41 protein-coding genes and 8 pseudogenes are annotated in these 57,671 nt (G+C 73.3%); 31 read left to right on the plus strand and 18 right to left on the minus strand.

The genetic code is table 11. The features are described 5' to 3' along the window. Positions 1-476 (plus strand): TetR-like C-terminal domain-containing protein (locus tag ACZ60X_RS33870; RefSeq protein WP_469606823.1); only part of this gene is annotated, 476 nt, incomplete at its 5' end. Positions 477-833: 357 nt separating this feature from the next. On the opposite strand, the gene ACZ60X_RS33875 is transcribed toward ACZ60X_RS33870, so the two are convergent. Then, positions 834-4,907, minus strand: a complete 4,074-nt coding sequence (locus ACZ60X_RS33875) for a beta-galactosidase (protein WP_469607137.1) — start codon at positions 4,905-4,907, stop codon at positions 834-836. Positions 4,908-5,370: 463 nt separating this feature from the next. On the opposite strand from ACZ60X_RS33875, the gene ACZ60X_RS33880 reads away from it, so the two are divergent. From ACZ60X_RS33880 to ACZ60X_RS33890, 3 genes and pseudogenes are all read left to right on the plus strand, one after another. After that, positions 5,371-5,739 carry a squalene/phytoene synthase family protein gene (locus ACZ60X_RS33880; protein WP_469606826.1) on the plus strand — a complete coding sequence of 123 codons (369 nt, stop codon included), beginning with the start codon at positions 5,371-5,373 and terminating at the stop codon, positions 5,737-5,739. Positions 5,740-5,835: 96 nt separating this feature from the next. Further along, a pseudogene (locus ACZ60X_RS33885) lies at positions 5,836-6,081 on the plus strand (polyprenyl synthetase family protein); the annotation flags it as partial. 250 nt (positions 6,082-6,331) lie between these two features. Continuing rightward, positions 6,332-6,475, plus strand: coding sequence for a hypothetical protein (locus tag ACZ60X_RS33890; protein WP_469607156.1), 144 nt, complete (start codon positions 6,332-6,334; stop codon positions 6,473-6,475). Between the two features lie 107 nt (positions 6,476-6,582). On the opposite strand, the gene glpK is transcribed toward ACZ60X_RS33890, so the two are convergent. Both glpK and ACZ60X_RS33900 read right to left on the minus strand, forming a co-directional pair. Beyond that, complete coding sequence (gene glpK / locus ACZ60X_RS33895) at positions 6,583-8,112, minus strand: glycerol kinase GlpK (RefSeq protein WP_469606829.1); 1,530 nt, start codon at positions 8,110-8,112, stop codon at positions 6,583-6,585. Between the two features lie 45 nt (positions 8,113-8,157). Then, positions 8,158-8,925: an IclR family transcriptional regulator gene (locus ACZ60X_RS33900; RefSeq protein WP_469606831.1), complete on the minus strand. Its 768-nt coding sequence runs from the start codon at positions 8,923-8,925 to the stop codon at positions 8,158-8,160. A 193-nt stretch (positions 8,926-9,118) separates the two neighbouring features. On the opposite strand from ACZ60X_RS33900, the gene ACZ60X_RS33905 reads away from it, so the two are divergent. Beyond that, the gene (locus ACZ60X_RS33905) at positions 9,119-9,544 is read left to right on the plus strand and encodes an ATP-binding protein (protein ID WP_469606835.1); all 426 of its coding nucleotides are present in this window, start codon (positions 9,119-9,121) and stop codon (positions 9,542-9,544) included. Between the two features lie 402 nt (positions 9,545-9,946). On the opposite strand, the pseudogene ACZ60X_RS33910 reads toward ACZ60X_RS33905, so the two are convergent. Both ACZ60X_RS33910 and ACZ60X_RS33915 read right to left on the minus strand, forming a co-directional pair. Beyond that, positions 9,947-11,094, minus strand: a pseudogene (locus tag ACZ60X_RS33910) (PP2C family protein-serine/threonine phosphatase); the annotation flags it as partial. A gap of 98 nt (positions 11,095-11,192) precedes the next feature. After that, complete coding sequence (locus tag ACZ60X_RS33915; protein ID WP_469606838.1) at positions 11,193-11,951, minus strand: IclR family transcriptional regulator; 759 nt, start codon at positions 11,949-11,951, stop codon at positions 11,193-11,195. Between the two features lie 205 nt (positions 11,952-12,156). Between ACZ60X_RS33915 and ACZ60X_RS33920 the strand changes: the two genes are divergently transcribed. Continuing rightward, a complete protein-coding gene (locus ACZ60X_RS33920) occupies positions 12,157-12,291 on the plus strand; it encodes a hypothetical protein (RefSeq protein WP_469606841.1) in 135 nt (44 codons plus the stop codon). Positions 12,292-12,408: 117 nt separating this feature from the next. Here ACZ60X_RS33920 and ACZ60X_RS33925 read toward each other — a convergent pair whose 3' ends face one another. Continuing rightward, positions 12,409-12,735 (minus strand): hypothetical protein, encoded by a 327-nt coding sequence (locus ACZ60X_RS33925; protein WP_469606843.1) that lies wholly within the window; start codon positions 12,733-12,735, stop codon positions 12,409-12,411. A gap of 823 nt (positions 12,736-13,558) precedes the next feature. Here ACZ60X_RS33925 and ACZ60X_RS33930 point away from each other — a divergent pair. Beyond that, on the plus strand, positions 13,559-15,724 hold the full coding sequence (locus tag ACZ60X_RS33930) for an ATP-binding cassette domain-containing protein (RefSeq protein WP_469606846.1): 2,166 nt from the start codon (positions 13,559-13,561) through the stop codon (positions 15,722-15,724). A gap of 262 nt (positions 15,725-15,986) precedes the next feature. After that, a complete protein-coding gene (locus tag ACZ60X_RS33935) occupies positions 15,987-18,605 on the plus strand; it encodes a LamG-like jellyroll fold domain-containing protein (RefSeq protein WP_469606849.1) in 2,619 nt (872 codons plus the stop codon). A gap of 146 nt (positions 18,606-18,751) precedes the next feature. Here the strand turns inward: ACZ60X_RS33935 and ACZ60X_RS33940 are convergent, their stop codons facing one another. From ACZ60X_RS33940 to ACZ60X_RS33955, 4 genes and pseudogenes are all read right to left on the minus strand, one after another. Continuing rightward, positions 18,752-19,228, minus strand: a complete 477-nt coding sequence (locus tag ACZ60X_RS33940; protein WP_469606852.1) for an RbsD/FucU domain-containing protein — start codon at positions 19,226-19,228, stop codon at positions 18,752-18,754. A gap of 457 nt (positions 19,229-19,685) precedes the next feature. Then, positions 19,686-20,768 (minus strand): annotated as a pseudogene (locus ACZ60X_RS33945) (arabinofuranosidase catalytic domain-containing protein); the annotation flags it as partial. 324 nt (positions 20,769-21,092) lie between these two features. Next, positions 21,093-22,367: a glycoside hydrolase family 6 protein gene (locus ACZ60X_RS33950; RefSeq protein ID WP_469606854.1), complete on the minus strand. Its 1,275-nt coding sequence runs from the start codon at positions 22,365-22,367 to the stop codon at positions 21,093-21,095. 73 nt (positions 22,368-22,440) lie between these two features. After that, positions 22,441-23,406, minus strand: a complete 966-nt coding sequence (locus tag ACZ60X_RS33955) for a glycoside hydrolase family 6 protein (RefSeq protein ID WP_469606856.1) — start codon at positions 23,404-23,406, stop codon at positions 22,441-22,443. A 234-nt stretch (positions 23,407-23,640) separates the two neighbouring features. On the opposite strand from ACZ60X_RS33955, the gene ACZ60X_RS33960 reads away from it, so the two are divergent. Further along, positions 23,641-24,654 (plus strand): LacI family DNA-binding transcriptional regulator, encoded by a 1,014-nt coding sequence (locus ACZ60X_RS33960; RefSeq protein ID WP_469606858.1) that lies wholly within the window; start codon positions 23,641-23,643, stop codon positions 24,652-24,654. Between the two features lie 168 nt (positions 24,655-24,822). Here ACZ60X_RS33960 and ACZ60X_RS33965 read toward each other — a convergent pair whose 3' ends face one another. Further along, positions 24,823-25,938: an alpha/beta fold hydrolase gene (locus tag ACZ60X_RS33965; RefSeq protein ID WP_469606860.1), complete on the minus strand. Its 1,116-nt coding sequence runs from the start codon at positions 25,936-25,938 to the stop codon at positions 24,823-24,825. Between the two features lie 59 nt (positions 25,939-25,997). After that, positions 25,998-27,473 (minus strand): hypothetical protein, encoded by a 1,476-nt coding sequence (locus ACZ60X_RS33970; protein ID WP_469606864.1) that lies wholly within the window; start codon positions 27,471-27,473, stop codon positions 25,998-26,000. Between the two features lie 273 nt (positions 27,474-27,746). Here ACZ60X_RS33970 and ACZ60X_RS33975 point away from each other — a divergent pair, with 273 nt between their 5' ends. The 10 genes and pseudogenes from ACZ60X_RS33975 (at position 27,747) to ACZ60X_RS34020 (ending at position 37,289) form a co-directional block, all read left to right on the plus strand. Then, a complete protein-coding gene (locus tag ACZ60X_RS33975) occupies positions 27,747-28,703 on the plus strand; it encodes a hypothetical protein (RefSeq protein WP_469606867.1) in 957 nt (318 codons plus the stop codon). A gap of 124 nt (positions 28,704-28,827) precedes the next feature. Next, positions 28,828-29,769, plus strand: coding sequence for a heavy metal-binding domain-containing protein (locus ACZ60X_RS33980; protein WP_469606869.1), 942 nt, complete (start codon positions 28,828-28,830; stop codon positions 29,767-29,769). A gap of 14 nt (positions 29,770-29,783) precedes the next feature. Then, a complete protein-coding gene (locus ACZ60X_RS33985) occupies positions 29,784-30,644 on the plus strand; it encodes a heavy metal-binding domain-containing protein (protein WP_469606872.1) in 861 nt (286 codons plus the stop codon). A gap of 52 nt (positions 30,645-30,696) precedes the next feature. Next, a complete protein-coding gene (locus ACZ60X_RS33990) occupies positions 30,697-31,146 on the plus strand; it encodes a hypothetical protein (RefSeq protein ID WP_469606874.1) in 450 nt (149 codons plus the stop codon). Between the two features lie 443 nt (positions 31,147-31,589). Beyond that, positions 31,590-33,650, plus strand: a complete 2,061-nt coding sequence (gene fusA / locus ACZ60X_RS33995; protein ID WP_469606876.1) for an elongation factor G — start codon at positions 31,590-31,592, stop codon at positions 33,648-33,650. A 161-nt stretch (positions 33,651-33,811) separates the two neighbouring features. After that, positions 33,812-34,298, plus strand: a pseudogene (locus ACZ60X_RS34000) (GNAT family N-acetyltransferase). Between the two features lie 42 nt (positions 34,299-34,340). Next, positions 34,341-35,126, plus strand: a pseudogene (locus ACZ60X_RS34005) (ABC transporter substrate-binding protein); the annotation flags it as partial. After that, positions 35,123-35,859: pseudogene (locus ACZ60X_RS34010) on the plus strand (ABC transporter permease family protein); the annotation flags it as partial. The pseudogenes ACZ60X_RS34005 and ACZ60X_RS34010, both read left to right, overlap by 4 nt. Before the next feature lie 35 nt (positions 35,860-35,894). Further along, entirely contained in the window at positions 35,895-36,560 is a 666-nt protein-coding gene (locus ACZ60X_RS34015; RefSeq protein ID WP_469606879.1) for a hypothetical protein, read from the plus strand. Positions 36,561-36,593: 33 nt separating this feature from the next. Then, positions 36,594-37,289, plus strand: a complete 696-nt coding sequence (locus tag ACZ60X_RS34020; protein WP_469606882.1) for a YcnI family protein — start codon at positions 36,594-36,596, stop codon at positions 37,287-37,289. A gap of 1,045 nt (positions 37,290-38,334) precedes the next feature. On the opposite strand, the gene ACZ60X_RS34025 is transcribed toward ACZ60X_RS34020, so the two are convergent. After that, positions 38,335-39,102, minus strand: coding sequence for a CDP-alcohol phosphatidyltransferase family protein (locus tag ACZ60X_RS34025; protein ID WP_469606885.1), 768 nt, complete (start codon positions 39,100-39,102; stop codon positions 38,335-38,337). A 107-nt stretch (positions 39,103-39,209) separates the two neighbouring features. Here ACZ60X_RS34025 and ACZ60X_RS34030 point away from each other — a divergent pair, with 107 nt between their 5' ends. The 5 genes and pseudogenes from ACZ60X_RS34030 to ACZ60X_RS34050 form a co-directional block, all read left to right on the plus strand. Further along, on the plus strand, positions 39,210-40,199 hold the full coding sequence (locus tag ACZ60X_RS34030; protein ID WP_469606887.1) for a zinc-dependent alcohol dehydrogenase: 990 nt from the start codon (positions 39,210-39,212) through the stop codon (positions 40,197-40,199). 145 nt (positions 40,200-40,344) lie between these two features. Further along, positions 40,345-40,743: a 6-pyruvoyl trahydropterin synthase family protein gene (locus ACZ60X_RS34035; RefSeq protein WP_469606890.1), complete on the plus strand. Its 399-nt coding sequence runs from the start codon at positions 40,345-40,347 to the stop codon at positions 40,741-40,743. 41 nt (positions 40,744-40,784) lie between these two features. Further along, positions 40,785-41,960, plus strand: coding sequence for a glycosyltransferase family 4 protein (locus tag ACZ60X_RS34040; RefSeq protein WP_469607139.1), 1,176 nt, complete (start codon positions 40,785-40,787; stop codon positions 41,958-41,960). A gap of 245 nt (positions 41,961-42,205) precedes the next feature. Then, the gene (locus tag ACZ60X_RS34045; protein WP_469607141.1) at positions 42,206-43,150 is read left to right on the plus strand and encodes a class I SAM-dependent methyltransferase; all 945 of its coding nucleotides are present in this window, start codon (positions 42,206-42,208) and stop codon (positions 43,148-43,150) included. Beyond that, positions 43,147-44,319 (plus strand): annotated as a pseudogene (locus tag ACZ60X_RS34050) (lysylphosphatidylglycerol synthase transmembrane domain-containing protein); the annotation flags it as partial. The gene ACZ60X_RS34045 and the pseudogene ACZ60X_RS34050, both read left to right, overlap by 4 nt. Positions 44,320-44,420: 101 nt before the next feature. Here ACZ60X_RS34050 and ACZ60X_RS34055 read toward each other — a convergent pair. Beyond that, entirely contained in the window at positions 44,421-45,197 is a 777-nt protein-coding gene (locus ACZ60X_RS34055) for a creatininase family protein (RefSeq protein WP_469606892.1), read from the minus strand. 40 nt (positions 45,198-45,237) lie between these two features. On the opposite strand from ACZ60X_RS34055, the gene ribA reads away from it, so the two are divergent. Continuing rightward, a complete protein-coding gene (gene ribA / locus ACZ60X_RS34060) occupies positions 45,238-45,909 on the plus strand; it encodes a GTP cyclohydrolase II (RefSeq protein ID WP_469606895.1) in 672 nt (223 codons plus the stop codon). A gap of 615 nt (positions 45,910-46,524) precedes the next feature. Here ribA and ACZ60X_RS34065 read toward each other — a convergent pair. Then, positions 46,525-47,078: pseudogene (locus ACZ60X_RS34065) on the minus strand (TetR/AcrR family transcriptional regulator); the annotation flags it as partial. A gap of 89 nt (positions 47,079-47,167) precedes the next feature. On the opposite strand from ACZ60X_RS34065, the gene ACZ60X_RS34070 reads away from it, so the two are divergent. Continuing rightward, positions 47,168-47,608, plus strand: a complete 441-nt coding sequence (locus ACZ60X_RS34070) for a PPOX class F420-dependent oxidoreductase (protein ID WP_469606898.1) — start codon at positions 47,168-47,170, stop codon at positions 47,606-47,608. A 19-nt stretch (positions 47,609-47,627) separates the two neighbouring features. On the opposite strand, the gene ACZ60X_RS34075 is transcribed toward ACZ60X_RS34070, so the two are convergent. Beyond that, positions 47,628-48,551, minus strand: coding sequence for an NAD(P)-dependent oxidoreductase (locus ACZ60X_RS34075; RefSeq protein WP_469606901.1), 924 nt, complete (start codon positions 48,549-48,551; stop codon positions 47,628-47,630). A gap of 102 nt (positions 48,552-48,653) precedes the next feature. On the opposite strand from ACZ60X_RS34075, the gene ACZ60X_RS34080 reads away from it, so the two are divergent. Continuing rightward, positions 48,654-49,256, plus strand: coding sequence for an LmrA/YxaF family transcription factor (locus ACZ60X_RS34080; RefSeq protein ID WP_469606905.1), 603 nt, complete (start codon positions 48,654-48,656; stop codon positions 49,254-49,256). Between the two features lie 81 nt (positions 49,257-49,337). Further along, positions 49,338-49,679: a VOC family protein gene (locus ACZ60X_RS34085; RefSeq protein WP_469606908.1), complete on the plus strand. Its 342-nt coding sequence runs from the start codon at positions 49,338-49,340 to the stop codon at positions 49,677-49,679. Between the two features lie 494 nt (positions 49,680-50,173). On the opposite strand, the gene ACZ60X_RS34090 is transcribed toward ACZ60X_RS34085, so the two are convergent. Together ACZ60X_RS34090 and ACZ60X_RS34095 are read right to left on the minus strand one after the other, a co-directional pair. Continuing rightward, positions 50,174-51,532, minus strand: coding sequence for an MFS transporter (locus ACZ60X_RS34090; protein ID WP_469606910.1), 1,359 nt, complete (start codon positions 51,530-51,532; stop codon positions 50,174-50,176). Positions 51,533-51,730: 198 nt separating this feature from the next. Further along, the gene (locus ACZ60X_RS34095; RefSeq protein ID WP_469606912.1) at positions 51,731-52,396 is read right to left on the minus strand and encodes a TetR/AcrR family transcriptional regulator; all 666 of its coding nucleotides are present in this window, start codon (positions 52,394-52,396) and stop codon (positions 51,731-51,733) included. Positions 52,397-52,585: 189 nt separating this feature from the next. Here ACZ60X_RS34095 and ACZ60X_RS34100 point away from each other — a divergent pair, with 189 nt between their 5' ends. From ACZ60X_RS34100 to ACZ60X_RS34110, 3 genes are all read left to right on the plus strand, one after another. Beyond that, positions 52,586-53,482, plus strand: coding sequence for a shikimate dehydrogenase (locus ACZ60X_RS34100; RefSeq protein WP_469606914.1), 897 nt, complete (start codon positions 52,586-52,588; stop codon positions 53,480-53,482). Positions 53,483-53,585: 103 nt separating this feature from the next. Then, complete coding sequence (locus tag ACZ60X_RS34105) at positions 53,586-55,376, plus strand: TIM barrel protein (protein ID WP_469606917.1); 1,791 nt, start codon at positions 53,586-53,588, stop codon at positions 55,374-55,376. A gap of 172 nt (positions 55,377-55,548) precedes the next feature. After that, positions 55,549-57,471, plus strand: coding sequence for a glycosyltransferase family 39 protein (locus tag ACZ60X_RS34110; RefSeq protein ID WP_469606920.1), 1,923 nt, complete (start codon positions 55,549-55,551; stop codon positions 57,469-57,471). Positions 57,472-57,671: the final 200 nt, after the last annotated feature.

The following is a 57,671-nucleotide window of genomic DNA, read 5'->3' on the forward strand; positions in this document are numbered from 1 at the left end:
CCACCCGCCGGCTCGCCGAGCGCATCGAATACAGCCAGCCCGTCCTCTACAGCCACTTCCGCGGCAAACGCGAGATCATCGGCGCCGTCGCCCTCCAGGGCGCCACCGAGATGGCCACGACCGTGCGCGCCGCGACCGCGGCCGCGCACGGCCCCCGCGCCCGGGTCTCCGCCCTCGCGCGCGCCTACCTCGACTTCGCGGAACGCAACCCGGCCGTCTACGACGCCGTCTTCCAGCTCGACGGCGGACTGGCGTACGCGCAGGAGGACACCCCGGAGCCGCTGAAGGACGCCTTCGCCGCGCTGTTGGAGACCCTCGACGAGGCCGCCGGGGACGGCGTCGAACCGGGGCTGTTCACCGAGGTGTTCTGGGCGTCCCTGCACGGGATCGCGACCCTGACCCGGGCGGGACGGCTGCTGCCGCAGGACGCCGAGCGGAGGACGCAGCTGCTCGTGGACCGGCTCGCCGTGGTCTGACACACCGTCCCGGCGGTCAGGCAGCCGACGCCCTCGGGCCCCGCCACCTGCCTGCGGCGTTGCTTCCCGGCATCGCGGGCGACGCCGGGGCGGCCGGTACGGGCACATGACCCTGGGAGGTGCTCGGCCATGCCTGCCTCGCGGTCATGGCGGCCGGTTCGGCGGCACAAGGGGGTGCCGCCGAACCGGTCACACTGGCGCCGCGGACGCCGAGTCGTCGCCCGCCGCTGCCACCGCGGACGACGACTTCACCTGCCGGAGGGGCTGCCCGGCACGACGGCCGCTGAGGGGCCATCAGCCAACCGCACTCCGGACGATGCCTCTGAGCAGGTCAGACAGCGAAGCGCGGCTGGGTTGTCAGCCGCACGTCAGCGTCGGCACCACCCAGTCGCCGTGGTCGTTGCCGTTGCCGTCGCCGGCGTCACCGACCTTGAGGTCGACCACCTGGGCGCCGCTGAGGTCGACGTCGATCGGTACCGCGGCCTCTTTGCCGTGGATCGTCGGCGTGGTCACCAAGGTCTTGCCGTCGGCGATCACGGAGAACGTCACCGTTCCCGCACCGCCTGTCTCGTCGTCGACGCCCACGTCCGCCGTCAACCGGGAGCACTTTCCCGCGAGGTAGAGCTCGACGTCGCTGACCGCGTTGGTGCCCAGGCCCTTGGCGTATCGGACACCGGCGACACTGATCGGACGGCCGTCCCCGGCCGCCTGTTCGCCGACGCTGGTGTCACGTTCCACCGGACCCCACCCGTTGGTGGACGACAAGAACGGCAGGTCGCTCACAGCGCTCTTCCCGGCCGGCGGAGCCGGCGGGATCCCGCCGACGATGCGCTCGTCACCGCCGGCAGCCCGCCGTCCGTTCTGCAGGTAGTGCACCGTGGCGGTGAGTGCCGAGGCAGAGGGGAGCTTTCCGGCCGGCGGCTGGACCTTCCAGGTGAAGCCGGCCGATCCGCCGGGCCGCAGGCGCTTGACCGACGTGGGGCCCGTGGCGGTCACGGTCCAGCCGTCGGGCGCGAAGAGCGAGGCCGTCAGCCGGGAGGCGGTCGGTCCGTCCTTCGGCACCCGCACCGTCTCCTCGGCCGTGAAGGCCTGTCCTGACTGAGCGGTGTCCGGCACGTCCAGGGTGACGTCCGCTCCGGGACGCTTCGGCATCGCGTACTTCTCGGGGTCGTAGCGGGGGCTGTCGTTCTGCGCGACGTGCAGGGAGGAGGTGTAGCTGCCGTAGTCGGTGAGCGAGACCCTGCCGAGTCCGCCGGTGCTGCCGTCCAGGTTCCACACGGCGACGGCGACGCTGTTACGGCCGTTCGGGTTCAGGATCCCGTTGGGGACCGGGAAGGTGTGCTGCGGGCCGAGGTAGTTGACGTAGTTGCCGACCTGCCAGCCGTTCACGAAGATCGTTGCCCGGTACTTGCGTGCCGGGTCGTCGGTGAACGTCAGCCCGAGCGAGGTGTCCTGGCCGTGCGGCAGGTCGAGGCTGACGTCGGTGCGGTACCACGAGACCCCGGGACGGGTGTCGGTCGTCGGCAGGGACACCCGGTTCCAGTTGCCGTCCGGGTAGCCCGGCAGGGACCAGCCGGCCCGCTCGCCGTACAGACCGCCCGTCGACAGCGGGCCGCGCACCGGATCCTGCAGGTCCTCGCCGCCCCGTACGCCCTGCAGCCGCCAGGTGAGAGAGGTCAGCGGCGCCCCGACGAGAAAGGCGCTGGTCAGTCCGCGCGCGGTCTTGTTGCCGTTGGTCGAGTTGTAGTCCTCCTCGTGCCCCATGTTCACGGTGAGCACGGATATGACGTTGTCACCCGTGGACTTCACCGAACCGGCCGGGAAGGTGAAGTCGGCGCTGCCCGTGGTGGAGCTGCCCAGGAAGGTGCCGTTGAGCCAGGCGGAGAACGCCTGCGCACCGCCGCCGGAGTCCGAGACCAGGTGGATGCCGGTCTCCTTGCCGGTGGCGCGGAAACGGCCGCGGTACCACGTGTTGCCGGTGTGGAAGCCGTAGTCGTCCGCGTAGAGCACCGGCAGCGAGTTGACGCCGGAGACGCTGTCGGTGGTCGTCCTGTCCGCCACCTGCCAGCCGGAGTCGTCGAAACCGGGGGCCGCTTCGGGGGACTCCTCGGCGTGCTTCCAGTTCGTCAGGGCCGGCAGGTGGACCGGGGCGGCCACCGGGATCTTCCCGGTGAGGCTTCCTGTGTCGGTGGGCCGGGTGGCCAGGCTCCTGCCGTTCCAGGTGACGTGGTCGGCGGAGGTGAACACCTCGATGTTCGCGTCATCGGCGTTGTCGCCGGTGAGCGCCACCGTGCGGCCGCCGTCCCGGCCGGCCGCCGTCCGCAGCAGGTGGGTACCGCGCACGAGCACCGGGCCCGTCGCCGTGTCCTGACGCCAGAAGGTCTCCGCCGTGGCCTTGTCGCCGACGAGCAGCAGCAGCGGGCGCTTTGCGCCGCCACTGATGCTGACGCGGATCAGGCCCTTGTGCGTGTAGTTCAGCCGCAGGTCACCGGTGGCCGCGTCCCAGGTGGTCGTGACTGTGCCGCCGCTGGTGGTCACGGTGGGCCTGGAGGAGTAGCGCAGCACGGTCTCGCCGTCGCTGCCCGGGTCGCCGTAGAGCACAGCGACGTCCCGGTTCCCGATGGCCGCGCTGGTCATGATCTCCGAGGTCGAGTACTGCAACTGCGCGTCACCGAGGCGGTAGTCGGCCACGATGACGTGGGAGTCGCGTCCGTCGAGCGTGATCGCGGTACCCGGCTGCTGGGGCACGACCGGGTAGGTCGGCTGCGCGGCGGCGGTACCCGTCGGCACGTCGATGGCGTCGATGGACACGTAGTTGTCCGTGGAGGCCGAGCTGTGGTTCCCGTCGACGACGATCTTCAGGGTGTGTGACCCGGCGGGCAGGCCGGTCTTCTGGAAGACCACCGCCTGGTTCTCGCCCCCGGAGTCGTCGACCGTCGCCACCTTCGTGCCGTCGAGGTAGACGTCGGCGTAGCCGTGGTTGTCGGTCTTCGAGCCGATCCAGCGGATCGCGGTGCCGTCGAAGGGGACGGTGACCGAGTCGCCGGCCTTGTTCGAGAACGACTCGGTGTGCTTGTAGTCGCCGCCGGTGTAGCTCTGGTCGGCCACGTGCGACCACGAACCGGCGTACTGCAGCGCGGAGTCGGGGTCGTCCCAGGTGTAGGTGGTGTCCGCGGTCGGCTGGGCGTTGAAGTCCAGCGAGATGTGCGTCTTGTCGACAGCCGTGGACGTGGCGTTCCCGTGCCGGAGGACGTGGAACTGCGTCTTGGTGTCAGGGTTCATCCGTGCCGTGTCGACGACCGCCGAGTCGTCCGGTGGGGTGGCCCTGATCGCCTCGGTCTTGGTCAGCGGAGCGACCGACTGCGTGAAGTACCCGATGAGCTTGTCCTCGTAGTACTTCGGATCGAGCTGGCGGTTCTCGCGGATCGCGGCCCCGTAGTCGTACGACGTGTAGTTCTCCGGCATGCCCAGCCAGCCCCAGTTGGTGCCGCCGTAGGTCATGTAGAAGCTCTGCGCGGTGGCGCCGACGGCTATGTTCTGCTTGTAGAACACGTTGGCGAACTGGTCGTTGATCAATTGGGCGCACTTGTCGTAGCCCGGTCCGCCCCAGGGGTCGAAGGCGCCGCCCTGGAACTCCGGCGAGTACAGCGGCTTGCCGGCCGGGTGGTCGTAGCTGATGTCGGGTACGCCGTTCCACTTCGCGGGATTCGAGCAGTTGAAGCCCTGCGGGTAGGAGTCCGGGCCGTCGACGTCGAGGGCGCCGGTACCGGAGTTGAAGGTGCCGTTGTTGTTGCCGGTCAGCGGTACCGTGATGCCGTCGGCGCGGGCCTTGTCCTCCAGGTGCTTCATGTAGGCGCGGCCGGCGGCCGATCCGTTGTAGTACTCGTTCTCGACCTGGTAGGCGATGACCGACCCGGTGCCGTTGGTCAGCTGGTGGCGGGCGAGGATCCGGTCGATCTGCGTCAGCCACTCGTCCGCGTACTTCAGGAACTGCGGGTCGTCGCTGCGGTTGTGGCCGGCCTTGGTGGTCAGCCAGCCGGGCAGGCCGCCGCCGTCGACCTCCGCGTTGATGTACGGCGCCGGGCGCGCGATCACGTAGAGCCCGGCCTCCTGGGCCATGTCGAGCAGCTTGTCGACGTCACGCACCCCGCTGAAGTCGTACACACCCGGCTTCGGCGAGTGGTATCCCCAGTCGAAGTACAACGAGGTGGCGTTGAACCCGGCGGCCTTCATCTTCTGGAAGATGTCGCGCCACAGATCCGGACTCGGGAGCCGGAAGTAGTGGAACTCGCCGGACCACAGATAGGTGCGCTTGCCGTCGACGAGGAACGAGTAGCCGTCGAAACTCACCGTGTGCGCCCGCGGGCCGGCGGCAGGCGTGGCGGCGGGTACCTGCCCGCCGGCGTCCTGCGCCACGGCGGGCGCGGTCATGCCCGCGGCCAGGGCGATGGTCGCGGCGGTCGCGAGGACCGCCCGCCACCACCGACCGCCGCCGGGTATCGCAACCTCTGAACCGATCCCCTTACTCAGCACTGCGGCCTCCATACCGCCTGAGCAATCAACATCAAACAGACTCAGGCAAAGTCGAACAGTAGGGCCGCACAAGGCGCAACACAATGGGGCGGGAGGACACGGCCGAGGCGGCGGGGGCGGCTTGTTTACGGCACGGGCTTCACTCGTGCGGGCTAATCAACGTTCCGGCCCCGGCTTCGACCGTACGTAATGCCTAGCCCGGCCGTGACGGTGAGTGGTCGTCAGCTGGTGAGTGGTCAGCAGTTGGTGCGTGGCACGGTGGACGGGCCTGGGGGTGCGGTGGAAGTCAGGGACGTGCGTCACGCGTACGGTCGTCGTGAGGTTCTGCGGGGCTTGGAACTGTGAGCTGCTGTTACGCGAGTTGTCCGTCGTCGCGCAGCTGACGGATGTGCTGCGCGACCTGTCGGAAGACCTCGATGACGGGCGCCTCCACCTGCCGCTGGAGGACCTCGACCGGTTCACCGTGCGCGCCGAGGACATCAAGGCGAAACGCTGGACACCGGCTATGGCCGACCTCGTAGCGTTCGAGGCGGAGCGTGTCACCGGGCACCTGCACAAGGCCGCTGAAGTGGACCACGGCCCCGTGAGTAGCCTGCGTGAGTACATGGCCCTGATCACCGCCGCAGTGCTGGCCGCGGGCCGGGACGTCCTCCACCGACCGGTACAGCCGCCCCTGGGCACGCTGCTCGACGTGTGGCGGCCCCGCATGCGCGCCGTGATCCCCTGCTGACCTGTGAAAGGACGCGCCATGTCCATTGCTGTGACCGCCGCCGGCGACACGTACATTCCGCTTCTGGAGGCCGAGCTGCTGCGCCCCGTCCTCTGCATGGAGTCGGCCGAAGCCGTCGGCGGCACCGCCGACCAGGTGCTGGCTTTCGCGGCCGGCATCGAATGCCTGCACGTCGCCAGCCTCGTCCACGACGACATCATCGACCAGGACCCGGTACGCCGCGGGCGGGCCTCAACCGCCGAGCAGTACGGCCTCGCCGAAGCCCTGGTGGCAGGCGACGGACTGTCGATGGCGGGCATCGCGGCCCTGCTCGGCTCCGGCCCCGCCGATCGGGTGCTCCACGCGGCACGGGTCACCGTCGAGGCCTTACGCCACATGTGCCAGGGCATCATGCGCGAAACCGAGATCCGCGGCGACCTGACCTGCGGAGTGCCGACCGTCCTGGACGTCATTCAGCGACGTCGCCAACCTCCAACCCACCCTGCCCGTCCTGCTCGCCTACGAAGCCGCCGGCGAAGCCGACCGCGACCGCCTGACCGCCCTGTTCCGCGGCGGCACCGACCCCGTCACCGCACACCGGGACACCCTCGCCGTGCTGACACGCACCGGCGCTCTCGACCAGGCGGCCCGGATGGCATCCTCCCGCGCCGAACAGGCACGCGCCGAACTCACCGGGCTGCCGGACTCCACCCGGCTCGCCGAACTGGCCGCATCAGCGGCCGACCGTCGGCACTGAGCAGGGTCGGGGACCGGAGCGTCGGCCGATGCCCCGTTCTCGGTCCCCGACCCCACTGACAGGGACGAGGACGGCGAGCAGAAGCTGTCCTGCGCTTGCGGACGGCGTCAGGGGGAGCCGGGGTCGGGGGAGCGGGGAGGCCGGGCCCAGCCCAGGGAGCATTCGACGGCGCGCTGCCAGTTGGCGTATTCCGCCGCCCGCAGCCCGGTGTCCATGTCGGGCAGCCACTGCGCGGCCCGGTGCCAGTTGCGGCGCAGCACCTCCAGGTCCGGCCAGTAGCCGGCGGCGAGCCCCGCCGCGTACGCGGCGCCCAGGGAGACCGTCTCGGCGACCATGGGCCGCACCACGGGCACGTCGAGGACGTCCGCCACGAACTGCATGAGCAGGTTGTCCGCCGTCATGCCCCCGTCCACCTTGAGCTGCTGGAGGGGAACCGAGGAGTCGGCGTTCATGGCGTCGACGACTTCGCGCGTCTGCCAGCCGGTGGCCTCCAGGACCGCACGTGCCAGGTGCCCCTTGGTGATGTACGAGGTGAGGCCGACGATGACACCGCGGGCGTCGCTGCGCCAGCGAGGGGCGAACAGGCCCGAGAACGCGGGGACGATGTAGCAGCCGCCGTTGTCCTCGACCGTCCGGGCCAGCGTCTCGATCTCCGGGGCGCTGCTGATCAGGCCCAGACGGTCCCGGAACCACTGGACGAGCGCTCCGGTGACGGCGATGGACCCCTCCAGGGCGTAGGCCGGCTTCTGGTCCCCGATCTTGTAGGCGACGGTGGTGAGGAGCCCGTGCCGGGAGCGCACGATGTCGGCGCCGGTGTTGAGCAGCAGGAAGCTGCCCGTTCCGTAGGTGCACTTCGCCTCGCCGGGGGAGAAGCAGGTCTGGCCGAAGAGCGCGGCCTGCTGGTCGCCGAGCGCGGCCGTGATGGCCACGCCCGGCAGCAGGGAGCGCGCGTCCCCGTACGTCTCGGCGGAAGAGCGGATCTCGGGCAGCATCGCGCGGGGCACCCCGAAGAAGGCCAGCAGCTCGTCGTCCCAGGTGAGCGTGCGGATGTTCATCAGCATCGTGCGGCTGGCGTTGGTGGGGTCGGTGATGTGCGCACCGCCGTCCGCGCCGCCGGTGAGGTTCCAGATCAGCCAGCTCTCCATGTTCCCGAACAGCACCTCGCCGTCGTCGGCGCGTTGCCGGAGCCCCTTGACGTGGTCGAACAGCCAGCGGATCCGCAGCGCCGAGAAGTAGGTCGAGGGCGGCAGGCCGCACCGCCGCTGGAAGAACTCCTCTCCGGGATCCCGGGTGAGTTCCTCGACGAGCGGAGCCGTACGGGTGTCCTGCCAGACGAGCGCCCGGCCGACGGGGGCGCCGGTGCGCCGGTCCCAGAGGACGGTGGTCTCGCGCTGGTTGGCCAGACCGATCGCGGCGACCTGTCCCGCGCCGACACCGGCGACGGACAGGGCCTCGGGTACGACGCGCCGGAGGTTCTGCCAGATCTCGACGGCGTCGTGCTCGACCCGGCCGGGCTCGGGAAAGTGCTGCTGATGCTCCCGCTGGGCCACCGAGACCAGGCGCCCGCGGTGATCGAACAGGATGCATCGGGTCGAGTTGGTGCCCTGATCGATGGACATTACGAACCGTTCAGCCATGATCGGGTCTGCCTTCCGACGGGTCGAGAGGGCGGCCGGCGCGGCCTACCAGCGGGCGGCTCCCAGGTCTCTGGAGATCGCCCGCGCGGCCTCGCGGATCAGGGTGATCAGGGCCGGGCGGGGGTGGCCCTGGCTGTCGCAGATCTGCTCGACCGGCCCGGACAGCCCGATGGCGCCGACGACGAGGCCGCCGTGCCCTCGGATCGGCGCGGCGAGCCCGGCCTCTCCCATGCTCATCTCCTGGACCTCGGCGGCCCAGCCGAGTTCCCGGACCTCGGCGAGCGCCCGGGCGAGCTGCTCGCGGTCGACGAGGGTGTGCCGGGTGTAGGCCTCCAGCCCGGGCTGCTTGGCGGGTTCGATCGTCGCGGTCCCGTAGGCGAGCAGCACCTTGCCCAGCGAGGAGGCGTGCAGGGGCAGCAGCGAGCCCACGTCCAGGGTCTGGAAGCTGTCGTCCGGGCGGAAGACGTGGTGGACGATGAGCACGCTGCCCTCCAGGGGGGTGCCCAGGCGTACCGCCTCTCCGCTGCGCGCGGCGAGGGCGTCGGCCCAGTTGAGGGAGCGCGAGCGCAATTCGTTGACGTCCAGGTAGCTGGTGCCGAGGTGCAGCAGGGCGGCTCCGACCTGGTACTTCCCCGTCACCGGGTCCTGCTCCACGAAGTCAACGTGCTGGAGCGTGCGCAGAATGCCGTGGGCGGTGCCCTTGGCCAGTCCCAGGGAGGCCGCCACCTCGCCGAGCCCGAGGCGGCGGGGCCCACCGGCGAGGAGGCGCAGGATCGCCGCCGCCCGTTCGATCGACTGGACCGGTCCGGCCATGAGACGAGCCTATTACCGCCCGGGGCGCTTCGCCGTACGGGTGGGCCGCCCCCGCGAAGCCCTGCGAAGATCCACGTTCGGTAATGCCGACCGCCGTTCATTGACCCGCCCGAATTGTCTCCGTAGGTTGCTGCACAGCCGGTAGGAGCGCGTCATGGCGCCGCACCGGCCGCACACACCACCGGGAGAGACCATGGCGGCACAGCTCAACACGCTGCTTCGGGCGGCCTGCGAACACGTGTGTCCGGTACCGCCCGTCGCCGGCGCCGTCTCGGCCGTACGCCGAAGCGTGGCGGCGGTCTTCGCCGACTGGAGCATGTCCGAGCACCTCGTCGAGGACGCGCTCCTCGTGGTGTCCGAGCTGGTCACCAACGCGATCGTCCACGCCCGCCCGCCGGCCGTGCTCCGGCTGTCCTGGACGCCCCATGACGCCGCGCGGGCCCTGAGCATCGAGGTCACCGACGCGGGCCCCGCGTTCCCGACGGGCCGTTCGTTCGCCGGGATCGACCCGGACGAGCACGGCCGGGGCGAGACGATCGTCCACGCCCTGGCGGCGCGCCACGGCACCCGCGTCCACCCCGGCGGCGTCACCCGGTGGGCCGATCTCGCGGCGGCCTAGTGCCCCGGCAGGTAACGCTTGCCCGTCAGGGAGCGGCGTCCGGTGCGTGCTGTCGGCGTGCCGGCCGGAAGTCCTCGTACTGGGCGTACGTGGGCTTTCGGCCGGTGCGGCGAGTGGCGGCACCTCCCGCGCGCCGGGGGAGCCTGCCGGGCGTCGCGACGGGGCGAACGTCGCCTGCCCGGGCACTGGCGTCCGGCCCCGCGGCCCGGCACTACCGCGCGGCCCCTGCCCCGGGTCGGCACGTCACCTCTGTCGCGGGTTCGTGTACGACCACTGTCCCGGGCCGACGCGTGGGCTCGTGCCCGTCGGTCGCGTGACCTCCGTTGCGGGCCGTCGGCCGATCTCGGGCTGGGGCCGTGCAGGGAGCCCGGCGGTGGGCGGTGCGGAAAGCTCCGCTTGCGGTGGTGCGGGAACGCGCGCGTCCGCGGGCCGTCTGCGCAGCAGGAGCAGAGCGGCGTCGTCGTGCAGCCGGCCCCCCACATGGGCCAGCAGCTCGTCATGGACCGAAGCGAGCGTGCGTGCCGGGTCGTCGGACACATGGCGGGCCACACCCGCGGCCAGCGGATAGAAGGCGCGGGTGTGATCGCGGGCCTCGGTGACGCCGTCGGTGTAGAGCAGCAGCTGGTCACCGACGGCGAAGGGCAGGTGCTGCAGGCGGGGCGCCTGTCCGGCGAGGGCGCGAACCCGAGGGGCGGGGCCGCACGGGCGGGCTCGACCTGCGTGACGTCTCCGGAGGCGGATATCAGCAGCGGAGGCGCGTGTCCGCAGTTCACGACCTCCAAGTGCCCTGACCGGGGACAGCCGGCGGCCACCGCGGTGACGAAGTCGTCCGGGCCGAGGTTGCGGGCCAGGCTCCGCTCGATCCTGTCGACGACGGCCAGCAGGTCGGGCTCGTCATGGGCGGCCTCGCGGAACACTCCGAGCACGAGCGCGGCGGTGCCCACGGCGGGCAGCCCCTTGCCGCGCACGTCTCCGACGATCAGCCGGACTCCGTGCGAGGTGGGCACCAGGGCGTACAGGTCCCCGCCGATCCGGGCCTCGGCCGCCGCGGCGCTGTAGCGGACGGCCACCTGGAACGGGCCGACGGTCTCCGGGACGGGCTGGAGCAGCGCGTGCTGCGCGGCCTCGGCGACCGAGCGGACGTCCGCGAGCACCCGCTCGCGACGGCGGCGCAGCGCACTGGCCAGGCCGCCGGCCGCGGTGACGGCCAGCAGAGCGGTGAGTACGGCCGTCAGCTCACTGGCCGGGACCCCGTGCCCGAGGCCCAGGAACGCGCCCAGCACGGCCGCGAGGAGTCCGACGCCCAGCACGCCGCGTGGCCCGTTGGTGGCGGCGGCCAACGCGGGTCCGGCCGCCAGCAGCGGCAGCCAGATCCCTCCGACGAGGTCGACGGGCACGACGACGGCGAGGACCAGAACGGGCAGCACGCACATACCGGGGGACATACTGCCGTCGGTACACCGCAGGACCGCTCTCCACGCCCCGGCCGCACGGCTCGTGAACAGCCGCATCGGCATGTGGTCGCCGCCATGGTGTCGGGCCTGGCTCATGTCTGGTCCGCTGTCCTCACCGGTATGGGGTGCACACCCGCAATGTCTCTTTCAACAAGCAAACGGGCTGGGCGTGGGCCGCCACAAGGAGAGGGTTTTCAGATAGTGAGCGAGAGTCCCCTGGTCACCCGGCTCGCGATCGGGAGCAGGTGCGCCCGGATGTCCGGCAGCTGGGCCCGGCGTTCCACCGGCAGCGAGACACCGAGCGAGCCGACGGTGTCCCCGCTGTAGACGGGTACGGCGACGCAGACCGTGCCGAGCGCGTACTCCTCCAGGTCCGTGACCGCCGGTGCCAGGGGGGACGACTCGATCCGGCGCAGCAGCTCCGGGGCACTGGTGATCGTCCGGGGCGTGAGATCGGCGAGGTGGTGCCTGGACAGATACTCGCGGCGGGCCTCTTCGTCCAGCTCCCGGAGCACGGACTTGCCGAGGGCGGTGGCGTGACCGGCGTCCTCGAACCCCACCCAGAGGTCCACCCGCGGCATACGGGGCCCGTCGACGATCTCGGCGACCCGGATCTCGCCCTCCTCGTAGAACGTGAGGTAGGCGGCGGTGGACAGCTCGTCCCGCAGGGCGGCCAGCGCCGGGCGGACGCGGCTGAGCAGCGTCTGAGTGCGGCCCGCCGCGTGCAGGGAGTTCAGCCGGTCGCCCAGGACGAAGCAGCCGTCGGACAGCTTGCGTACGTATCCGTCGTGCACCAGGGTGCGCAGCAGGTGATAGGCGGTGGCCAGGGGCAGCTCGGACTCGCGTGCCAGCTGTTTCGCCGGCGCGCCGTTCGCGTGCGCGCTCACCGCCTCCAGCAACCGGAAGGCCCGCTGCACGGACGTGATGAGTGTGGGGCCGTCCTGCGCGCCCATAGGACAAGACTGCGCCGGGCATCCGGCACGGGCAAGACAGGAAGCCGGGCGCGAGCAGTACGGCCGCTTCGCCACCGGCCTTCGCCGTCGCCGTATGTTCACTCGAAATACATGGAAAGTATGCCCCGAAAGCATCCGCGACGCAGGAAAGTGCTGCATTGTCTGGTTTCGGACATTCGTATCCAAGAACAGGAAGTCAGCCGACATGGCCGAGATACTGGCAGCCGTGGCAGCGAAGATCGTCGCAGGGCTCGTCGAGGCGATCATCCTGCGCCTCGTGTGGCAGCTGTGGTCCGCGTACGCACCGCAACTGCGCCGGGCCTTCGGACCGGCCGCGTAACGCTCCGGCGCCCGGCAGCGCTCACGCCGCCGCGCGCCAGAGGCTTGTGGACTCGTCCGGCGGCCCCGCCTGCGGACCGCCCCGGCCTGGGCGCTGGACTGCCCCACGCCTGGACTGTCATGTCTGGGCGCTTGCCGCCTGCCTCTCCTTCTTCTCCTTCCGCCCGCTGCGTACCAGCCAGGTGGCTCCGCCGACGGCGAGGGCGACGGGCCATTCCAGAGCCCCCGCCACGGCCAGTGCCCCGAGGCCGCCGTAGAACGCGAGGTCCTTGGCCGAGGGCGTGCCGGGCAGTCGTGCTGTCGCCGCGCGGGCCGTGCTCGTCACGTCTTCCCTGGTGAGGTACGGAATGGGCACCGGAGGATGCAGCGTGCGCATGTGCAGGTGCAGACCCGCTCCGTCGCCCGCATGGGTTTGCTGTTGCGGTCTCTCCGCTGTCTTGGCCATCCCCTCCTCCCTTCGTAGGAGTCGGTGTGGTGTGCGTCTTCAATTCTCGCTCCATTCCGGTGGCGCGGGGCGGCGGAAGGCGCCGGCCACGGAAAACGTTCTTCCTCGGCGGCCAAGGTCAGCCGGGAGCGGATCCGCGGCGAGGGGATGCACGAGGACGCCGCGCACATGAAGGGCCCGGGGAGCTGATCCGGGACGGCCTGTCCGAGCGACCGCCGCACTACGTGATCCCGAACCGCGTCCTGGTGCTCGACCGGCTGCCGCTGACTGCCAACGGCGAGGCCCGACGTCACGGCCCTGGCCGCCGCCCACGGCGGCAGGTCCTGCGCCGTCCCCACCACCCCGGCGGAGCGGTGGCGGGCCGAGGCGTGGGCGAAGGCGCTCCGCGTCGACCGCGCATTGGGCCCGCGGCTGCCGCTCCGGGGCGTCTTCGGGTACCCCGACCTCGCCGACCTCGCCGCCCGCATCGAGGACGGCGGCGCAGGAACCGGGCGCACGGCGTCAACGCCGTTGAGACGCCGTGCTCCCGAGGGTCCCTGCAGTCTCTGGGCCATTCCATCGGCGCCCGTGTCGCCTGCGAGGTCGCAAGCTTCGTCCACGACCGACTGCCCGGCCCCGACCGGCAGTTGACCGCATGTCCGCTTTGGTGAGAGACCACCGAATTGTGAATCGTAAGTAAATTTATGAACTTGCCTTGTGAAATGAAGCGTTACTCTGTCGGCCGCAGGTGCCGGGGGCGGTGACGCGTCCCGGCGGCGCGGCGTGGTTCACGCACGTCATGCATGCCTCCATATGCCGCTGAACAGGACTGGCGCTCAGGGAAATGACAGATAAGACGTTGTCTCACGCCGAGCGGGTCCTCAGAATAGGCCGCGCACCCGACAACGACCTCGTCGTGCCGGACCCCATGGTCTCCAAGTACCACGCGGTGCTGCGGCAGACGGTCGAGGGTGAGCCCGAAATAGCGGATCTCGACAGCTCCAACGGCACGTATGTCAACGGCCATCAGGTCGCCCGGCATGTGCTCGGCGCGAGTGACACCGTGGTGATCGGTCATTCCAGACTCCGTCTGACGGACGGTCGGCTGGTGCGCGCCGACGGGGGCACGGGTTCTTTCACCGCCCGGGACCTGACGGTCCGGGTGCGGCAGCGCGGTGAGGTGAAGACCCTGCTCAACCAGGTCAGCCTCGACCTTCCCGAGAAGGCCCTGGTGGGCATCGTGGGCCCTTCGGGCTGCGGCAAGTCCACCCTGCTGCGGGCTTTGACGGGCTATCAGCCCGCAGACGAGGGGGAGGTGCTCTACGACGGCCTCAACCTCTACACGCACTTCGCGGAACTCCGCAGGAGCGTGGCCCTGGTCCCGCAGGACGACGTCCTCCACCCGCAGCTCACCGTGCGCAAGGCGCTGAGCTACGGAGCCAAGCTGCGCTTCCCGCGCGACACCGATGCCGCCGCCCGCGAAGAACGCGTCAGGGAGGTGCTCGAAGAACTCGGTCTCACCAACCGCATGGACACCCGGATCACGGCCCTCTCCGGCGGTCAGCGCAAACGCGTCTCGGTCGCCATGGAACTGCTGACCAAACCCGCCCTGCTGCTGCTCGACGAACCGACCTCCGGTCTCGACCCGGGGCTGGACCGGCAGGTCATGCAGATGCTGCGCGGTCTCGCGGACGGCGGCCGCCGCGTCGCGGTGGTCACCCACAGCATCGCCAACCTCCATCTGTGCGATCGCCTGCTGGTCCTCGCCCCCGGTGGCCGTACCGCGTATTACGGCCCGTCGCACTACGCGCTGGAGTACTTCGGCCACGACGACTGGGCGGACGTCTTCCAGGCCTTCGACCTTCATCCCGACCGGGACTGGGCGGCCCGCTACCGCGAATCGATCCACTACCGCACCTACACCGCCGTGACGCAGGAGTGGGCGGCCCGGAGCACCGACGCGTCGGACGACGCGGCGCAGGGCGCGACCCCCGATGCCGAGACATCGGAGCAACGGCACAAACCGAGGAAGGACAAGAAGCAGGCGCGGCAGGGGAAAGCGAGGAAACCGGGCAGACGGCCGAAGGCGGGAGGCGGGCCACGGGAATCCGCCGGTCGGGAAGCGGTCCGTCCGCCGAGCTGGCGCTCCCAGTTCACCACCCTGATGCGCCGTAACTTCTCGGTCATCGCGGCGGACCGGGGCCATGCGAGTCTGCTGCTCGCGCTGCCCCTGATCATGGGGGTGCTCAGCGTGACCGTGCCCGCCCAGTACGGGTTCATGGCCGCCACGCAGACCTGCGCGAAGCTGGCGCGCTGCGTGCCGGACTACAACGTCGACGCCCAGCCCGTCCTGCTGGTGCTGGCGGTCGGCGCCTGTCTGACCGGGACCGCGAACTCGGTGCGCGAGTTGGTCCAGGAACGCGTGGTCTACCAGCGGGAACGCGCCATAGGGCTGGCCCGGTCCGCCTACGTCCTGGCCAAGGTGATGGTCTTGGGACTGATCACCGCGGTCCAGGGATTCATGGTGGTCGCGATCGGGCTGGCCGGCCGACGGCTGCCGACGGCGGGGCTGGTGACCACGCCCTCCGAGATCGAGCTGGTGCTGGCGGTGGTCCTGCTCTCCACGACCTCGATGATGCTCGGCCTGATCATCTCCGCCCTGGTGCGCACCGCCGAGAAGACCATGCCCCTGCTGGTGCTCGCCACGGTCGTCCAGGTGATGTTCAGCGGCGCGGTCTTCCCGCTCTTCAACCAGGCGGGCCTGAACCAGCTCTCCTGGCTCGCCCCCTCCCGCTGGGCGGTCGCCGCGCAGGCGGCCACCATCGACCTGAGCCGGATCGGTCCGCCCACGGACGACCGGCACCCCCACTCCGTCGATCCGCTCTGGGCCCACACCGCCCACCAGTGGTGGCTGGATTCAGGCGTGCTGGAAGGCCTGGGTCTGGTCGGCATCGTCGTGGTGCTGGTGCTCATGCGACGCCACGAGCCGCTGGTCATGCGCCGCGGCTGACGGCCGATCCCCGCGCAGGAGTTCATCGGCCGGCCTCCCCGTCCCCACTCGGGCCGGGGAGCGACAGAGTGCCGCGGCCGTGCCGGGAGAAGCAATGCCGTACGAGGGGTGTTGACGAGCCTCGCCGACGCCTTAAGATCCCTGCTGCTCGAAGTACCGATCATCGTACGAAATGTCGAACGAGGTTGGCGGGCGGCTTCGGCAGGCTGTCCCTGCTCCGGCCGGCACGCGACCCACGGTCTTTCACAAAGGAATGAGCCGCATGCCTTCAGAAGCCGGAGTGCCGCGCAGAACCGTGCTCACCGTCCTGGGCGCCGCCTCCCTCGCCGGGACCTTCGCCGCCGCGCCTCCCGCCGGGGCCGCCGAACGCACCGGGACCACGGCAAGCGCCACTGCCGCGGACCTCCCCGCCGCAGCAGCCCACTGGACCTTCGACGAAGGCTCCGGCACCGCGGCCGCCGACTCCTCCGGCAACGGTCGCACCGCGACGCTCCAGGGCGCGGCCGGCTGGGACACCGGCAAGGTCGGCACCCACAGTCTGAGCCTCACGGCAGGCGGCAACGCGACGGCGTCCGGGCCGGCCCTCGACACCTCCAGGGCGTTCTCGGTGGGCGCCTGGGTCAACCTCGCCCAACTCGGCGGCTACCAGACCGCCGTGAGCGTCGACGGCAAGGCCGTCAGCTCCTTCTACCTGGGGCTGCGCGACGACACCGGCACCTTCGCCTTCGCCCGGCTGGGCTCGGACGCCCCCCAGAGCGCCGCGGTGGCGGCCGCCGCCTCAGCGCCCACCGCCCACACCTGGACCCATCTGGCCGGCGTCAGTGACCCGGCCGCCGGTGTCATCCGCCTCTACGTCAACGGTGTGCTGGAGGGGGAGACCGCCTACACCGCGGGCTGGGCCGGCAGCGGCGACACCGCCATCGGCCGCGCGCTCTACGGCGGCGGGCACGTCGACCAGTGGCACGGCCTGATCGACGACGTGTGGATGTTCCCGGCCGCCCTCACCTCCGAGCAGGTCGCGGCGCTGGCCGGAGTCCCGGTGGAGACCACGACGCCGCTGCTGAGCGTGGACGTCGCCGGCCCCGCGCATGCCGTGTCCCCCATCCTCCCCGGGTTGATGTTCGAGGACATCAACCACTCCGGCGAGGGCGGCATCTACGCCGAACTGGTGCAGAACCGCTCGATGATGGCCAGCGACACCGCCCCCGTGCACTGGTCCGCCGTCGGCGCGGCGACCCTCGCACTCGACACCGCCACCCCGCTCAACGCCGCCCTGAACCGCTCCCTCAAGGTCGCGCTGCCGAGCGGCACCGGGGCCGGAAGGCGGGCGGGCGTCGCCAACGACGGCTTCTGGGGCATACCCGTGCGGCCCCGGACCGCCTACACCGCCCGGCTCTTCGCCAAGGCGTCGCGACGCATCGGCCCGCTCACGGTGGCCATCGAGTCGGCGGACGGCGCGACGGTGTACGCGTCCGCACACGTGCCCCACATCGGCACGGCTTTCCCCGACCGCCCGTTCGAACTGACCCTGCGCACCGGTCCGCTCACCCCCGTGGTCGGTGACGCGCGGCTGACCGTCACCACCGCCGACCCCGCCGCCGCGGGCGAGACCCTGTGGCTCCAGCACGTGTCCCTCTTCCCGCCCACCTACCACAACCGGCCCAACGGCCTGCGCGTCGACCTGATGGCGAAACTCCTCGCTCTGAAGCCGAAGTTCCTCCGCTTCCCCGGCGGAAACTTCCTCGAGGGCAACACCGTCGCGACGCGGTTCAACTGGAAGAACACCATCGGTCCGGTCTGGGAGCGCCCCGGCCACATGGACGACGCCTGGGGCTACTGGTCCACGGACGGCCTCGGGCTCCTCGAATACCTGGAATGGACCGAGGACCTGCACGCCCAGCCGGTCCTCGCCGTCTACGCCGGCTACTCGCTCAAGGGGGAACACGTCACCGGCGACGCCCTCAAGCCGTTCGTCCAGGACGCACTGGACGAGATCGAGTACGTCACCGGTCCCGTCACCAGCACCTGGGGCGCACGACGTGCCGCCGACGGACATCCGGAGCCGTTCCCGCTCCAGTTCGTGGAGATCGGCAACGAGGACTGGTTCGACTCCTCGGGGTCGTACGACGAGCGGTTCGCCGCGTTCCACGACGCCATCAAGGCGAAGTACCCGCACCTGAAGCTGATCGCCACGACGTCCGTGACGAGCCGCACGCCGGACCTGATCGACGAGCACTACTACCTCGCACCGTCCGCCGCCCAGGCCTCCACCCACAAGTACGACAACCGGGACCGCGGTTCGACGAAGGTGTTCGTCGGCGAGTGGGCCGCGCAGGAGGGCCGCCCCACCCCCGACCTCAACGCGGCGCTCGGCGACGCCGCGTGGCTGGCCGGGCTGATCCGCAACTCGGACCAGGTCCTCATGGAGTGCTACGCGCCGCTCTTCTCCCACGTCGAGAACAACGTCTGGGCCACCAACCTGATCGCCTACGACAACCTCACCAGCTATGTGTCTCCCAGCTACTGGGCACAGCACATGCTGACGAGCCGGCTCGGCGACACGGTGCTGCCGGCCACCACGCGTGCGCTGCCCGGCCTCGCCACCGTGGCCACCCGCTCCGGGAACCGCCTCTACCTCGCGGTCGTCAACTCAGGGACGGAGGCGGTGAAGGTGCCGGTCGAACTGAAGGGCCTGGCCAAGGGGGTGAGGAGGCGTGCCACCGCGACGGTCCTGACCGGCCCCGCGCGCGACACGACCAACACGCTCGCGCACCCCGACACGTTGGTGCCGAGGACGAGCACCGTCACGGGCGCGGCAGCGTCGTTCACCAGCACCGTGCCGCCGCTCTCGGTCACCGTACTGGAACTCGTCCTGAGCTGACCGCTCACCCCTGCCGGTGGCGAGGCCTCGCCGGAGCAGCCCGTCGCCGCCCTGCGGTACCGGTGACGGGCGACTGCGAGGAGTGCAGGTGCTGTGCCTCAGCCACCGCTCGGTGTCGTCGACGTGCAGGAGGGCGGCGGCCTGGCTCAGGAAGGCGTCGCGGGCGGCGAGGGCCGTGTGGATCGACGCGTGTTCGGAAGGGTGTCCGCAGCGCGGACGCCGATGGTCAGCAGGAGGTTGGCGTAGGTGCGGATGTCGGCGGTGACGATCGCCAGGGCGAGGTCGCGGGAGCGGGCGGCGTCGTAGAACTCGAACCGGCCGAGCGTCTCCACCGGCAGGGGCGCCGGCCGGGACCGGTACTCGGCGACGGCCGCCGGCTCCGGTTCGCCCTCGGGCGGCACCATCACCTGTGCCGACTCCACGGGAATCGCCCGCAGGAGGACGTCGAGCACCGCGGTGACGTCCAGCAGGCCCGGCCTGAGGTTGAGGTGGACGATGGCGGCCCGCTCGCCGGTGGCAGTGCCGACGGGGTAGTGGCCGTCGGCGAGCAGGACGCGGGAGCCGTGCCCGGCTCCGGCCAGTGCCTGGAGGATTCCCGGGTGCAGCAGTTCCGTCAGGAGCATGGTGCCCTCTCCCTGATGGTGGCGGGTGTCGGCTGGTGAGAAGGCCGTCGCCTCCCGGGACCGGCCTCGGTGGCCCAGTCCACAGCGCCGCGCGGCGCACCTCGGGTGTGCGTGCCGGGCCCGGTCGGCCGGTTCCCGACGTGCGGGCGGGACGGAAGATCGCGACGACCCTGTACGTGACGGTGGCGCCGCTCCGGAAAGCGGAACGCCGGTTTCACCGGCGCGCGTTGTCGTGGCACCTGCCGTGGGCGGCCCGGCCGAGGGCCAAGGCGAGGCCGCCCGCTGCGACGTGTGCCGCGAGGGCGACCGCCTCCGCGTCACGACCGCCGGCTCGCGGCCCTGGCGGCCGCGGACGGGTGGCCCGGACGGCGCCCCGCACACGGGTACCGCCGGGCCCGCGACGGCCGGGTTCCGCTACGAGGAGTGATCCGCCGCGCGTGCCGGCTTCCTACCTCCCGTAGCCGGCGGCCGTGATACTGGCCTGCACCGCCCCCTCGGTGGCGTCCGACGGGTAGCCGGAGGTCATGACGCCTTCGTAGAAGGTGCCGGCGGAGCCGTGGCTGTTGTCGCCGCCGATGCCGAGGATGATGGCGCCCTCCTTCTTCATCGGGTTGTAGCCCGCGATGTTGGGCCGGGGTCCGCTGTAGAACGTCGACAGGCCGCCGGACTGGGCGTTGCCGCCGCGGATGGCCCAGTGGTTGGACTCGCCCTTGACCACGGCGGTCAGGTAGCGGTGGCTGATCGAGGGGTCGCCCGCGTTGTAGTGCTGGTTGACGCCGGAGAACAGGCCGTTCTCCAGATCGGCCATGATCCAGGGGCCGTTGCCCGAACCGTAGCCCCAGACCTTGATGTTGCCGAAGTAGACGGCCTCCATGGTGCCGTTGCCGTTGTCCCGGCTGTTGGTCTCGGCGTTGCCGTAGTCGAAGCAGCAGCCCCCGTTGTAGTGCGTGCCGTCGAGGACGGCGTACATGCCCTCGGGCTGGTCGCCCCTGGCGACACCGTTGGTGTTGTTGTCGCGGTACCCGGTGCCCGGGGCCACGTAGACGCCGTACGCCTTGTGGCCGCCGACCGTGATCGGTGCGGCGGTGGCGTCGGCGAGGTTGTCGTAGCCGCCCGCGGCCGGGCCGGAGAATCCGCCGGGGGGCGCCTGGGTGAGGCGGTTGCCGTGGCCGGACTGGTCGTAGATGACGGTGATGACGCAGGTCGTACCGGCGCAGAAGGAGTCCTGCGCGGCGGCGTTGGCGTATCCGCCGCGGCCCAGCACGCCGATGTCACGGGTGGCGTGGTCGGAGGCGCGGCGCACCTGGTACAGCGGGCCGTTGTAGGAGGCGTACAGCGCCCGGGTCGTGCTGTGCGCCGCCACGCAGGGGGTGCCGCCGGCGGCGTATAGGTCGCACGGCAGGGAGGCGGCGGCCGGGGCGGCGGAGGGCGCCGGGGCGGCGGGTGCCGTGCCGGCGAGCACGCCGACGCTGAGCCCGGCGGCCGCCGCGGTCGAGAGCAGGGCGCGGTGCCAGGGCCGTAGCCGCTGTCGGATGGCCATGTGTGAACTCCTCTGTGGAGGTGGGGGTTTCTCACGCGGTGCCGGTGTGCAGCTCGTTCGAGATGGCGAACAATGCCCGGTACTTCGGACTCTCAGGATGATAGGAACCCCGCCGCAACCGTCAATGCCCGTCACAGGATTCGCCGGAAGTCGACGGTCGTCACTTCCGCCTCGGCGCCACAGAGCCGCCCACACCGCAGCGGTGACTCGTGAGGCACACGTCGGCCGGGCCGCCACGGCGTTGCACGAGCCGCCCCACCGCACCGGGCGCGCCGCGCTGCGGGACGGGCGGCGCCTGTTCCAGGCCTCCCCGCCGTTCGGGCGTCAGTGGTTGAACGTCAGGCGCGGGACCGCGTTGCGGGCCAGTGCGTGGGCCTGGTCGGGCCACCAGGCGCCCGCGGGCGGGTCGACGATGCCGTACTCGGGGTCGATGGTCCCGCCGGTGTTGCGCGTGCAACTGCCGTCGGACTCACCGGGAGTCTTGATCCACAGGTAGGCGTCGACCAGCGGGACACCGGTGTCGGCCGTGGGGCGTGGACCGAGACCACGGCCGGGCGCGTTGCACCAGGCCTCCGGGTCCCCGCTGTACTTGCCCGGCGGTGGGGTCCAGGCGCCCCGGCCGTCACGGCTGGTGTCGATCAAGAAGTGGCGCAGCTCGTCGGCGGGCGGGGTGCCCACGTTCTGGTCGAACCACGCGTCGGTCCACCGCCAGGTGGCGGGGTCCGCGGGGGAGACGGCGTCGCCGGGGGCGCCGTCGTTGGGGGCGGCGGACGAGTAGTACTGGCTGGCGCACCAGTCGGTGTGGCCGCGTGCCTGCTCGGGGCCCTGGGTGGCGTACCAGATGCACTTGGCGATCCAGGTGCCGTATCTGGCGTTGTGGTCGGTGGGGTGGTTGTTGGAGACGTTCAGGGCGAAGCCGTCGGCGTACTGGACCCCGGCGTCCTGCAGCCGCCGGGCGATGTCGCCGACCGCCCGCCACTGGACGTTGCCGGCGTCCAGGTACACCGCGGTACGCGGCCTGGCCTTCAGGGTCCTGACGGCGTACCGGAGGTCGGCGACGCGGGCGGCGGTGAGTTCGCCGGTCGGGTCCGTGGCGGCTCCGCAGTCCTTGGGGAGGTTGGCGAGGCCGTCGGGTTCGACGACGACCACGGCCCTGTCGTCGCCGATGCCGGCGGCGAAGGCGTCGATCCACTGGCGGTAGGCGGCCGAGGACGCGGCTCCACCGCTGGAGTACTGCGAGCAGTCCCGGCCGGGGATGTCGTAGGCGACCAGCACGGGGGTCCGGTCGACGGCCCGGGCCCGGCGGACGAGCCTGTGCACCGTGACGCGTACCTCGTCGGGTGTGCCCTGGGTGAACCACTCGGCCTGCGGCCAGCTCGCGAGTCTGGCCATGTCGGCGGCGTCTTCCATGTCGCCGTTCCCGAGGTCGACGAGGGCCTGCTTCGCCGCCTCGCTGTGCGGGTCCACGTAGAACTTCGTGGCCGGGGTGAGCCGATCGTGGCCGGGCGTCGCCTGCGCCTGTGTCGCGGTGAGGGTGACGCAGGCGGTGAGTGCCGTGACGACGGCGGCCGCACGGCGTCGTAGACTGCGCGGTTCCATGGCTGCTCCTGGGCGGTGGGTGGTCGAGGGCTGGGACGCTGTCCGGACGGGCCGGGCCGGGCGGGACACGGGATCAGTAGCCGTAGATCATCTTGTAGGCGACCTCGGGGAGGAACTGTCCGGCCGAGGAGCCGGCGCCCACGCCGCAGTTGCCGTCCGACTCGCCCGGGGTCTTGATCCACAGGAGCATCTCGGCGCCTCCGCCCTGCTGGGTCGGGGTGCCGATGCGGCGGCCCGGGGGGTTGCACCACTGGCCGTCGGAGCCGTTGCCGTTGCGGCTGGTGTCCACGACGAACGGCTTGGTGTAGCCGTAGCGGGCCCGGAGTTCGCTGTTGACGGCGTTGCCGTAGGCGACGTTCTCGCCCGTGCCGTAGTAGTTCGAGATGTTGAGCGAGAAGCCGTGGGCCTGGCGCAGACCGGCTCCGTCCAGGCGCTGGGCCATGGTCGCCGGGCTCGCCCAGCCCGGGTTGCCCGCGTCGAGGTAGACCCAGGTGTTGGGTGCCTGGCGGTCGAACTGCGTGAGGGCGCCGGTGATCATGCCCTCGCGTTCGGCTATCTGGGCCCGGGTCATGCAGCCGTAGTCCGCGAGCGAGTCCGGTTCGAGGAGGACGACGGCCGGGCGGTTCGCGATACCCCCGGCGAACTGGGCGATCCAGCTCGCGTACGCGGACGGCGAGGCGGCTCCGCCGGCGGAGTGCCCGCCGCAGTAGTCGCGGTTGTAGATGTTGTACGCGACGAGGACGGGCAGCTTGTGCTGGTGGTCCGCCGCGCCCGCGTAGGCGCCCGTGGCGGTGCCGATGGTGCCGCTCCAGGAGCCGAACCAGTGGGCCATCGGGGTGTTGGCGAGGGAGGCGTTGATCGCGGGCGCCCGGCCGTCACCGGGGTTGGCGGCGACCCACCGTTTCACGCTGGAGTCGGGGTCCACGTAGAACCCACTGGTCATGGTCGTCGGGTCGGCGGCATGGGCGGACGGTGCGGCGAAGAGCGCCGGCGGCAGGGCGAACAACGCCGCCACGAGGGCGCGGAGTCGGTGGCGCATGGCTGTACCTCGGTTTCCTGGTGAGTGCGGGCAAGTGATGGGAGCGCTCCCATATTTGGAAGCGGTCCCAGCGGGTCCGGGAACCTGGGGCTGTGGCCGGTATCGTGTGGCGCGCTGCTCAACCTGTCAAGGACCGCCGTACACACCTCCCTTCACATGGCGGAAACAAGGCTCTACAGTCTCGGAACTGGAAGCGCTACCAGCAGGGCGGCCGACGGGGAGGGCACGCGTTCCATGGCAGCAGACGCGCCGCGCAGGCAGCCGACGCTCGACGAGGTGGCCGAACTCGCCGGTGTCTCCCGCTCGGTGGCCTCCCGCGTCCTCAACAACGCCCCGCATGTCAGCCGCGCCAAGCGCGAGGCGGTCGAGCGGGCCGTCCAGCGGCTCGGCTACGTACGCAATCCGACCGCCCGCGCACTGGCCACCCGTCAGACCGGAGCGGCGGCCCTGGTCGTCGCGGGAGAGGACCCGTCGATCTTCGCGGATCCGTTCTTCGCCCAGGTGATCGTGGGAGCGTCGGCCGCCCTGGAGGAGGCAGACCTGCATCTGATGCTGTGCCTGGCGGCCTCCGACCGCGGACGCAAGCGGGTGGAGGAACTCCTTCGGGCCAGGGGCGCCGACGGCGTCATGGTGATGGCGCTGCGCGACGGGGATCCGCTGGCCCGGACGGCCGAGGAGGCGGAGATGCCCGTCGTGTTCGGCGGACGCCCGGTCGGTCCGGCGCCCCGGTGGTACGTCGACGTCGACAACGCCGGCGGTGCGCGCGAGGCCACCGAGCACCTGATCTCCCGTGGCCGGACCCGCGTGGCGGCGATCTGCGGACGTCTGGACACCGAGGCGGGGCGTGCCCGGTACCGCGGCTACCGGGACGCCATGCTGGCGGCCGGACTCGCACCGTACCCGCCGCGGGAGGGCGACTTCACCGAGCCCAGCGGAGCCGCCGCCACGGCCGCGTTGCTGGCGGAGGACCCCCACGTGGACGGCGTGTTCGCCGCCAACGACAACATGGGGGCGGGAGCGCTGCGCACGTTGCGTGAGGCCGGCCGGCTGGTCCCCGACGACGTCGCGGTGGTCGGCTTCGACGACCTGGCCGTCGCCCAGGTCGCCGATCCGCCGCTCACCACCGTCCATCAGCCCATAAGGGCTCTCGGACGGGAGATGGCGCGCATGCTCGTCGCCCTCGTCGACGGACAGGAACCCACCCCGCTGATCCTGCCCACCCGCCTGGTCATCCGCTCCAGCTCCTGACAGCCGTACCCCCGAGGACCCCGCGGCCGGCAAGGCGCCGGACGGAGACGCCGGGATGACGGGGATGACGGGGAGCGGGTGCCGGGCACGACTTCCCGGAGGGCGAGCAGGCGCTCTCCGTGAGCGGGCCGGTCGGTACGGGGCGCGCCTGACCGCCGGACGGGGCAGTCAGCGCGATGGCGTGCCCGACGCCGCCGTGAGTCGGTCCACGGCCTTCGCGACCGCCTCCGGACTGGAGATCATCGTCAGGTGCCGGGCGCCCGGGATGAGCGTCGGAGGTGGTGCGCCGATGCGCCGGGCGGTCTCCTGGGGCGTCTGCCGGGAGAAGACGTCGTCCTGGGCGCCGAACACCACCGACTTGGGCAGGCGCACCCCGGCGAGCCGGGCCACCTGGTCCACGGGCAGACCCGGCACGCCCTCGCCCAGCATGCTCCACAGCGCGCCCTCCGCGCCCGGCACCCGGAGCGGGCGGCGCCACTGGTCCAGGCCGGCGGCGTCCAGACGCGGACAGGCGGGCCCGCACTGTGCGTCGTACACGCTGCGGATCACCGCGTCGATGCCGAGCCCGAGCCGCAGCAGGCTGGTGCGGTACGGGTCGATCAGCACGTACCTGAAGGCCGGCGGCGGCCCGGCACCCGTGTCGAGGGCGTCGCCGTCGAGGAGCATCACACCCCCCAGCCGGCCAGGGGCCCGCAGCGCCGCCTCGGTGACCACGGCGGCTCCGCTGGAGTGCCCGACCAGCAGCGGCCGTTCGCCCGGACCGCCGAGGCGCACGGCATCCAGGAACCCCAGGAGCTGGCGGGTGAAGTGGTCGACGGTGTACGGGCCGTGGCGCTCGCTGTATCCGTCGCCGGTCAGGTCGAGCGCGTACACCCGGTGGTCGCGGGCGAGCAGCGACGCGAGGCGCGACCAGGTGTCCACGGATTCGAAGGCGCCGTGCACCAGGACGACGGGTGGGCCCGCCGTGCCCCAGGTCCGGTAGCGCGTGCGGATGTCGGCGGCCTGCACGTACCTGAGCCCCCGCGGCGGCGCGGCGCGCCCGGCCGTGCCGGCGTTGTAGCCGAAGGAGGCCGCCGTGAGGACGACGAGCACGACGGCACAGCCCAGTGCGGCGCGGCGCAGCCAGCGCCGCAGCCGGGAGCGGCGTGGCCGGTCCGCGGACCCGGCGGGGAGCGACGGGGGAGCGGAGTGCGGACGGACGCCCGCGCCCCCGCCTGTGCCCCCTGTCGCGGCCCCGGCCCCGGTTTCCTCCTCGGCACCGCCTCGGTGCAGATCAGCTGTCACAGCCCACAGCATCGCCCATGGCGCTTCCGCGGCCGTCCTCCGGGGGGGAGCCGTCGTGACTACTGCGCCGGGCGTACCGAAACGCCTGGACGGGGCTTCTGGCCCGGCGCCGTCAGGACCGCGTCGGTGACCAGGCCGTCCGCGTTCGTGGTGAGGACGACGGGGTCGGCGGCGCCGAGAAGCCGGTCGCAGCCCAGGTTGGTGAACGTCTGGTTCGCCCGGGCGGCGAGGAATCCGAAGAGGTTCGGCGCCATGGCCGTGTCCGGCGAGGGCGCCTTCTCGAAGAGCGCCTTGTCCTTGAAGACGCGCCGGATGCCGGCCGGGTCGCGGAAGAGGGTGCCGCAGAACGCGGCTCCGTCACCGCCGGCCCTGGCACCGACCGCGGGCATGTCGACCCCGGCGCGGTAGGCGTCGGTCTTCGCGACGCTGGCGCGGCCGTCGACGAGGGTCATGGGGTCGTTCTGCGGGACCAGCGCGATCGGCGCCTTCTGGCCCGCCGCCGCGGACAGTTCGTCCAGCGCGAGGGCGGACGTGGCCCGGCCGTCGCCGGACTGGTCGGGCGCGGTGAAGGGCTTGCAGCCGAGAGCGGGGTCCATGAACTGGGTCAGCAACAGGTTGTCGCTGCCGTTGGCCAGGTCCTTGGGGGCGCGGGTCGTCGTCGACCCGGGCCTGCCGTTGTGCCGGTGGTGCCGGTCACCTCGGTTGGCCAGCCCGGCGGCCTTCTTGAGCGCGGCCCTGCTCGCGGCGTTGTTCTGGGCGATGCGGCCGTGCGCGTCGGCGAGGTAGTGGGTCACCACGTTGTCGCTTCCGTCCTGGTCGACCACGGAGAAGTCCCGCGTGGTCGGGCAGGGCAGGCCGTCCTTGGCCCTCCCCAGCGGCGGAACCCTGAGGTGCCCCTTGGCGATCTGCGCGTCGGCGGCCCGGAAGAAGGCCGGCGCGTTGCAGTACGCGAACTGGCCGAAGACCGATCCGGGCAGGCCGCCCACGCACTTGCCCTGGGCGAGAGCGTCAGCACGACCGCTCGCCCGCAAGGTCAGGTCGGCGTTGTTGAACCCGAACCAGATACCCACGGTCGAGCCGCGCGGCACCGAGGGCAGGACGGTGGGCGCGGCCGGCCTCGTCCCCTTGTCGATCACCAGCGGGTTGTAGACGGTCAGCTTGCCGGCCGGGGTGACGATCGCGGCTTCCACGAACGCCGACTGGTCGGCGTTCGCCTCGTGACAGGGGCCCTGTGCCGGATCGGTCGCGACGAGTCTGTACGGCGTGGCCAGCCCACGGGCGGTGAGCGGGTTGTCCGGCACCAGCAGCGTGCAGTTCGGATCGGGTTTGGCGGCCGCCGCGAGCTGGGCGGCGGCCGCCCGGCCCTGTCGCGGGCCGTGCCGGTCACGGCTTTCCGCCGCGAACACCGACCCCGCGACGACGGCGAGGATCAGGGGCCCGCCGATCAGCGCGAGCGACACCCTCGACCGCTTCCAGCGCCGGGCGTGCTCCCGCCGCGACGTACGCGACGGCTGTGTCAGGTTCTGGCGGGCCACTGGACTGCTCCTCACTGTGCGTCCCTCCGCGGGGGAGCGACCCACGGTCGCGCGGTCGTACGACGGTCATGACAGTGCGGACCCCGCCGCGGCGGAAGGCAGGGGCAACCGAGCGTCCGGCACGACGGGTCCACTGGCGGTACGCGCCGACCCCGCGGGCTGTTCAACGGCCGCACGGGCCATTGCCGAACCTTGACCCGGCGACACCCCGCCCACGCATAACGATCTCGGCGCAGGCCTTGTGTGATTCCTCGTCCCGCTTAGCCTCCCCGCATGGCTTTTCTTTCAGGTCGACGCAGAAGATCCCGCCTTGCCCCGGAACTCGACGACCAGGACCTGGGCAAGCTGATGAAGAACCTGCTGGCGACCACGAGGACGAGCGCCCTCGCGATGACGGACATGTGCGTGGCGCAGATGTCCCGGCTGCTGGAGCAGGACCCGGACGACTGGGACCGCCGGGCGCACCGCGTGGGCGTCCTGGCGGAGTTCCTGGCCGGATCGCGGCTGCCCCGCTCCTGGGCCCTGCGCGAGCCGCGTGACGCGAACGCGCTCGTGCTGTACGCGTGGAGCGAGGTGGTCCGCGCCCGCTCCCAGGGGGGTCTGGACGACGCGGCCGAGGTGGTCGACACCTGCCTCCGGGCCGCCGAGCTGAGCCCTCAGGACCCCACTCCGTGGGTGGTCGTCCTGATGGCGGCACGCACCGAACGCTGGCCGCAGCCACGGGTGTTCGGCGTGTGGAACGAGGTGCTCGCGCGCGACCGCTGGCACCGTGAGGCCTATCTCGCCATGCTGGGCTACCTCAGCCCGCAGGAGGCGGGGTCGCGCATGCAGGTGCTGGAGTTCGTGGACGCCCTGCGGGCGCGCATGCCGGCCAACGCGCCCTGCGCGGCCACGGAACTCACCGCCCAGGTCCACCAGTACCACTCCGTCCTCGACCGGGGCGGCTTCGAAGCGCTGGTGGCGCGCAATCACTGGTCCCAGGCGGCGGCGTCCCAGGCCCTCGACCGCGTGGCGCACACCTGGGTGCGGCCCGGATTCCTCCGTCACGCGCGGGCACGCGCCGACCTCAACCTCCTCGCCTACGCGCTGATGGCGGCCGGCCGCCGCCACGAGGCCCGTGCGGCCTTCGAGGCGCTCGACGGCATCGTGACGCCCTGGCCCTGGCACGTCGGCGGCGACCCGCTGGCCGAGTTCGAGCAGGCGCAGCACCGGGGCACCCGCGGCGGGTGACCGCCGGCGCGTTCCCGGCGCGCCCCATCCCGTCACCCCCTCCCCGGCGAGGGTCCGGGCGGGCGGGCATACACTCGACCCGCCAATGCCCTCGAGCAGGGCGCGAAGCGGGAAGTTGGTGTCCATGAGCGGGGAATGGACGGGGGCCGGGCTGCCCCCGGCGGCGGCCGCGCGCGTCGCGGAGGTGCGGAGCAGCGGAACGTGGTCCTCCGCACTGTCGACCGGCGAGTTCGCCGCGCTGCGCGCCGTGGGGTTCGAGCCGGTGGGCCAGGTCATGGGCTCGGCCGTCTACCACGTGGGCCGCAGCGGCCGGTACTGGGGCTATCACGACTGTCTCTACGCGGGCGCGCGCTACGCCTTCGGCGGCGGCGCCGCACCCCTCGCCCTCTCCGGACGCGGCGCACCGTCCGCCGGGCTCGTCGAGGTGCTCGACCGGGCCCGCCGCTCGGCCCTCGACCGGATGGCCGCGGAGTGCTCGGCCCTCGGCGGCGACGGCGTCGTCGCCGCGCAGCTGACGGTGGCGCCCTTCGCGGCGCAGCACAATTGCCTGGAGTTCAAGGTGATCGGGACCGCGGTGCGCGCGGCCGGGACGGTCCGGGCGCCGCAGCCGTTCACCTGCCACCTCGACGGCCAGGGGTTCGCGAAGCTGGTGACGGCGGGATGGGTCCCCGTCGAGCTGCTGTACGGGATGTCCGTCGGCGTACGCCATGACGACTACGCCACCCGCGTACAGACGCGCTCGTGGAACAACACCGAGGTCAGCGGGTGGAGCGAGCTGGTCCAGGCGGTCCGCTCCGACGCCCGCGCGCAGCTGCGGGCGCAGACCGGGCGGCGGGGCGGCGACGGCGTGATCCTGTCCGCGGGCCGGCTGCGCGTCTGGGGTGAATCCTGCATGCGCAGCGGCGGCGACGACAAGAAGGACCATGTGGCCGAGGCGACGCTGCTGGGCACCACCGTCGCCCGCTTCGCGGCGCGCGAGCAGCCGCCCCGCACACTCACCGTGATGCCGCTCGACCCGGAACGACGTCGGCGGACCATGCGCCGCACCGCCACCGACCTGCGATGAGGGGAACTTCGTTCATGACCGTCTTCAACTCCGCCGATGGCAGCCCGCACGGCATGTCCGCCCAGGGCGTGCCGGCCGACGCGATGCGCCGGCTGGCCGAACTGCAGCCGGGCAGGCCGGGTTCGATCTTCACCAGCGACCTGTCGGTCAACGAGTTCCTGCTGGTGCGCGAGGCGGGCTTCAGGCCCATCGGCCTCGTCCTCGGCAGCTCGATCTACCACGTGGGCATCCAGCTGGGCCGCTGGGGCAAGAACCAGGAGCTGACGACGCTCAGCCAGGCGATGTACCACGCCCGTGAACTGGCCATGACCCGCATGGAGGCGGAGGCCGCCCAGCTGGGCGCGGACGGCATCGTCGGCGTGCGGCTCACCGTCGAGGCGCGTGAATTCGGCAGTGACATCGCGGAGTTCATCGCGATCGGAACCGCCGTCAAGGCCGACCATCCGGCGCCGGGCGGCAATGGCGGCAGCTGGCGCAACCTCAAGGGCCAGCCGTTCACCTCGGACCTCAACGGGCAGGACTTCTGGACCCTCATCCGCGCCGGCTACGCCCCGCTGGGCATGGTGATGGGCACCTGCGTCTACCACATCGCGCACCAGAAGATGGGGCAGATGTTCTCCAACATCGGCAAGAACGTGGAGATCGAGCAGTTCACCCAGGCGCTGTACGACGCCCGGGAGCTGGCGATGGCGCGGATGCAGCACGAGGCGGAGGAACTGCGGGCGGAGGGCATCGTCGGCGTGCAGCTCAACGCGCACAACCACCGCTGGGGCGGGCACACCACGGAGTTCTTCGCGATCGGCACGGCCGTACGGCCCCTGCGCGAGGACCACGTCATCGAGCGTCCGACGATGGTGCTCAGCCTGGACGGCTGAGCGCGCGGCCCAGCAGACCCGGATCGACCGCACACCACGAGAGGCCCCCGCGATGACCTCCTCGCACGACCCCGTCCCGTTCGAGCCCGACGGGAAGCCGGACGGGGAACCGGACTCCCTCGACCTGCTGACGGCCGCGTTGCGCAAGGACGCCGCCGATCTGGAGGTCTACGCCCGGGTGCTCACCGGGAGCCTCGCGGAGGCACTGCCGCCGGACGCCGTCTCCGTCGCGCGCAAACGGGGCCTGGGCGACCGGCTCGCGGGGCGCGACGGCCGCGTCGAGCGGGTCGAGGTCTGTCTCGGCGAGCAGCGGCTCGTGCTGGACGTGGCCGGCGGGCGTCCCCGGGGCGAGGTGTGCAAGGAGGTCCGCGGCGTGGTGCTCTCGCGGCGCCCGGTGGCGCTCGACGAGTGGGTACGGGAACTCGCGGTCGCGGTCACCTCCCGCGCGCGGTCCGACGCGCGGGCACGGGCGGCGCTGGAGCGGCTGCTGCTCGGGGAGTGAGAACGCCTTCCCTTCCGGACGGCGGGAGTCGAGCCGGGGCGTCCCACGACCGCCCGGCGCGCGCACGGGAATAAAATGACGTGCCCCCGCCGCCCCGGTCCTCGTACCGTCGTCCCGTACCGAGCGCCGCCACGCCCGGCACAGCCCCACGACGGCGGCGCCTGACGTCCTGACACAGAGGGGAGCCGGCCGTGCGCGCACACAGCGCCGTCCTCGCTCCCCGATGCCGGTACGAGGTGATCCTCGTGTCCTCGTCCCGCCGGTGCCCGCTGCGCGGCCGGCACCGGACGCCCGTGACCTCCCGCTGAGTTCCCCCGCCGTACCGGCACCGCGCCGACCGGCCAGGGGCCGGCGCGTTCCTCAGGCCGCACGGGTGCATCGCGCTGCCCTCTTCTCCGGGTCCCTTCCCGGAGATCCCCTGTTCCGCAGAAAGGCCCCGGGCCGTGCGCACGAACACCACCAGCCTCGCCGACGTCCGCAACCTCGGCATCCTCGCCCACGTCGACGCGGGCAAGACCACCGTCACCGAGCGGATCCTGTACGCGACGGGCACCACCCACAAGCGGGGCGAGGTGCACGACGGCACCACCGTCACCGACTTCGACCCCCAGGAACGCGACCGCGGCATCACCATCTTCGCCGCCGCCGTCAGCTGCACCTGGGACGGGCACCGCATCCACCTCATCGACACCCCCGGCCACGTCGACTTCGCCGACGAGGTCGAGCGCAGCCTGCGCGTCCTCGACGGGGCGGTCGCCGTGTTCGATGCCGTCGCCGGCGTCGAGCCGCAGAGCGAGTCGGTGTGGCGGCAGGCCGACCGGCACGGCCTCCCGCGCATCGCGTTCGTCAACAAGCTCGACCGCGCGGGTGCCGACCTCGACCGGGCCGTCGCCTCCATCCGCGAGCGACTGCACCCGGCGCCGCTGGTCGTGCAGATGCCGATCGGCGCCGAGGACGCGTTCACCGGTGTCGTCGACCTGGTGCGGATGCGCGCGCTGACGTGGGGCGACGGCGAGGGCACGGCCGTGGAGAGCCCGGTACCCGAGGAGCTGCGCGAGGAGGCCGTACGGCGGCGGCGGGCGCTTCAGGAGGCGGTGGCCGGGCTGCACGCGGGCGCGCTGGAGGAGTTCTGCGCGCGGGACACGCTGTGCGCCGCGACCCTCACCGCCGCCCTGCGCGACCTCACCCGCACCGGGGACGGCGTGGTCGTCCTCGCCGGCTCGGCCTACCGCAACCGCGGCATCGAACCGCTGCTGGACACGATCGTGGCCTGTCTGCCCTCGCCGCTCGACGTGCCCGCCGTACGCGGCGAGCACGCGGGCCGCGAGCAGGAGCGGCCCGCCGATCCCGAAGCCCCGTTCGCGGGGCTCGTGTTCAAGGTGCAGGCCGGGGCCACCGGACGGCTCGCCCATGTCCGCGTCTACTCGGGCACCCTGGAGAAAGGAGACACCGTGCGCGAGCAGGGCAGCGGGCGCACCGAGCGGGTGGCGCGCATCCTGCGGGTCATGGCCGACCGGCACGTCCAGCTCGACCGGGCCGTCGCCGGGGACATCGTGGCGCTCGCCGGAGTGAAGTCGGCCCGGGCCGGCTCCACGCTGTGCGCCCCCGGTGCGCCGCTGCTGCTGGAGCCGCCCGGCACGGCCGAACCCGTGGTGTCCGTCGCGGTCGAGGCCCGGCGGGCCACGGACACCGGCCGGCTGGCGGCTGCGCTGGCCCGGCTGACCGAGGAGGACCCCTCGCTGGCGGTGCGCACCGACACCGAGACCGGGCAGACCGTCCTGTCCGGGATGGGGGAACTCCATCTGGAGGCCGCGGTGGAGAGGATCCGCCGTGCCGGGGGACCGGCGGTCACGGTGGGCCGGCCCCGGGTCGCGTACCGGGAGACGGTCGTCGGGGGAGTGCGCGGGTTCGGGTACCGGCACGTCAAACAGGACGGCGGGGCAGGGCAGTTCGCGCATGTGGTGCTCGACGTGGAGCCGCTCGACGGCGAAGCCGGCACCACCGGCTTCGCGTTCGGCTCCGCCGTGGTCGGCGGGGCCGTGCCGCAGGAGTACGTGCGCGCGGTGGAGGCCGGGTGCCGGGACGCCCTCGCCGAGGGGCCGGTCGCCGGTCATCCGGTGACCGGGCTGCGGGTCACGCTCACCGACGGCGCCACGCATGTGAAGGACTCCTCCGACACGGCCTTCCGCACCGCAGGACGGCTCGGACTCCGCGCGGCCCTGCGCGCCTGTACGACGGCCGTGCTGGAACCGGTCGCCGAGGTCACCGTCACCGTGCCCGCGGACGCCGTCGGCTCGGTCCTCGGGGACCTGGCCGCCCGGCGCGGCCGGGTCGGCGGCTCCGAGATCCGGGGCGGCGCGGCCGTACTGACCGCGACCGTGCCGCTGGCCGAACTCTTCGGCTACGCCGCCCGGTTGCGCGGCCGCACCCAGGGCCGGGGCACCTTCACGACCCGGCCCGCCGGGTACGCCCCGGCGCCCCGCCCGGAGGTGGTGGGCGCCTGAGTCCGGTGGGCCCGCCCTGGGTCCGCTGACGGCCCTGCCCGGCCGCGAGAAGCCGGCCGGGCAGGGTGAGCACCCAGCCCCTTAATGCATATGATGCGCAAGTGCGTGCATACAGCATCAGGTCGGCCACCTTGAACGACCTCGACGGTGCCCGGTCCGTCATGCTCGACACCGTCTACCGGGACTTCGGAACCGGGTACGTGCCCCCGCTGGCACGCCGACATCGTCGATCCCGCCGGGTTCTATCTCGCGCCCGCGCGGCACGCGTTGCTCGTCGCGGTCGACGCTGCCGGGGAGGTCGTCGGCACCGGGGCGCTGGACGCGCGCGGGCCGGGGTGTCCGCCGAATCCGGCGTGGCTGGCCGAGCGGTATCCGTCGGGGCGGACCGCGCGGCTGCGCCGGGTGTACGTGCGGCCCGGTCACCGCAGGCGGGGGATCGCGCGGGAACTCGTCGCCCGCTTGCTGGAGTTCGCCGCGGCGGACGGCGGCTACCGGGCGGTGTACCTGCACACCGACCCGGCCGTACCCGGAGCCGAGGTGTTCTGGCGCTCGCTCGGGGAGGTCGTCCACGACGAGCGCGAGGAGGGCGGCGGCCAGGGGATCGTGCACGTCGAGGTGCCGCTGGGGACGGGGAGCGAGAACAAGTGAAAATGATTGTCATTAATCTATGGCTCGCCCTCGCCCTCGCCCGACGCCCTGCGTGCCGGCGACATCGACATCGCCGAGGCCGTGCCCGTCGCCCAGGCCGCCACCCTCGACCCGGGTACGCGCCGGGAGACCGCCACCACGCGCACCACCAGCCTGCTGCTCAACTCCCGCTCCGGGCCCTTCCGGGACCCCGGCCTGCGGGCCGCCGCCCGCGCCGCCGTCGACACCACCGGCCTCGCCCGCGGCGTCTACGAGGGGCACGCCGACCGCGGCACCGGGATCTACGGGCCCGCCGTCACCTGGGCCGAGGGCAAGCACCTCGCACCCGAGGGCAGGGCCGCCGCGGGGCCGCCCCACGGGGCCGCCGTCACCCTCGCCACCTACGACAACCGGCCCGAACTCCCCGAAGCCGCCCAGGTGTTGAAGCAGCGGCTGGAGAAGGCGGGCTTCCGCGTCAGGCTCGTCGTGCGCGAGTACGCGCGACTGGAGGGCGACGCCCTCGACGGACGGTTCGACGCCTTCGTCCTCGCCCGCAACAGCCTCGTCGACACCGGCGACCCCGTCGCCGTCCTCGCCGGCGACTACACCTGCGAGGGCGGCTACAACCTGGCCCTGCTGTGCGACCGCGCCGTGGCCGCCGCCGAGCGCACCGCCGACCTCGACGGACGGCGCGCGGCCGCGCTGCGCGCGGAGGCGGAGATCCTCGGCACCGACACCGTCGTACCGCTGGTCCACCAGCGCGTCATCACCGGCGTCGCCGCCTCGGTCAAGAGGGTGCGCCTCGACCCCTACGAGCGCGCCCTCGTCGGCACCGCCACCCGGCGCTGAGCCGCGTGCGCGCCCTGCTGTGGCGAGCCGCGCTCGCCGGAGCCCTGGTGTGCGGGATCGACCTGCTGCCCTGGCTGGCCCACACCGATCCCGCCCTCACCGTCCTCAAGGCCCGCGCCCAGGACCGCGACCCCGACCCCGAGGTGCTCGCCGCCATCCGCGGCCAACTCCACCTGGAGGACGGCCCCGTGAGACTGCTCGGGCGCTGGGTCGGCGGGCTGGTGCGCGGCGACGCCGGGCAGTCCTGGATCTCCGGCGCCGACGTCGGGCCGGCCGTCCTGCAGGCGCTCGGCGCCTCCCTGCTGCTGATGGCCGTCGCCCTGCGCTTCGCCGTCTGCACCGCGGCCGCCGTCTGCGCCCGCACCCTGTACCGGGGCGGCCGGGAGCGGCCCGGCGGCACCGGCTCGGCGATGCTCGCCACGCTGCCGGAGATCCTCACCGCCTCCGTACTCGCCACCGTCGTCGGCGTCCAGCTCGGCTGGCTGCCCGCCGTCGGCTGGTACGGGCCCGCGTACACCGTCCTGCCCGCCCTCGCCCTCGGCCTGCCCGCGGCGCCGTCCTCGGCCGGTTCCTCGACGACCAGCTGCCCGGCGCCTTCGCCGAACCCTGGGTACGGGCCGCCGCGGCCCGCGGTCTGACCCGCGCCCGCATCGCCCGCCAGGCGGTACGGCGCTGCCTGCCCGCACTGCTGCCCAACACCGCGCTGTTCGTCGCTGAGCGCGCGGGGGCGTCTGAACAGGACATACCCGCCTCACGTATCCCCCCACCGTGGCAGACTCCCTCACCATGAGCGCGTCCCCGGCGGTGAGAGGTCTGCGCGCCGCGGTGTTCGCCGCGGTGTGCGTGCTGCTCGCTGCCGCCGGGCACGGGCTGGCCATGGGGGACATGCCGCCGCTGTGGGCCGACGCGGTCGCGTTCCTCGGGGTACTGGCGGTCGGCTGGATCCTCGGCGGGCGGGAGCGGTCGCTGGCCGGGATCGGCGGCGCCATGCTGCTCACCCAGGCCGCGCTGCACGTCGGCTTCGACGCCGCACACCGCGGCGGCGGGCGCGCCGCCGGTGCGCGCACGGCACTGATGCCGGGGCAGACCATGGCAGCCATGCCGGGGCACGGCATGTCCGCCCTGCACGCGCAGGTGGCGGCCGTCCACCCGCACTCCACCGTCAACGCCACCGCCGCCCATCTCCTCGCCGCCCTGGCCGTGTCCTGGTGGCTGCGGCGCGGTGAGGCCGCGCTGTGGTCGCTGCTGCGCCGCACCGCCGGCCTGGTCCCCGGCCTCGCCGCCTGGTGGCGGGGCACGGTGCTGCCCGCCCCGGCCGCGGACGCCCCGCGCGTCCCGCCCGCCCCCGCGCCGCCCCGGCGGACCCCGCTGCGGCACGCCGTCAGCCGGCGCGGGCCCCCGGCCCCGGTCCCGTACTCGACCCGACCCTGTTGACGCACGTTTCATCCGTACGGAGACCGACTCACCATGTCCGCAACCCGCCCGGCCCTGCGCCGCGCCGCGACCGTCGCCGCCGACGCCGCCGCCACCGTCCTGCTCGCCGCCGGTGCCGCCTCCGCGCACGTCACCGTCCACCCCGAGAGCTACGCCAAGGGCGCCACCGACGGCGTCCTGACCTTCCGCGTCCCGAACGAGGAGGACAACGCCTCCACCACGAAGGTCCAGGTCTTCCTCCCCACCGACCACCCCGTCCTCGGCGTCCTGGTCCACCCGCAGGACGGCTGGACCGCCCAGGTCACCACGGCCAAGCTCAAGTCACCGGTCAAGACCGACGACGGCACCATCACGGAGGCCGCCGCCGAGATCACCTTCACCGGCGGGAAGATCGCCGCCGGACAGTACGAGGACTTCAACGTCGCCTTCGGTCAACTGCCGTCCGATGCCGGGCAGTTGGTGTTCAAGACCCTCCAGACGTACTCCGACGGCAAGGTCGTGCGCTGGATCGAGGAGCCGACCGCCGGCGCCGGGCCGGAGAACCCGGCCCCGGTGCTCAAGCTGACCGCCGGCGACCCGGGCGCGCCCGCCCCCGCCCCCGCCAAGAGCGCCGCCGCCTCCAGCGACTCCACGGCTCGCGGTCTCGGTATCGCCGGTCTGGTCGTCGGCGTCCTCGGCCTCGCCGCCGCGGCCTTCGCGCTCGTACGGACCCGGAAGCCGCAGCCGTAACCCCGCGCGTCGCGACCCATCCCACCGGCGCACGGAGACCGTCCCCACGGCCGACGCGACCCGTCCCGTCGGCTCACGGGGATCGGCTCCGCGGCCGGTGCGGGTTGTCGCCGCGACCGACGCGGGCCGTTTCCGCGGCCGGTGGGGGCTGTCTCCGCGGCCAGCGCGGGCCGTGTCGACGGTTGGTGGGGCTGTCTTCGCGGCCAACGCGGGCCGCTTCCGCGGCCGGTGGGGGCTGCCTTCGCGGTGAGAGGGGCCGTCTGTCGCTGGTGGGGGCCGTCCCGGCGGCTCACGGGGGGTCGGCTCCGCGGCGGGTGTGGGCCGTCCTCTTGGTTGAGGCGGGTTGTCGCCGTGACCAGCGCGGGCCGTGTCGACGGTTGGTGGGGCTGTCTTCGCGGTGACAGGGGTCGTCTGTCGCTGGTGGGGGCCCTCCTCCTGGCCGGTGTGGCTCGTCGCCTCGGTGGGTGTGGGGCGTCCCGTCGGCTCATAGGGGGTCGGCCCCGCGGCCGGTGCGGGCTGTCGCCGCCGCTGACGCGGGTCGTCCCCGCCGCTGACGCGGGCCGTCCTCCTGGCCCGTGCGGGGCCCGTTCCGTCGGCCCACGGTGACCGTCCCCGCAGCCGATGCGGGCCGTCCTCCTGCCGACGCGGGCTGTCGCCGTGACATACGCCGGCTGTCTCCGCGCCCAACGCCGGCCGCCTCCGCGGCCGGTTCAGGCCGTTGCCACGGCCGACCTGTGCTGTCGCCACGGCCGACGCGGGCTGTCCCGCCACCGGCGCGGGACGTTGCCCCGACCAGCGCCGGCCGTCTCCGCGGCCAACGCGGACCCTCCCCGTCGCCCCCTCCCCGTCGCCGGAGCGGACCGTCGCCCGCCGCGGCCCACGCGGCCGTCCCGCCGGCCCCCGAAGCGGTCCGTCCCCACCGAGGCGGCCCCCGAAGCGGTCCGCCCCCACCGAGGCGGTCCCCGAAGCGGTCCGTCCCCGGCGCCGGCGGGAAGGGCCCGGACCGGGGAGTCGGTCCGGGCCCTTCACGTTTGCCACTGTGCGCTCAGCGCGCCGCCAGCGCCGGCACCGGTGCCTCGGCCGGGAGCGGCACCGGGACCGGTGTACGGGACGTGTGCCACAGCCACCGCACATCGCGGCCGAAGGACCACACCAGGGAGCCCAGCGCCAGCAGGACGATCGCGAGGTTCGCCGGGCGGGGCAGCAACTCGGCGCCTGCCAGGAGCAGTGCGACACCCTGCACGGCGGCCACCGTCTTGCGGGCGAAGGACGGCGGCAGCGGGGCGTTCAGCCAGGGGGCGAGCCGGGCGGCGGCCACGAACGCGTACCGCATCGCGCCGATCAGCAGCACCCACGGGCCCAGCTGCGTCGAGACGTACACGCTCAGCACCAGGATCAGGAACGCGTCCACCTCCATGTCGAAGCGCGCCCCGAGCGCCGTCGACGTGCCCGTGCGGCGGGCCACCTTGCCGTCGACACCGTCCAGCAGCAGGGCGACGGCGGTCAGGCCGACCAGCAGCGTCACCGGCGGGGCGCTCTCGAAGGAGTCGGCGACCAGCGCCGTCACCCCGCCCACCAGCGTCGCCCGGCCGAGCGTGACCCGGTTCGCGGGACCGAAGGAACGCAACCGCGAGCGGTGCAGGGCACGGGCCAGCACGGCCCAGGTGGCGAACGCGAACGCCAGGCCCGTCAGCCAGCCGGCCGGCCCCATGCCTATGGCCGTGCCGAGCAGGGCCAGCAGCAGGACCTGCACGCCCGCTCCCACAGCGGTCTCCTGCTGGAGCCTCGCGTCATACGTGTTGTTCAGGGCCACCGCACACCCTCCGGCCGAGTGACAGAGTCGATCAACGCCGCGTACTGTGCGCGGCCTGTGCACTTCTCGGTACGTGAACAACGTGCCCACTGTTCAGGAGGATGCCGATGAACCGCTCGGCCCGCGCGTTCTGGCTGCGCTCGCCCGGCCACGGGGAACTGCGCGACGTCACCCTCGCGGACCCGGCCGAGGGCGAGGTGCTGGTGCGCGCCCTGTACTCCGGTGTGAGCCGCGGCACCGAGACGCTCGTCTTCCACGGCCAGGTGCCCGACAGCCAACGCGCCGTGATGCGGGCGCCGTTCCAGGAGGGCGAGTTCCCCGGCCCGGTGAAGTACGGCTACCTCAGCGTCGGCGTGGTCGAGGAGGGCCCGGCTGCGCTGATCGGCCGTACCGTCTTCTGCCTGTATCCGCACCAGAGCCGCTACGTCGTTCCGGTGAGCGCCGTGACCGCCGTACCGGAGTCGGTGCCCGCCGCGCGGGCCGTGCTCGCCGGGACCGTGGAGACCGCCGTGAACGCCGTGTGGGACGCCGCGCCGCTGATCGGCGACCGGATCGCGGTGGTCGGCGGCGGCATGGTCGGCTGCTCGGTGGCCGCCCTCCTCGCCCGCTTCCCCGGTGTCCGGCTCCAACTCGTCGACGCCGACCCGGCCCGGGCGAAGACCGCGCAGGCGCTCGGCGTCGACTTCGCGACGCCCGAGGTCGCACTCGGCGACTGCGACCTCGTCGTCCACGCCAGCGCCACCGAGGCCGGCCTCACCCGCGCCCTGCAACTCCTCGCCCCCGAGGGCACGGTGGTGGAGCTGAGCTGGTACGGCGACCGGCGCGTGAGCCTGCCGCTCGGCGAGGCCTTCCACTCCCGCCGGCTCACCGTGCGCAGCAGCCAGGTCGGCACCGTCTCCCCGGCCGCCCGCCCCGGACGCGGTTACGCCGACCGGATGGCCCTCGCCCTCGACCTGCTCGCCGACCCGGCCCTGGACGCGCTCGTCACCGGCGAGAGCGCCTTCGAGCAACTCCCCGACGTCATGCCCCGGCTCGCCGCCGGCGAGATCCCGGCGCTGTGTCACCGCATCCGGTACGCCGAGGCGGGCCTGACCTGAGAAAAGAGTGAGAGAGGGCTGAACACGGGGAAGCGAAGAGCCGTAATAGACGTCATCCCCGGGCGGGTACGGCCCCGGGGACACGTCCTCCCCGGGCAGGCACGGCCCGGGGCACAAGACGCGCCGCACCATGGAGGGTCGTCCGTTGTTCAGCATCACCGTCCGCGATCACATCATGATCGCCCACAGCTTCCGCGGCGAGGTGTTCGGACCCGCGCAGCAATTGCACGGCGCCACGTTCCTCGTGGACGCCACCTTCCGCCGCCAACAGCTGGACCAGGACGGCATCGTGGTCGACATCGGTCTGGCCACCCAGGAACTGCGCGCGATCACGGCGGAGTTGAACTACCGCAACCTGGACGACGAGCCCGAGTTCGCCGGCGTCAACACCTCCACCGAGTTCCTCGCCAAGGTCATCGCCGACCGGCTCGCCGAACGCGTCCACAAGGGCGCCCTCGGCGAAGGAGCCAAGGGCCTCGCCGGGATAGCCGTCACCCTGCACGAGTCGCACATCGCCTGGGCGAGTTACGAGCGTGACCTGTGACCGAGCGGACCCAGCTGACCGACCAGAGCGAGCAGACCCGCATGTCCGTGGAGAGGGCGCGGCTGTCCTACGTGCCCGCGCAGCCCACCGCCGCCCAGCAACTCGCCGGAACCGTCCCCATGTCCCTGCGCACCGTGCACTTCGTCATGCCGGGCGGCGTCGACGACCCGGCCGCGCCCAGCGGCGGCAACGCCTACGACCGCCGGGTCTGCCTCGACCTGCCCGGCTTCGGCTGGCAGGTCACCCGGCACATCGCCCCCGGCTCCTGGCCGCGCCCCGACGCCGGCGCCCGCGACGCGCTCGCCCGCACCCTGCGGGGCCTGCCGGACGACGCGGTGGTCCTCGTGGACGGCCTCGTCGCCTGCGGCGTCCCGCAGATCATCGGCCCGCAGGCGGGCCGGCTGCGCCTGGCCGTGCTCGTGCATCTGCCGCTCGGCGCCGAGACCGGCCTCGCCCCCGAGGTCGCCGCCGACCTCGACGCCCGTGAACGGGCCGTGCTGCGGGCGGTGTCCGCCGTCGTCGCGACCAGTGACTGGGCGCTGCGCCGGCTCGTCTCGCACCACGGACTCGCCCCCGACCGGGTGCACGTCGCCGCGCCCGGCGCCGACATCGCGCCCCTCGCCCCCGGCACCGACGGCGTCTCCCGGCTGCTGTGCGTGGCCGCGGTGACCCCGCGCAAGGGCCAGCACCGGCTCGTCGAGGCGCTCGCGGCGGTACGGGACCTGCCGTGGACCTGCGAGTGCGTCGGCGGGCTCGGCCACGATCCGCGGTACGTGAGCCGGCTGCGGACGCTGATCGCCCGTCACGGCCTCACCGACCGGCTGCACCTGACCGGCCCGCGCTCCGGCGCCGACCTCGACGCCACCTACGCCGCCGCCGACCTGATGGTCCTGACCTCGTACGCGGAGACGTACGGCATGGCGGTGACCGAGGCGCTGGCCCGCGGCATCCCGGTGCTCGCCACCGACGTCGGCGGCCTGCCGGAGGCGGTCGGCCGCGCCCCGGACGGCGGGGTGCCGGGCATCCTCGTCCCGCCGGAGGACCCCGGCGCGCTCGCCGCCGAACTGCGCGGCTGGTTCGGCGAGCCCGACGTTCGCCGCCGGCTCAAGGCCGCGGCCCGCGCTCGCCGCGCCGCGCTCGACGGCTGGGCCACCACCGCCCGCAGCCTGGCCACGGTCCTCGGCCGCCTCCCCGAGGCCCCCGGGAGGACGGCATGACCCCCCGCGGCGACATCGCGCCCGCCGCGACCCCGGCCCGACCGGGGCCACGGGGCGGCGAGCCGGCGCGGGAGAGCGAGAGCGAGGTGGAGTCCGTGCGACGGACGGGAACCGACGGCGGCGTCGCCGACCCGGGGAAGGACGGCGGACGTGAGGTGCACGCGGTGACCGGGGACCGGTCCGCGCACGACGCTCGTGCCGCACGGTCCGCCGGGACGGGGGAGGCCAAAGACGCCGTCAGCAGCATGGCCCCCGCGGCGGCCGCCGACTCCGTGCTGTCGGTCGTCCCCGGTGCCGGGCCCGTCGGCCGCCCCGGCGCGCGGGCCACCGTACGGCTGCGGGACGACGAACCCGGCGAGCCGTCCCGGTACGCGCCCGAGTGGCTGCAGTTGAGGGAGGGCGCCGACGCGGCCGCCCGTGCGCGGGAACTGCTCGACCCGCTGCGCGTCCGGCTGGCGAACCTGCCGGGCCGCACGGGCGCGCTGGCCGTGCACGACCTCGGCTGCGGCACCGGCTCGATGGGCCGCTGGCTCGCGCCCCGCCTGGACGGCGCCCAGCACTGGGTGCTGCACGACCGCGACCCCTATCTGCTGCACTTCGCCGCCGTGGCCTCCCCGCGCTCCGCAGCCGACGGCAGCCGCGTCACCGTCGAGACCCGCCGCGGGGACGTGGCCCGGCTGACCCCGGAGGCACTGAGCGGCGCCTCGCTGGTCACCGCCTCCGCCCTGCTCGACGTCCTCACCCGCGAGGAAGTCGGCACGCTGGTCGACGCCTGCACGGGCGCCGGCTGCCCCGCGCTGCTCACCCTGTCCGTCGCCGGGCGCGTCGAACTCACCCCCGCCGACCCGCTGGACGCCGAGATCGCCGAGGCCTTCAACGCCCACCAGCGGCGCGCGGGGCTGCTCGGCCCGGACGCGGTCACCGTGACCTGCGAGGCGTTCGCCGCGCGAGGCGCGACCGTCCGCGTGCACCCGAGCCCCTGGCGGCTCGGGCCCGAGCAGGCCGCGCTGACCGAACAGTGGCTGCGCGGCTGGGTGGGCGCCGCCGTGGAACAGCGGCCCGACCTGAGCGAGCGCGCCGCACGCTATCTGCGCGACCGGCTCGCCGCCTGCGCCGCCGGCGAGCTGGCGGTGCTCGTCCACCACAGCGACCTGCTGGCCCTGCCCCGGCCGACGGGCGGCACCTCATGACTCCGCGGGCGACGGCGACGGAGCCGCCCTCCCACGGCACGGAAGCCGACGCGCACACGCGCGCGACGCCGACGGGCACGGCAAGGGTGCACGTGCGGGAGACCGATGGCGCATGCGCGCGCGAGGGCGAGGCGACCGGGGCACGTGCGTGTGCCGGCGAAGCGGACGGGGCACGGACGCGCAGGGGCGAGGCCGACCCGGCCCCCGCGCGCGGGCACGGCGCCCACGCGGCTGACCCGCGCCCGCCCCGCGCGGGGGCCGCGCGGGCGGCCGGGGACGCCGGCGTCGTGCGGCGGGAACCGGCGTCCTCGGACGCGCCACCCCCAGCGGCCGCCGGCGGCCCTCGCCGGCGCGGCCTCCGGGCCCTGCGCGGCCACCTCGGAACCGCGGCCGGTGCCGTCATCCTCGGCGCCCTGTTGTGGCGGCTGGGCACCGGCGCGCTGCTCGACGGGCTGCGCCGGATCGACACCGTGACCGTGCTCGCCGCCCTCGGGATCGGCGCGCTCACCACCGTCCTCAGCGCCTGGCGCTGGCAACTGGTGGCCCGGGGGCTGCGGATCCGGCTCCCGTTCGGGCCGGCCGTCGCCGACTACTACCGCGCCCTGTTCCTGAACGCGGCACTGCCCGGCGGCGTCCTCGGCGACGTGCACCGGGCGGTGCGGCACGGGCAGAGCGCCGGTGATCTGCGGCGCGGGGTGAAGGCGGTGGTGCTGGAACGCGTCGCCGGGCAGCTCGCGCTGGCCGTGTTCGGCGCGGCGGCGCTGCTGATCCTGCCCTCGCCGGTCCGCGCCGAGGTGCGCGACTTCGCCCCGCTCGCCGCGCTGGCCCTCGTGGGAACCCTCGCGGTCGTCCTCGCCGTCCGGCTGAACCGCGCCCCGGCCCGGCGCCGGGGCGCGCTGCGCACCAGCCTCGGCGAGGCACGGCAGGGGCTGCTGTCCCGGCGGGCCGGGCCCGGAGTCGCGCTGGCGTCGGCCGTCGTACTGGCCGGGCACCTGGCCATGTTCGTCGTCGCGGCCCGGGTCGCCGGATCCGCCGCCTCCGTGACCGTACTGCTGCCGCTCGCCGTCCTGGCACTCGTCGCGATGGGCCTGCCGGTGAACGTCGGCGGTTTCGGCCCCCGCGAGGGCGTCACCGCCTGGGCGTTCGGCGCCGCGGGACTCGGCGCGGGCAGCGGCGTCGCCGTCGCCGTGGTGTACGGCGTGCTCAGCTTCGTGGCGAGCCTGCCCGGCGCCGCCGTCCTCGTCGCCCGCTGGTACGCCGGGCTGCGCGGCTATCCCCGTACGGCCCCCGGATCCGCGGACGCGGTGAGCAACGCGAACACCGCCGAGAAGGAATCCGCGAGGCTCGCCAGCAGTTCCTTCCCCTTTTCCGCCGACCCCAGGGAAGGACGGCCGATCACGCCCGATTCGGTATAGGCGGACATTCCCAGGGTGAGCAGATGACGACGGTCGTCGGCGACGAAATCGGCGGACTCGTGACCAGGGCGGACGAATTCGGGATGAGCGTGCAGAAGAATGGAGGTCTCGATTTCCCCGGCGTGCATGTCGGTGAGCAGCGAGGTCTCCACCCCCGCCCGCTGCCGCGCCGCCTCCCAGTCCTCGGCGGCCGGGAACAGCGCCATCCGCTCACCGCGCGCGGACGCCTCCTGCACGACGTTGCCGAGGACGTAGTTCCCGCCGTGCCCGTTGACCACGACGAGCGTGTCGACCCCGCCGTCGCGCAGCGACGCGGCGATGTCCCGGACCACCGCGTGGAGGGTCACGGCGGAGATGCTGACGGTCCCCGGCCAGCCGGCGTGCTCGTGCGAGCAGGAGACCGTCACCGGAGGAAGGAGACGCACCGGGTGCGCGGCGGCGATCTCGCGCGCCACGGCACAGGCGACGAGCGTGTCCGTCGCCAGCGGAAGGAACGGCCCGTGCTGCTCGAAGCTGCCGACGGGAAGGACGGCGACCTGTGCCGATCCGTCCGCCCCCCGCGCCCGTACGTCCTCGGTGGTGTCCGCCGGCATCACCCCGTGTGCCGCCGCCTGCAGGCCCGAACCACTCATCTTTTTCCCGGCCTTTCGTCTTTCGTTGAGGAAACAGATCATGACAGAGAACACCGGCGCCGACATCGGCGTCCTCAGCTCGAAGTCCGCACGGCGATCGGGTGCGGAACGCGTCGTGAATGCGCCGCTGCCCACCGTGTACGGGGAGTTCCAGGCGATCGGATACCTGGACCACGACCGCGGTGACGAACAAGTCGCCCTCGTGTACGGCGAGATCGGCACCGAGAACGTGCTGACCCGGCTGCACTCCGAATGCCTGACCGGGGACGCGTTCGGCTCCCGGCACTGCGAGTGCGGCGACCAGCTGGCCTCCGCGCTGCGCGCGGTCGTCGCCGAAGGCAGCGGCGTCGTCGTGTACTTGAGGGGGCACGAGGGGCGCGGCATCGGACTGCTCGCCAAGCTGCGCGCGATGGCGCTCCAGGCGGAGGGCCTGGACACCGTGGAGGCGAACCTCGCGCTCGGCCTGCCCGTCGACGCCCGCGACTACGGCGTCGCCGCCGAGATCCTGCGCGACCTCGGCGTGCGCTCGGTACGGCTGATGTCCAACAACCCGCGCAAGCGCGAGGCCCTCGTCCGGCACGGCGTGCAGGTCGCCGAGCGGGTGCCGCTGCTGATCGAGCCGTGCGAGAGCAACATCACCTATCTGCGCACCAAACGGGAGCGGCTGGACCACATCCTGCCGCACCTGGACGCCGTCGCCCACGGCTCCTGACCGGCCCGGCGGCGCCGGGCCGGTCAGTCCCGCAGCGCCTCGTGCACCAGCCGCCGCGGCTGCGGGAACGCCTTCAGCGTCCTCGGGCGCACCCGGGTCATGAACCGCACCGTCAGCTCGTGGGCCGGGTCCACCCGGAACGCGGGTCGTGGCCGCGCCCGTCCAGCCGTACGTGCCGGGGCTGGACGGGGCCAGGGCGCGGGACGGGTCGACCACGGCGCAGACGTCGAAGCCGAAGCCGAGGCCGTCGTTGCCGGGCTCCCGGCGGACGGGTGCGCCGAAGCCGCGCACGGTGGCGCCGCCGGGCAGCCGGTTGCGGGTCATCAGCGCGACGCTGTCCGCCGACGGCAGCCGGACGCCGTCGAGCCGAGGCACGCCCGGCGGCAGCAGCGGTCTCGCCGTACGCCGCTCGTGCCGGAGGAGGACGGCGGCAGCGGCCCCGGCGAGAGCGAGCCCCGCCCATGGAACGGACCCGGCCGTCAGCGTGTGCACCACCGCGGCCAGGGCCGGCGCGAGCAGCGCCGCGCCCGGCACGTCCAGCGCGGTCCCGGCACCGGCCGGGGTGGGCTGCGCGCGCAGCGGCACCGACAGGCCGAAAGCGAGCGCGGGCAGCAGGTTCAGCGCCGCGTCCAGCGGGGGGCCGAAGTCACGGTCGTGGTCGGCCAGTTGGAGACCGCGCCGGCGTCACAGCTGGGCGATCCCGTGCACGTTCGCCCACAGCGCGCCCGCCGCCCGCCGGGTCTCGGTCCCGTCCGCCTCGGGCCGCACGGCGCCCACCAGGCCGGCGAGCTGGGCGAAGAGGGCAGGCTCGTCCCGCGCAGCCCCAGGTGGCCGCTCTCCGGCGGATCGTGACGGGACATCAGCTCGTACATGCCGGGGATCTCCAGCGCGAACTCCAGGTGGACACACGCGAGTTCGGCCACGCGCGTCCGCGGGTCCCCGGTCTCGGGCAGCCGTCCCAGCCGGTCGGTCAGGTCGGCGAAGCCCCGGCGTGCGCCGGCGGACAGCAGCTCCAAGTGGGTGGGGAAGTGGTGGCGCGGCGCCCCGTGCGAGACCCCGGCGCGCCGGGCGATCTCCCGCAGGGGCAGCGCCGGCAGGCCCTCGGCGGCCAGCAACTCCGCGTCCACGTCGACCAGGCGCTCGCGCAACCCGGCGTCGGTCCCGGTCATGGATCCTGCCTGCCGACAGTGCGTAGACACTGTCTACTCGGCCCCTGTGTGCGGGAATGCGCGGCCCGGCCGCGCGGGTTGACCGTGCTATGACCCACGACACCACGCAGGACGCGCTGCTGGGACTGCTCTCCGCAGGCCGCGACGGCATCCTGGTCACCCTCAAGCAGGACGGCCGCCCCCAGCTGTCCAACGTCAACCACGCCTACTACCCCGACGAGCGGATCATCCGGATCTCCGTCACCGACGACCGCGCCAAGGTCCGCAACCTGCGCCGCGACCCCCGCGCCTCCTACCACGTCACCAGCGCCGACCGCTGGGCGTACACCGTCGCCGAGGGCACGGCCGACCTGAGCCCGGTCGCCCGGGGCCCGCACGACGACACGGTCGAGGAGCTGATCCGGCTCTACCGCGACGTCCGCGGCGAACACCCCGACTGGGACGACTACCGCGCGGCGATGGTCCGCGACCGCCGCCTGGTCCTCCGGCTGCGCGTGGAGCGGGCGTACGGGATCCCGGAGAAGTCCTGAGCCGGGGGCCGACGGTCGCCTACGCGGCCTCGCCCGCCCGCGCCTCGCCCGCCGGCTCCTCGTCCGCCCGCGCCTCGTCCGTTCGTGCCTCGATCGCCCGCAGTACGGCGACCATGTCCTCGCCGCCGTACCCGCGGGCCACGGTCTCCTCGAACAGCGCGTGGCACGCGTCGAGGAGCGGTGAGGCCAGCCGGGCCTTGCGGGCGCAGCCGGCGATGAGGCGGTTGTTCTTCAGGACGTCCAGCGCGGCCGCCTGCACCGCGAAGTCCCGCTCGCGCAGCTTGGGCGCCTTCATCCGGAAGACCCCGCTGGCCATCGGCCCCGCGTCCAGCACGTCCAGGAACAGCCGCCGGTCAAGGCCCTGGCGCTCGGCGAAGTGGAACGCCTCGGTCAGCCCGGTCACCTGGGTGATCAGGAACAGGTTGACGGCGAGTTTCATCAGCAGCGCGCCGGGCGCCGGGCCGCACGGGAACGTCTCCCGGCACAGGGGCGCGAGCAGCGGTCGTACGTCGGCCACGGCGGCCTCGTCCCCGGCGAGCATGGCCACCAACCGCCCCTGTTCCGCGGGGACCCGGGAGCCGGAGACGGGTGCCTCGACGTAGCGGCCGCCGGCGGCGCGGACGTCGGCCTCCAGGGCGTGGGAGTACTCGGGCGAGGTCGTGCCCATGTGGACCACCGTGTGTCCCGCGACGCGGGCGGCGAAGGCGGGCGTGCCGCGGCCGAGGACGGTGTCGACCGCGGTCTCGTCGGCCAGCATCAGCAGGACGACGCCCGCCCGCGCGAACACCCCGTCGGCGTCCGCGGCGACGTCGGCCCCGGCGGCGCGCAGGGGCGTGGCACGCTCCGGGGTGCGGTTCCAGACCACGAGCGGGGTGCCCGCGGACACCAGGCGCAGGGCCATGGGCCGGCCCATCACTCCGAGACCGATGAAACCGATGTCCACGGCACTGTCCCTCCTCGGGAATCGGCTATGACCGCTGTCATAGTAGCGGGGTTTATGACGGCGGTCATAGAGTGGGCGGGTCGTGAGGAACGGAGGCGGGTGATGGGTGAGGCGCAGGCGGAGCGGGGTCCGCGCGAGCGGATGGTCTTCAGCGCGGCCCAGCTCATCCGGCGCGAGGGGGTCGCCGCGACCGGCATGCGGGACGTCGCCGCCCACGCCGGAGCGCCGCGCGGTTCCCTCCAGCACTACTTCCCGGGTGGCAAGGAACAGCTGGTCAACGAGGCGGTCGGGTGGGCCGGGCGGTACGCGGGCCGACGGATCGCAACGTTCGTCGCGGGCCTGGACGAGCCGCGTCCGAGCGGGCTGTTCGCGGCGATGGCCGCGCAGTGGATCGACGAGTACGAGGCGGAGGGCTTCGCGGGCGGCTGCCCGGTCGCCGCCGCGACGGTCGAGTGCGCCTCCGCCGGCGGCGCGACCCGTGAGGCGGTGGCCACCGCGTTCACCGCGTGGCGCACCCCCCTCGCCGAGGCCCTGGCCGGCATGGGCGTCCCCGAGACCCGCGCCGCCTCCCTGGCCACGCTGATGATCAGCACCCTGGAGGGCGCGATCATCCTGGCTCGCGCCGAGCGGGACGTCCGTCCCCTGCGAGAGGCCGCCGCGGAACTCGCTCCCCTGCTCGACGCGGCGGTGACACCGGGTGGGTGAGCGCGGCCCCGTGGCGGGCGGCGGGCCGGCGCAGCGGTGGCGGTGCTTGTACGGCGCCGGTCGGCGCACTAGCCTCCGCGCGTGATCAACGGTGCGCATGTGGTGCTCTACAGCCGGGACCCGGAGGCCGACCGGGCCTTTCTGCGCGGCACCCTCTGCTGGAACTACGTCGACGCGGGCAGCGGATGGCTGATCTTCAAGGCGCCGCCGGGCGAGGTGGCCTGCCACCCCACCGACGGTGCGCCCGCGCACGAGCTGATGCTGACGTGTGACGACCTGGACGAGACGCGCCGCCAACTCGCCGAGCGCGGTGCGCAGTTCAGCCGGCCGGTGGAGGAAGCCCGGTGGGGCCGGGTGACCGCGCTACAGCTGCCGGGCGGCGGTGAGCTCGCCCTGTACGAGCCACGCCACCCCCGCCCCTGAGGCCCCGGCCTCCGCCCTGCTCCGGCCTGCTTCAACCTCCGGTCCCGTCGCGTCCCGGTTCGGCCTTCGGTCCGTGCCGGCCCCCCGTCCTGGCGCGGCTCTGGCCCGTGCCCCGGGTCCCGGCCCGTCCGTACCCCCAACCCACAGGCCCCTGTCCGCTCCGCTTCCGGCCCTCTCGTACCTCGCGTGCCGACCCCACCCGCCCGGGCCCCTGCCCGGCACCCTCGCGGCTCCGGCTCGGTCGCCCGATTCCGGACCCCTCCTGGCCGCAGCCGCAGCCGCGGCCGTGGTACCGGCCCTGGCCCAAGGCTCGCCCTCGTCCTCGACCTGGCTTCGGTCCCGGACCCGGGGCCAGGATCGAGACAGATCACTGGCCGTGCTTCGGTGGGCGGGGCAGGGACCGGAATCGGGCGGGGAGAGCCGGGACGGGTGGTGACCGGGATGGAGACCGGCCGGTCCGGCCCGGGGCTCGCTCCCCGTTCCCGGCACCGTCCTCAGGCCGTCACCCGCTCCGCCCGCTCTTTCCGGCGCCCCTCCCGCTCGCCGAGGAGTTCCGTCGGGACGGTGTGGGTCTCGCGGGCGCAGAGGGCGGCGATGACCGGCGCGACGCACAGCGCGGCCGTGAAGAGGGCCACCGCCGCCCAGTCGTCGCCGCCGGGGCCCGCGATCTCGGCGGCGAAGGTGACCGCGAAGCCGGCCACCGCGAAGCCGGTCTGCGTGCCGATCGCCACGCCGGACAGCCGGACCCGGGTCGCGAACATCTCGCCGTAGAAGGCGGGCCACACGCCGTTCGCCGCGCTGTAGAGCAGACCGAAGGCGACGATGCCGAGGGTCAGGGTCAGCGGGTAGGAGCCGGTGGAGATCGCCCACAGGTAGCCGGTCATCGCCACCGCGCTGCCCACCGCGCCGATCAGGAACACCGGCCGGCGCCCGATGCGGTCGGACAGGGTCGCCCACAGCGGGATCGCGCCGAGCGCCACCAGATTGGCGAGGGCGCCCACCCACAGCATGGACGTACGGGACATGCCGACCGCGTCGCTGGTGGCGTACGCCAGTGCCCACACCGTGAAGATGGTGCTGACGGAGGCGATGAGCGCCCCCGCGATCACCCGCAGCACATCCGCCCAGTGCTCGCGCAGCAGCACCGCGAGCGGCAGCCGGACGACACCCTCGGTGGCGGCCTGCCGGGCGAAGGCCGGCGTCTCGCGCAGCCGGCGCCGGATGACGTATCCCGCGACGGCGACCGCCACGCTCAGCCAGAACGGCACCCGCCAGCCCCAGGACAGCAGCTGGTCCTCGGGCAGCCGGGCGACCGGGATGAAGACGAGGGTGGCGATGAGCTGGCCGCCCTGGGTGCCGCTGAGCGTGAAGCTGGTGAAGAAGCCGCGCCGGTGCGGCGGCGCGTGTTCGAGACTCATGGAGCTGGCGCTGGCCTGCTCGCCGGCCGCCGATACGCCCTGCAGGACACGGCAGAGCACGAGCAGCACGGGGGCGAGTGGGCCGGCCTGGGCCCGGGTGGGCAGACAGCCGATCAGGAACGTGGACAGGCCCATCAGCAGCAGCGTGAAGACCATGATCTTCTTGCGGCCGAGCCGGTCCCCGACATGCCCGAGGACCAGCGCGCCGAGCGGCCGGGCGGCGTAGGCGACGCCGAAGGTGGCCAGCGAGAGCAGGGTCGCGGTGGCCGGGTCGGAGGCGTCGAAGAACACCTTCGGAAAGATCAGCGCGGCGGCGCTGCCGTAGACGAAGAAGTCGTAGTACTCCAGCGCACTGCCTATCCAGGCGGCCGTCGCCGCCTTCCAGGGCTGGCCGGGAGGGACGTCGGAGGCGGGCGCGGGGGCGGGCACGGACACGGCGGTGCTCCTTCGGGGGACTCCACCCTACGACGGGGGAAGTGAGCGGCGCGGGACATGACGACGGATGGCGGACCGGGTCTCGGCCGCTAATTAACCCACTGGATAGTTAGTCGCGGTGGGTGGGATGTTGCGCTGGCGTTTCCGCTGTGTCAAGAGCCCGTGCGTGAAGTCGCCGGCCGGTGATCGGCCGCGCGGTCAGGCGTCCGTCCGCTCCGCCGTCAGGTAGGCGATCACCATGTCGCCGAGCATCGCGCGGTAGTGCTCCCGTCGTCCGGGGTCCGCCAGGTCGCGGCCGAACAGGGCGCCGAAGGTGTGCCGGTTGGCGACGCGGAAGAAGCAGAACGAGCTGATCATCGCGTGCAGGTCGACCGCGTCCACGTCGGCTGTGAACAGCCCCGACTCCTGGCCGGCGGCGAGGATCCGGCGGATGACGTCCAGGGCCGGGGAACCGATCTTCCCGAGCTTCTCGGAGGCCGCGATGTGCTCGGCGCCGTGGATGTTCTCGATGCTGACCAGGCGGATGAAGTCCGGGTGGCGCTCGTGGTGGTCGAGGGTCAGCTCGGCGAGGCGCCGGATGGCGGCGACCGGGTCCAGGTGCTCGACGTCGAGGCTCTGCTCGGCGTCGCGGATCACCCCGTACGCCCGCTCCAGCACGGCCGTGAACAGCTGCTCCTTGCCGCCGAAGTAGTAGTAGATCATCCGCTTCGTGGTGCGGGTGCGGGCCGCTATCTCGTCGACCCGCGCGCCGTCGTAACCGGCCCGTGCGAACTCCTGCGTGGCCACGTCGAGGATCTCGGCCTTGGTGCGGGCGGCGTCGCGCACCTTCCCGCCGGGGCGCAGGGGCTCTTCGGCGCTGCTCATCGGTCTCCTTCGGGCCGGCGGACACCCGAGCGCGGCGCTCGTCGGTGGTGCCGGTGATTGTAGAAGCAGGGCCGCCGGCGCCGGCGGGGGCTTCCGGCGGGAGTGCCGCGGCTGATATAGCTAACGGACTGGTTCGTACATTAGCTCCGCGCTGACTGTCGTAGCGGGAGCGCGCCTCGGGAGGTCCGCGTGGCCAAGGACTCGTATCTCGTCGGGCTGGTCGGGGCCGGCATAGGCCCCTCCCTCAGTCCGGCCCTGCACCAGCGTGAAGCCGAGCGGCAGGGCCTGCGCTACCTCTACCGGCTCCTCGATCTCGACGTCCTCGGCAGGCCCCCGCAGACGGTCGGCGACCTGGTCCGGGCCGCCCGCGACCTCGGCTTCGACGGGCTGAACATCACCCACCCCTGCAAGCAGCTCGTCCTGGAGCACCTGGACGCGCTCGACCCGCGGGCCGAGGCGCTCGGCGCGGTCAACACCGTCGTCTTCGGCGACGGCGGCCGGACCGTCGGGCACAACACCGACGTCACCGGCTTCGCCGCGTCCTTCGCGCGCGGTCTGCCGGACGCCCCGCTGGACCGGGTCGTCCAGCTCGGCGCGGGCGGGGCGGGCGCCGCCGTGGCGCACGCCGTGCTCACCCTGGGGGCCGGGCGGGTCACGGTGGTCGACGCGCTGCCGGGCCGGGCGGCCGGCCTCGCCGACTCCCTCGTGCGGCACTTCGGACCCGGCCGGGCCGAGGCCGGGACCGTCGAGCAGCTCCCGGCGCTGCTGGGGGAGGCCGACGGGGCGGGCGGACTGGTGCACGCGACCCCCACGGGGATGGCCGCGCACCCCGGGCTGCCCCTGCCCGCCGGGCTGCTGCGGCCCGGGCTGTGGGTGGCCGAGGTGGTGTACCGGCCGCTGGAGACGGAGCTGACGCGGACCGCGCGCCAGCGGGGCTGTGCCGTGCTGACCGGAGGCGGGATGGCCGTGTTCCAGGCAGCCGACGCGTTCCGGCTGTTCACGGGGCGAGAGCCGGACAGCCTTCGCATGCTGGCCGACCTCGAGGAACTGGCGGGGGCGGAGCGCTCGGCGGCATCCGCCGGATGACGGCCGCGGGGCGTGCGCGGTCGATCGCGCACGTGCCGCGAAGCCCCCATCGGACGCGGCCCCCTACGGGGCGCCGCACCCCACGGCATCGTCAGGAGACCCCATGCACACCTCCATCGCCACCGTCTGCCTGAGCGGTTCCCTCACCGAGAAGCTCGCCGCCGCCGCGCGGGCCGGGTTCGACGGGATCGAGATCTTCGAGAACGACCTGGTCACGAGCCCTCTCACCCCCGAGGAGATCCGCGCCCGGTGCGCCGACCTCGGGCTGCGGATCGATCTCTACCAGCCGATGCGGGACATCGAGGCCCTACCGCGCGAGGTCTTCGACGCGGGCCTCAGGCGTGCCCGGCACAAGTTCGAGCTGATGCGGCGGCTCGGTGCCGACACCGTGCTCGTGTGCTCCAGCGTGTCCCCGCTCGCCGTGGACGACGACGACCTCGCCACCGCGCAACTGGCCCGACTCGCCGATGTGGCGAGCGACTTCGGGATACGCGTGGCGTACGAGGCGCTGGCGTGGGGGCGGCACGTGAACACGTACGACCATGCATGGCGCATCGTCGAGGCGGCCGGACACCCGGCGCTCGGTACCTGCCTGGACAGCTTCCACATCCTCTCCCGGGGCTCGGACCCCCGCGGCATCGCGGACATCCCCGGTGAGAAGATCTTCTTCCTCCAGCTCGCCGACGCGCCGCTGCCCGCGATGGACGTGCTGCAGTGGAGCCGCCACCACCGGTGCTTCCCGGGCCAGGGCGGCTTCGACGTGGCGGGACTGCTGCGGCACGTGCTCGACGCGGGCTACCGGGGGCCGCTGTCGCTGGAGGTGTTCAACGACGTCCACCGGCAGGCCGACGCCGGCGCCACCGCCGTGGACGCCCACCGGTCCCTGCTGCTGCTCCAAGAGGCCGTCGGCGCCGCCGAGTTGCCCCCGCCGGTCGTCCCCACCGCAGTCGCCTTCGCCGAACTCCGCACCGCGGACGCCGAACCCGTCACCGCGCTGCTGACCGCCCTCGGCTTCACCCGTACCGCCCGGCACCGGGGCAAACCCGTCGACCTGTGGGAGCGAGGTACGGCCCGGATCCTGGTCAACACCGCCGCCGGAGCCCGCCGCGGGGGCACCCGGCTCGCCGCGATCGGCCTCGCGTCCCCCGACCCCGCCGCGGCCGCCCGTCGCGCGGAGGCCCTGCACGCTCCCGTCCTGCCCCGCCGGCGTGCCCCCGAGGACGCCCCGCTCGACGCCGTCGCCGCGCCCGACGGCACGGAACTGTTCTTCCTCGCCACCGCGGACCCCCGACAGCCCTGCTGGCGCGACGACTTCGCCGACCTGCCGGACGCCCCGGAGCCCGCCGCAGGCACCCGCGTCGACCACCTCGCCGTCCCCCAGCCCTGGCACCACTTCGACGCCGCCGCCCTCTTCCACCGCAGCGTCCTCGGCCTCGACGCCCAGGAGAGCGTCGACCTCGCCGACCCCTACGGGCTGCGGCGCAGCCGGGCCGTCGCCACCGCCGACGGCGGCGTCCGTATCGCCCTCACCGTCGGCGCGGCACCCGCCGACGAGACCGTGCACGCCGCGCACCTCGCGCTGGCCACCGACGACGTGCTCGCCGCCGCCCGCGCCTTCCGCGCGGCCGGTGGCCGGCTGCTGCCGGTACCGGCCAACTACTACGACGATCTCGCGGCCCGATTCGACCTGCCCGAAGGGGAGTTGGCCGCCTACCGGGAGCTGGGCATCCTCTACGACCGTGACGCGGGCGGCGCCTTTCGGCACTGCTACACCGAGACCGTCGGCCGGGTCTTCTTCGAACTCGTCCAGCGCGACCCCGGTCACCGCGGGTACGGCGCCGCCAACGCGCCGGTGCGGCTCGCCGCCCAGCACGCGGGCCGGCTCTTGACTTGAGCTGACCGGCCTCTTACTGGAATGCCCGCAGGGGTGAGAGGCCGGTGAGACCTCCACCGGGTTCAGCTGCCATTCAGGCTCCGTACACCATCGGCGGCCGATACTCCGCGGGATCCGGTATGCGCGCTGCGCCCCGGATCACCATGTTTGCCGGGAGCCTGAAAGGCCGTTCATGCTGAGCACCCCCACCGAGTCGGTCGTCCGGGGCGGCGGGCCGCCGCCCGCGACCGCACCCCGTCAGCGTACCCAGCGGTACGAGCGCCCGGTACTGGTGGTCATAGCCGCACTCGCGGCGCTGCTGTCCCTGTGGGGCCTGGACCACAGTTCCTACCACGGCTTCTACGCCGCCGCGGTGCGCAGCATGACGGACAACCCGGTGGCGTTCTTCTACGGCTCCTTCGACCCGGGCAACACCCTCACGATCGACAAGCTGCCCGGCTACCTGTGGCCGCAGGCCCTGTCGGCGCTGGTGTTCGGCTTCCACCCGTGGGCGCTCGTGGTGCCGCAGGCCCTGGAGGGCGTGGCCTCGGTGGTGCTGCTGTACGTGGTGGTACGGCGCTGGGCGGGCGGGCCGGCCGGGCTGCTGGCCGCCGCCTTCCTCGCCCTGACCCCGGTGACCGTCGGCCTCGGGCGGTCCGTCACCGAGGACGCGCCGTTCGTCCTGCTGCTCCTGCTGGCCGCCGAGGCGGTCCAGCGCGCGACCGAGCGGGGCCGGCCCGGGCCGCTGCTGCTCGCCGGGTTCTGGGTCGGCGTGGCCTTCCAGTGCAAGATGCTGGAGGCCTGGGCGGTGCTGCCCGCGCTCGCCGCCACCTACGTGGTCGCCGCACCGCCGAGCCTGCGCCGCCGGGTGCGGGACCTCGCGCTCGCCGCCGCGGTGACGTTCGCGGTGTCGGTGTCGTGGATGGTGGCCGCCACCCTCACCCCGGCCGCCGACCGGCCCTACCTCGACGGCACCACCGACAACTCGGCCTTCGGCCTGGTCGTCGGCTACAACTTCCTCACCCGCTTCCACGCGGTCGGCGTCGACGCGGCGGGCACGGGCAGTGTCGCGCCCAACGAGAGCCTGCGCTCGGCCGGTTCGGGCCCCGGCATGGGCGACAGCGTCTGGAAGATGTTCAGCCCCGGGCTCGCCACGCAGACCGGGTGGCTGTATCCGCTGGCCGCGCTCGGGCTCGTCGGCGGCGCGGTGGCGCTGTGGCGGCGGCGCGCGCCCCGCACGGACCGGTTCCTCGCGGGCCAGGTGCTGTGGGGGGTGTGGCTGGCGACGTTCTTCCTCGTCTTCAGCTTCGGCAGCGTGACGGGGCACACCTACTACATGGGCGTGGTCGCGGTGGCGCTCGCCGCCTTCGCCGGCGTCGGTGTCGTACGGGCCTGGCGGGCGTGTCTGAAGGGCGGCCGACGGGCCTGGGTGCTGCCGGTGGCGCTCGCCGTGAACGCCGCCTGGTGCGTGACCCTCACCCTGTGGTATCCGCGCTTCCTGCCCTGGTCCGCCCCGGCCGCCGCCGCCCTCGCCGTGCTCGCCCTGGTCCTGGCCGCGATCCGGCGCCGTCCGCGCGTGGTCACCGCCGGGCTGGCCGTGGGTCTGGCCGCGGTCCTGCTCGTGCCCGCCGCCTGGTCCGCGTCGGCGATGTCGCCGCGCTACAACCAGCCCGGCTCGCTGGCCCGCGTCGGCCCCACCAGCCGCCGCGCGGGCAACCCGCTGGCCCGGCTGTCCCCGGCCCAGCGGCACCTGCTCGGCTATCTCACCGCGCACCGCGACGGCGCCGAGTACCTGGCCGCGATCCCCGGCTGGTGGGCCGCCGCGCCCTACGTCATCTCGGCGAACGCGCGCGTGATGCCCATGGGCGGCTTCACCGGACGCGTCCCGTACCCGTCCTCCGCCCGCTTCCACCAGCTGATCGACTCCGGCCGGCTGCGCTACGTCGTGCTGTCGCGAGGCGACGTCCTGACCGCACACCGGCACCGGGACCACACGCTCGTCGGCGGGCTCGTGCGCTGGACGACCGTACACTGCGCGGTCGTGCCCGCGGCTGCCTACCACTCCGGTGACCGTACCCACCGGCTGTACGACTGCGGCCCGGCCCACCGGAGGTGAACCGGGCCGCAGCGCCCGCAAGTCGATCCTCGCGGGGTGGTTACGGCCGCCTGTTCCACGCTCGTCGGCGGGCTCCTGCGCTGGACGACCGTACACTGCGCGGTCGTGCCCGCGGCTGCCTACCACTCCGGTGACCGTACCCACCGGCTGTACGACTGCGGCCCGGCCCACCGGAGGTGAACCGGGCCGCAGCCCCCGGG

This window comes from Streptomyces sp. NPDC104106 (assembly GCF_055584345.1).

What these genes read in the sequence shown, in the direction of transcription:
- ACZ60X_RS34080 (WP_469606905.1), top strand. Translation starts at nt 48,654, where the DNA reads ATGGGTGAGGCGCAGGCGGAGCGGGGTCCGCGCGAGCGGATGGTCTTC.
- ACZ60X_RS33985 (WP_469606872.1), top strand. Translation starts at nt 29,784, where the DNA reads ATGACCGTCTTCAACTCCGCCGATGGCAGCCCGCACGGCATGTCCGCC.
- ACZ60X_RS33930 (WP_469606846.1), top strand. Translation starts at nt 13,559, where the DNA reads ATGACAGATAAGACGTTGTCTCACGCCGAGCGGGTCCTCAGAATAGGC.
- ACZ60X_RS33920 (WP_469606841.1), top strand. Translation starts at nt 12,157, where the DNA reads ATGGCCGAGATACTGGCAGCCGTGGCAGCGAAGATCGTCGCAGGGCTC.
- ACZ60X_RS34095 (WP_469606912.1), bottom strand. Translation starts at nt 52,396, where the DNA reads ATGAGCAGCGCCGAAGAGCCCCTGCGCCCCGGCGGGAAGGTGCGCGAC.
- ACZ60X_RS33940 (WP_469606852.1), bottom strand. Translation starts at nt 19,228, where the DNA reads ATGCTCCTGACGGAACTGCTGCACCCGGGAATCCTCCAGGCACTGGCC.
- ACZ60X_RS34045 (WP_469607141.1), top strand. Translation starts at nt 42,206, where the DNA reads ATGGCCCCCGCGGCGGCCGCCGACTCCGTGCTGTCGGTCGTCCCCGGT.
- ACZ60X_RS33980 (WP_469606869.1), top strand. Translation starts at nt 28,828, where the DNA reads ATGAGCGGGGAATGGACGGGGGCCGGGCTGCCCCCGGCGGCGGCCGCG.
- ACZ60X_RS33950 (WP_469606854.1), bottom strand. Translation starts at nt 22,367, where the DNA reads ATGGAACCGCGCAGTCTACGACGCCGTGCGGCCGCCGTCGTCACGGCA.
- ACZ60X_RS33915 (WP_469606838.1), bottom strand. Translation starts at nt 11,951, where the DNA reads ATGGGCGCGCAGGACGGCCCCACACTCATCACGTCCGTGCAGCGGGCC.
- ACZ60X_RS33935 (WP_469606849.1), top strand. Translation starts at nt 15,987, where the DNA reads ATGCCTTCAGAAGCCGGAGTGCCGCGCAGAACCGTGCTCACCGTCCTG.
- ACZ60X_RS34030 (WP_469606887.1), top strand. Translation starts at nt 39,210, where the DNA reads ATGAACCGCTCGGCCCGCGCGTTCTGGCTGCGCTCGCCCGGCCACGGG.
- ACZ60X_RS33955 (WP_469606856.1), bottom strand. Translation starts at nt 23,406, where the DNA reads ATGCGCCACCGACTCCGCGCCCTCGTGGCGGCGTTGTTCGCCCTGCCG.
- ACZ60X_RS34055 (WP_469606892.1), bottom strand. Translation starts at nt 45,197, where the DNA reads ATGAGTGGTTCGGGCCTGCAGGCGGCGGCACACGGGGTGATGCCGGCG.
- ACZ60X_RS33875 (WP_469607137.1), bottom strand. Translation starts at nt 4,907, where the DNA reads ATGACCGCGCCCGCCGTGGCGCAGGACGCCGGCGGGCAGGTACCCGCC.
- ACZ60X_RS34020 (WP_469606882.1), top strand. Translation starts at nt 36,594, where the DNA reads ATGTCCGCAACCCGCCCGGCCCTGCGCCGCGCCGCGACCGTCGCCGCC.
- ACZ60X_RS33925 (WP_469606843.1), bottom strand. Translation starts at nt 12,735, where the DNA reads ATGGCCAAGACAGCGGAGAGACCGCAACAGCAAACCCATGCGGGCGAC.
- ACZ60X_RS33905 (WP_469606835.1), top strand. Translation starts at nt 9,119, where the DNA reads ATGGCGGCACAGCTCAACACGCTGCTTCGGGCGGCCTGCGAACACGTG.
- ACZ60X_RS33990 (WP_469606874.1), top strand. Translation starts at nt 30,697, where the DNA reads ATGACCTCCTCGCACGACCCCGTCCCGTTCGAGCCCGACGGGAAGCCG.
- ACZ60X_RS34070 (WP_469606898.1), top strand. Translation starts at nt 47,168, where the DNA reads ATGACCCACGACACCACGCAGGACGCGCTGCTGGGACTGCTCTCCGCA.
- ACZ60X_RS34040 (WP_469607139.1), top strand. Translation starts at nt 40,785, where the DNA reads ATGTCCGTGGAGAGGGCGCGGCTGTCCTACGTGCCCGCGCAGCCCACC.
- ACZ60X_RS34110 (WP_469606920.1), top strand. Translation starts at nt 55,549, where the DNA reads ATGCTGAGCACCCCCACCGAGTCGGTCGTCCGGGGCGGCGGGCCGCCG.
- ACZ60X_RS33960 (WP_469606858.1), top strand. Translation starts at nt 23,641, where the DNA reads ATGGCAGCAGACGCGCCGCGCAGGCAGCCGACGCTCGACGAGGTGGCC.
- ribA (WP_469606895.1), top strand. Translation starts at nt 45,238, where the DNA reads ATGACAGAGAACACCGGCGCCGACATCGGCGTCCTCAGCTCGAAGTCC.
- ACZ60X_RS33900 (WP_469606831.1), bottom strand. Translation starts at nt 8,925, where the DNA reads ATGGCCGGACCGGTCCAGTCGATCGAACGGGCGGCGGCGATCCTGCGC.
- ACZ60X_RS34105 (WP_469606917.1), top strand. Translation starts at nt 53,586, where the DNA reads ATGCACACCTCCATCGCCACCGTCTGCCTGAGCGGTTCCCTCACCGAG.
- ACZ60X_RS33975 (WP_469606867.1), top strand. Translation starts at nt 27,747, where the DNA reads ATGGCTTTTCTTTCAGGTCGACGCAGAAGATCCCGCCTTGCCCCGGAA.
- glpK (WP_469606829.1), bottom strand. Translation starts at nt 8,112, where the DNA reads ATGGCTGAACGGTTCGTAATGTCCATCGATCAGGGCACCAACTCGACC.